At 65.0% G+C, this 57,671-nt stretch carries 45 protein-coding genes and 2 pseudogenes (1 of these 47 running past the window's edge); 25 read left to right on the plus strand and 22 right to left on the minus strand.

What is annotated here, in order from left to right; genetic code table 11:
* Positions 1 to 731 (minus strand): PE family protein (locus tag MSIMFI_RS28615; protein WP_224770423.1); only part of this gene is annotated, 731 nt, incomplete at its 3' end.
* 193 nt (positions 732 to 924) lie between these two features.
* Here MSIMFI_RS28615 and MSIMFI_RS25095 point away from each other — a divergent pair.
* The gene (locus MSIMFI_RS25095) at positions 925 to 1,653 is read left to right on the plus strand and encodes a hypothetical protein (RefSeq protein ID WP_191499617.1); all 729 of its coding nucleotides are present in this window, start codon (positions 925 to 927) and stop codon (positions 1,651 to 1,653) included.
* 13 nt (positions 1,654 to 1,666) lie between these two features.
* Here MSIMFI_RS25095 and car read toward each other — a convergent pair whose 3' ends face one another.
* Both car and MSIMFI_RS25105 read right to left on the minus strand, forming a co-directional pair.
* A complete protein-coding gene (car, locus tag MSIMFI_RS25100; RefSeq protein WP_191499618.1) occupies positions 1,667 to 5,176 on the minus strand; it encodes a carboxylic acid reductase in 3,510 nt (1,169 codons plus the stop codon).
* A 125-nt stretch (positions 5,177 to 5,301) separates the two neighbouring features.
* The gene (locus MSIMFI_RS25105; protein WP_186242699.1) at positions 5,302 to 5,769 is read right to left on the minus strand and encodes a MarR family winged helix-turn-helix transcriptional regulator; all 468 of its coding nucleotides are present in this window, start codon (positions 5,767 to 5,769) and stop codon (positions 5,302 to 5,304) included.
* 65 nt (positions 5,770 to 5,834) lie between these two features.
* Here MSIMFI_RS25105 and MSIMFI_RS25110 point away from each other — a divergent pair, with 65 nt between their 5' ends.
* Positions 5,835 to 6,653, plus strand: a complete 819-nt coding sequence (locus tag MSIMFI_RS25110; protein WP_191499619.1) for an alpha/beta fold hydrolase — start codon at positions 5,835 to 5,837, stop codon at positions 6,651 to 6,653.
* A gap of 57 nt (positions 6,654 to 6,710) precedes the next feature.
* On the opposite strand, the gene gabT is transcribed toward MSIMFI_RS25110, so the two are convergent.
* Positions 6,711 to 8,051, minus strand: coding sequence for a 4-aminobutyrate--2-oxoglutarate transaminase (gene gabT, locus MSIMFI_RS25115; RefSeq protein ID WP_191499620.1), 1,341 nt, complete (start codon positions 8,049 to 8,051; stop codon positions 6,711 to 6,713).
* Positions 8,052 to 8,198: 147 nt separating this feature from the next.
* Here gabT and yajC point away from each other — a divergent pair, with 147 nt between their 5' ends.
* The 6 genes from yajC (at position 8,199) to MSIMFI_RS25145 (ending at position 16,336) form a co-directional block, all read left to right on the plus strand.
* Positions 8,199 to 8,540 (plus strand): preprotein translocase subunit YajC, encoded by a 342-nt coding sequence (gene yajC, locus MSIMFI_RS25120; protein ID WP_186245700.1) that lies wholly within the window; start codon positions 8,199 to 8,201, stop codon positions 8,538 to 8,540.
* A 75-nt stretch (positions 8,541 to 8,615) separates the two neighbouring features.
* Complete coding sequence (gene secD / locus MSIMFI_RS25125) at positions 8,616 to 10,397, plus strand: protein translocase subunit SecD (protein WP_191499621.1); 1,782 nt, start codon at positions 8,616 to 8,618, stop codon at positions 10,395 to 10,397.
* A 4-nt stretch (positions 10,398 to 10,401) separates the two neighbouring features.
* Entirely contained in the window at positions 10,402 to 11,685 is a 1,284-nt protein-coding gene (secF, locus tag MSIMFI_RS25130; RefSeq protein ID WP_191499622.1) for a protein translocase subunit SecF, read from the plus strand.
* Positions 11,686 to 11,690: 5 nt separating this feature from the next.
* Positions 11,691 to 13,364, plus strand: a complete 1,674-nt coding sequence (locus MSIMFI_RS25135) for an ABC transporter substrate-binding protein (protein WP_191499623.1) — start codon at positions 11,691 to 11,693, stop codon at positions 13,362 to 13,364.
* Positions 13,365 to 13,371: 7 nt separating this feature from the next.
* Positions 13,372 to 13,914, plus strand: coding sequence for an adenine phosphoribosyltransferase (locus tag MSIMFI_RS25140; protein WP_186242705.1), 543 nt, complete (start codon positions 13,372 to 13,374; stop codon positions 13,912 to 13,914).
* A gap of 43 nt (positions 13,915 to 13,957) precedes the next feature.
* Positions 13,958 to 16,336: a RelA/SpoT family protein gene (locus MSIMFI_RS25145; protein WP_191499624.1), complete on the plus strand. Its 2,379-nt coding sequence runs from the start codon at positions 13,958 to 13,960 to the stop codon at positions 16,334 to 16,336.
* A 218-nt stretch (positions 16,337 to 16,554) separates the two neighbouring features.
* Here the strand turns inward: MSIMFI_RS25145 and MSIMFI_RS29860 are convergent.
* Positions 16,555 to 17,194: pseudogene (locus MSIMFI_RS29860) on the minus strand (PE family protein); the annotation flags it as partial.
* A gap of 181 nt (positions 17,195 to 17,375) precedes the next feature.
* Positions 17,376 to 18,254, minus strand: coding sequence for a peptidylprolyl isomerase (locus MSIMFI_RS25155; protein ID WP_191499626.1), 879 nt, complete (start codon positions 18,252 to 18,254; stop codon positions 17,376 to 17,378).
* A 65-nt stretch (positions 18,255 to 18,319) separates the two neighbouring features.
* Here MSIMFI_RS25155 and MSIMFI_RS25160 point away from each other — a divergent pair, with 65 nt between their 5' ends.
* From MSIMFI_RS25160 to MSIMFI_RS25175, 4 genes are all read left to right on the plus strand, one after another.
* On the plus strand, positions 18,320 to 18,994 hold the full coding sequence (locus MSIMFI_RS25160) for an MBL fold metallo-hydrolase (protein ID WP_191499627.1): 675 nt from the start codon (positions 18,320 to 18,322) through the stop codon (positions 18,992 to 18,994).
* Positions 18,991 to 20,253 carry a histidine--tRNA ligase gene (gene hisS / locus MSIMFI_RS25165; RefSeq protein ID WP_191499628.1) on the plus strand — a complete coding sequence of 421 codons (1,263 nt, stop codon included), beginning with the start codon at positions 18,991 to 18,993 and terminating at the stop codon, positions 20,251 to 20,253. The genes MSIMFI_RS25160 and hisS overlap by 4 nt, the downstream gene beginning before the upstream one ends.
* Positions 20,254 to 20,341: 88 nt before the next feature.
* Positions 20,342 to 21,694, plus strand: a complete 1,353-nt coding sequence (locus tag MSIMFI_RS25170) for an HNH endonuclease signature motif containing protein (RefSeq protein ID WP_191499629.1) — start codon at positions 20,342 to 20,344, stop codon at positions 21,692 to 21,694.
* 50 nt (positions 21,695 to 21,744) lie between these two features.
* On the plus strand, positions 21,745 to 22,767 hold the full coding sequence (locus tag MSIMFI_RS25175; RefSeq protein ID WP_191499630.1) for an Rv2578c family radical SAM protein: 1,023 nt from the start codon (positions 21,745 to 21,747) through the stop codon (positions 22,765 to 22,767).
* A 28-nt stretch (positions 22,768 to 22,795) separates the two neighbouring features.
* On the opposite strand, the pseudogene MSIMFI_RS25180 reads toward MSIMFI_RS25175, so the two are convergent.
* The 7 genes and pseudogenes from MSIMFI_RS25180 to MSIMFI_RS25210 form a co-directional block, all read right to left on the minus strand.
* A pseudogene (locus MSIMFI_RS25180) lies at positions 22,796 to 25,645 on the minus strand (MMPL/RND family transporter); the annotation flags it as partial.
* Complete coding sequence (locus MSIMFI_RS25185; RefSeq protein WP_191499631.1) at positions 25,632 to 26,453, minus strand: methyltransferase family protein; 822 nt, start codon at positions 26,451 to 26,453, stop codon at positions 25,632 to 25,634. The gene MSIMFI_RS25185 and the pseudogene MSIMFI_RS25180, both read right to left, overlap by 14 nt.
* On the minus strand, positions 26,444 to 27,460 hold the full coding sequence (locus MSIMFI_RS25190) for a fatty acid desaturase (protein ID WP_191499632.1): 1,017 nt from the start codon (positions 27,458 to 27,460) through the stop codon (positions 26,444 to 26,446). The genes MSIMFI_RS25185 and MSIMFI_RS25190 overlap by 10 nt, the downstream gene beginning before the upstream one ends.
* Positions 27,457 to 28,740, minus strand: a complete 1,284-nt coding sequence (locus MSIMFI_RS25195; RefSeq protein ID WP_191499633.1) for a hypothetical protein — start codon at positions 28,738 to 28,740, stop codon at positions 27,457 to 27,459. The genes MSIMFI_RS25190 and MSIMFI_RS25195 overlap by 4 nt, the downstream gene beginning before the upstream one ends.
* Positions 28,737 to 29,762: a polyprenyl synthetase family protein gene (locus MSIMFI_RS25200; protein ID WP_191499634.1), complete on the minus strand. Its 1,026-nt coding sequence runs from the start codon at positions 29,760 to 29,762 to the stop codon at positions 28,737 to 28,739. Before MSIMFI_RS25200 ends, MSIMFI_RS25195 begins: the two co-directional genes overlap by 4 nt.
* 388 nt (positions 29,763 to 30,150) lie before the next feature.
* Positions 30,151 to 31,728: a purple acid phosphatase family protein gene (locus MSIMFI_RS25205; RefSeq protein ID WP_191499635.1), complete on the minus strand. Its 1,578-nt coding sequence runs from the start codon at positions 31,726 to 31,728 to the stop codon at positions 30,151 to 30,153.
* Between the two features lie 59 nt (positions 31,729 to 31,787).
* The gene (locus tag MSIMFI_RS25210) at positions 31,788 to 32,633 is read right to left on the minus strand and encodes a patatin-like phospholipase family protein (protein ID WP_191499636.1); all 846 of its coding nucleotides are present in this window, start codon (positions 32,631 to 32,633) and stop codon (positions 31,788 to 31,790) included.
* An 82-nt stretch (positions 32,634 to 32,715) separates the two neighbouring features.
* Between MSIMFI_RS25210 and MSIMFI_RS25215 the strand changes: the two genes are divergently transcribed.
* Positions 32,716 to 33,153, plus strand: a complete 438-nt coding sequence (locus MSIMFI_RS25215) for a hypothetical protein (RefSeq protein ID WP_191499637.1) — start codon at positions 32,716 to 32,718, stop codon at positions 33,151 to 33,153.
* 42 nt (positions 33,154 to 33,195) lie between these two features.
* Here MSIMFI_RS25215 and MSIMFI_RS25220 read toward each other — a convergent pair whose 3' ends face one another.
* Together MSIMFI_RS25220 and MSIMFI_RS25225 are read right to left on the minus strand one after the other, a co-directional pair.
* Complete coding sequence (locus MSIMFI_RS25220) at positions 33,196 to 33,894, minus strand: class I SAM-dependent methyltransferase (protein WP_224770425.1); 699 nt, start codon at positions 33,892 to 33,894, stop codon at positions 33,196 to 33,198.
* A gap of 338 nt (positions 33,895 to 34,232) precedes the next feature.
* On the minus strand, positions 34,233 to 34,757 hold the full coding sequence (locus MSIMFI_RS25225) for a helix-turn-helix domain-containing protein (RefSeq protein WP_191499638.1): 525 nt from the start codon (positions 34,755 to 34,757) through the stop codon (positions 34,233 to 34,235).
* Positions 34,758 to 34,805: 48 nt separating this feature from the next.
* On the opposite strand from MSIMFI_RS25225, the gene MSIMFI_RS25230 reads away from it, so the two are divergent.
* Positions 34,806 to 35,591, plus strand: a complete 786-nt coding sequence (locus MSIMFI_RS25230) for an aldolase (protein ID WP_191499639.1) — start codon at positions 34,806 to 34,808, stop codon at positions 35,589 to 35,591.
* A 15-nt stretch (positions 35,592 to 35,606) separates the two neighbouring features.
* Positions 35,607 to 36,479: a dihydrodipicolinate synthase family protein gene (locus tag MSIMFI_RS25235; protein WP_191499640.1), complete on the plus strand. Its 873-nt coding sequence runs from the start codon at positions 35,607 to 35,609 to the stop codon at positions 36,477 to 36,479.
* Here the strand turns inward: MSIMFI_RS25235 and MSIMFI_RS25240 are convergent.
* From MSIMFI_RS25240 to MSIMFI_RS25255, 4 genes are all read right to left on the minus strand, one after another.
* A complete protein-coding gene (locus MSIMFI_RS25240) occupies positions 36,462 to 37,670 on the minus strand; it encodes a cytochrome P450 family protein (RefSeq protein ID WP_191499641.1) in 1,209 nt (402 codons plus the stop codon). The two genes, MSIMFI_RS25235 and MSIMFI_RS25240, sit on opposite strands and share 18 nt — an antisense overlap.
* A 23-nt stretch (positions 37,671 to 37,693) precedes the next feature.
* Positions 37,694 to 38,575, minus strand: coding sequence for a KPN_02809 family neutral zinc metallopeptidase (gene ypfJ / locus MSIMFI_RS25245; protein WP_191499642.1), 882 nt, complete (start codon positions 38,573 to 38,575; stop codon positions 37,694 to 37,696).
* A 32-nt stretch (positions 38,576 to 38,607) separates the two neighbouring features.
* Complete coding sequence (locus MSIMFI_RS25250; protein ID WP_191499643.1) at positions 38,608 to 39,111, minus strand: SRPBCC family protein; 504 nt, start codon at positions 39,109 to 39,111, stop codon at positions 38,608 to 38,610.
* A gap of 69 nt (positions 39,112 to 39,180) precedes the next feature.
* On the minus strand, positions 39,181 to 40,077 hold the full coding sequence (locus tag MSIMFI_RS25255) for an oxidoreductase (protein ID WP_390633596.1): 897 nt from the start codon (positions 40,075 to 40,077) through the stop codon (positions 39,181 to 39,183).
* Between the two features lie 45 nt (positions 40,078 to 40,122).
* Between MSIMFI_RS25255 and aspS the strand changes: the two genes are divergently transcribed.
* The 6 genes from aspS (at position 40,123) to MSIMFI_RS25285 (ending at position 48,909) form a co-directional block, all read left to right on the plus strand.
* Positions 40,123 to 41,898: an aspartate--tRNA ligase gene (aspS, locus tag MSIMFI_RS25260; RefSeq protein WP_191499644.1), complete on the plus strand. Its 1,776-nt coding sequence runs from the start codon at positions 40,123 to 40,125 to the stop codon at positions 41,896 to 41,898.
* Positions 41,899 to 41,909: 11 nt separating this feature from the next.
* Positions 41,910 to 42,326, plus strand: coding sequence for a nitroreductase family deazaflavin-dependent oxidoreductase (locus MSIMFI_RS25265; RefSeq protein WP_191499645.1), 417 nt, complete (start codon positions 41,910 to 41,912; stop codon positions 42,324 to 42,326).
* A gap of 163 nt (positions 42,327 to 42,489) precedes the next feature.
* Positions 42,490 to 43,374, plus strand: a complete 885-nt coding sequence (locus tag MSIMFI_RS25270; protein ID WP_191499646.1) for an enoyl-CoA hydratase — start codon at positions 42,490 to 42,492, stop codon at positions 43,372 to 43,374.
* Between the two features lie 25 nt (positions 43,375 to 43,399).
* The gene (locus tag MSIMFI_RS25275; protein WP_191499876.1) at positions 43,400 to 44,602 is read left to right on the plus strand and encodes an ATP-binding protein; all 1,203 of its coding nucleotides are present in this window, start codon (positions 43,400 to 43,402) and stop codon (positions 44,600 to 44,602) included.
* A gap of 30 nt (positions 44,603 to 44,632) precedes the next feature.
* Positions 44,633 to 45,562, plus strand: coding sequence for a class I SAM-dependent methyltransferase (locus tag MSIMFI_RS25280; RefSeq protein ID WP_191499843.1), 930 nt, complete (start codon positions 44,633 to 44,635; stop codon positions 45,560 to 45,562).
* A gap of 80 nt (positions 45,563 to 45,642) precedes the next feature.
* Entirely contained in the window at positions 45,643 to 48,909 is a 3,267-nt protein-coding gene (locus MSIMFI_RS25285) for a helix-turn-helix transcriptional regulator (protein WP_191499647.1), read from the plus strand.
* A 98-nt stretch (positions 48,910 to 49,007) separates the two neighbouring features.
* On the opposite strand, the gene MSIMFI_RS25290 is transcribed toward MSIMFI_RS25285, so the two are convergent.
* Positions 49,008 to 49,436 (minus strand): hypothetical protein, encoded by a 429-nt coding sequence (locus tag MSIMFI_RS25290; RefSeq protein WP_191499648.1) that lies wholly within the window; start codon positions 49,434 to 49,436, stop codon positions 49,008 to 49,010.
* An 850-nt stretch (positions 49,437 to 50,286) separates the two neighbouring features.
* Here MSIMFI_RS25290 and MSIMFI_RS25295 point away from each other — a divergent pair.
* Together MSIMFI_RS25295 and MSIMFI_RS25300 are read left to right on the plus strand one after the other, a co-directional pair.
* Positions 50,287 to 53,538, plus strand: coding sequence for a helix-turn-helix transcriptional regulator (locus MSIMFI_RS25295; protein WP_224770426.1), 3,252 nt, complete (start codon positions 50,287 to 50,289; stop codon positions 53,536 to 53,538).
* A gap of 195 nt (positions 53,539 to 53,733) precedes the next feature.
* The gene (locus MSIMFI_RS25300; RefSeq protein WP_191499649.1) at positions 53,734 to 54,804 is read left to right on the plus strand and encodes an FUSC family protein; all 1,071 of its coding nucleotides are present in this window, start codon (positions 53,734 to 53,736) and stop codon (positions 54,802 to 54,804) included.
* Here MSIMFI_RS25300 and MSIMFI_RS25305 read toward each other — a convergent pair.
* The gene (locus tag MSIMFI_RS25305) at positions 54,796 to 55,185 is read right to left on the minus strand and encodes an MmcQ/YjbR family DNA-binding protein (RefSeq protein ID WP_191499650.1); all 390 of its coding nucleotides are present in this window, start codon (positions 55,183 to 55,185) and stop codon (positions 54,796 to 54,798) included. The genes MSIMFI_RS25300 and MSIMFI_RS25305 overlap by 9 nt on opposite strands.
* Positions 55,186 to 55,281: 96 nt before the next feature.
* Between MSIMFI_RS25305 and MSIMFI_RS25310 the strand changes: the two genes are divergently transcribed.
* Both MSIMFI_RS25310 and MSIMFI_RS25315 read left to right on the plus strand, forming a co-directional pair.
* On the plus strand, positions 55,282 to 56,229 hold the full coding sequence (locus tag MSIMFI_RS25310) for a transglutaminase family protein (RefSeq protein WP_191499651.1): 948 nt from the start codon (positions 55,282 to 55,284) through the stop codon (positions 56,227 to 56,229).
* Entirely contained in the window at positions 56,222 to 57,274 is a 1,053-nt protein-coding gene (locus tag MSIMFI_RS25315) for a zinc-binding metallopeptidase family protein (RefSeq protein ID WP_191499652.1), read from the plus strand. The genes MSIMFI_RS25310 and MSIMFI_RS25315 overlap by 8 nt, the downstream gene beginning before the upstream one ends.
* Here MSIMFI_RS25315 and MSIMFI_RS25320 read toward each other — a convergent pair.
* Positions 57,271 to 57,671, minus strand: the 3' portion of a protein-coding gene (locus MSIMFI_RS25320; protein WP_191499653.1) for a hypothetical protein. The gene runs 34 nt beyond the window's last position; 401 of the gene's 435 nt are visible here — the last part of the coding sequence; its start codon lies beyond the right edge, outside the window — the gene reads right to left on this strand; the stop codon is at positions 57,271 to 57,273. The two genes, MSIMFI_RS25315 and MSIMFI_RS25320, sit on opposite strands and share 4 nt — an antisense overlap.

The following is a 57,671-nucleotide window of genomic DNA, read 5'->3' on the forward strand; positions in this document are numbered from 1 at the left end:
CCCCCGATCCCGCCGGTTCCGAGAGCGGCACTGCCGCCAGCCCCGCCGTTGCCGCCCCAGCCGAACAAGAGAGCGTTGCCGCCAGTCCCGCCAGCACCACCTGTTTCGCCTGCACCGGCCACCGCACCTCCGGCACCGCCAGCGCCGCCGTTGCCGGCCAGGAAGCCCCCAAAGCCGCCGGTACCGCCGGCAGCACCAGCCCCACCGGCCCCACCATTGCCACCGTTGCCGATCAGGCCCGCAGAACCACCGGCACCACCAGCGACACCAGCGGTCGTTTGCGAAAAGCCGTTACCGCCATTGCCGTACAAGATCCCACCGGCTCCGCCGTTGGGATTGCTCGCCGTCCCATTCGCGCCATTACCAATCAGCGGACGGCCCAACAACGCCTGGGTCGGCGCATTAACCGCACCCAAAACCTCGCGTTCGAACGCCTGCAACGGTGAAACATTGGCCGCCTCCGCGCCCGCATACGCCCCACCGGCAGCATTCAACGCTTGCACAAAACTCTGATGAAGCTCCGCAGCCCTAACACTTAGCGACTGATATTGCTTGGCGTAGTTGCTAAACAGCGACGATATGGCCTCCGACACCTCGTCAGCACCGGCCGACAGCACCCCGGTTGTGGACGCGGCAGCGGCAGCGTTTGCCGCACCCAGCGACGTACCGATGCTCGCCACATCCTGCGCCGCCGTCGCCAGCATCTCCGGAGCTGCGATCACAAACGACATCAAACCCCCCTCGAAACGAACGTGATGAGCGCCACATGTTCGTTACCACCGCTAACTATCAATTGTCAATAACCCGTGGATCAGCTTGGGGCGCACCATCTCGTGACCTGCCGAATCGCAAAACGAGACATCCGTGCCGGTTACATGCGACGTCGTCCGGGTATCCAGCACGGGTGTCTATCGAGGAGATGTCATGAAGCATGCGGAAAAGGACCGCACCATGGGACTTCACATGCCGCGGTCCCGCGGCGTGGTGTGTGGATTAATACTGGTCATCCTGGGTGCCTGGGGCGCGTTGATACCGTTTGTCGGGCCCCACTTCGATTTCGCCTATACGCCCAACCAGGTATGGACATGGACCACCGCCCGGGGTTGGCTCGAGGTGCTCCCCGGCTGTGCCACCGCCGTGGGCGGTCTGCTACTGATCGCTTCCAGAAATCGCGTCACCGCGATATTCGGCGGATGGTTGGCCGTCCTCGCCGGTGCCTGGTTTGTCGTCGGCGAGCAGGTCGCTCCGTTGTTACGGATCGGATCCGTCGGTGATCCGATCGCAGCAACCGAGCGGAAGCGGGCGTTGCTGGAGGTTTCGTATTTCTCCGGTCTGGGTGCGTTGATCATCTTCGTGGGCGGAGTCGTCTTGGCGCGCGTGGCAGCCCGGTTGGCGCGCGATGTCGAACCCTTCGCACCCGCAGAAACGGTGGGATCGACGCCGGAAATCGAGCCGTACCGGGACGAGTCGTACCTGCCAACATCGGAACCCGCCGATGTTTCTTCGGGGGCGGTCACCAAACCACGGGCGGAACAGGTCGCGTCGCCGGAGCCTGAGCCGCGGTTCCGCAGGCGGTTCCGCCGTGAGCGCGAAGGCGCTGCGGCGGGCACACCGAATGCGGCCTATCTACGCTGGCCTCACCCGCAGCAGTAGGCTCACCGCGCGATCACAGTAGCCCGAGCAGTCGCAGGTCGCTGACGTACTTGGTGATGATCGCCGGTGAGATGTGCGGAATGTCTTTGTCCGGGCCAACTTTCGCGTCCCGGACCGCGGCGCGGAACCGATCTGTCGGCGCCACCGAACCGCGCACCGGCTTTTCCGGCTTCTGGTAGTTGTGCAGCAGCGGCAGCAGGGACGCATGGCGCTGCCGTTCCGGGAGGGCACGCAGCGTCGTCTCGAACCGCTGCAGCCATTCGCCGTAGTCGGCAATCCGCTGTATCGGGCACCCGGCCCCGTTGGTTGGGGAGATCAGCCAGTCGACGAACTCGTCGAACCCGATGCCGTCGTCGTGGGGGTTCATCACGTGGTACGTCTGGAACCCGTCGCCGCACCGAGCGCCCAAGCTAACGATGGCTTCGGCGATGAATTCGACGGGCAGACCGTCGTAATGGGCGCGCTGCCGGTTGCTGTCGGCGTCCAGCTCATAGAACGAGCCGGGCGCGACGCCGGTGGCCACCAGGCTCAGCATCATCCGGGTGAACATGTCGGGCACGTTGAGCTGACCCGCATAGGTGGTGTCGGCCAGGATCATGTCGCAGCGGAAGACCGACACCGGCAGACCGCACAGATCGTGGGCTTCCCGCAGCAACACCTCGCCGGCCCACTTGCTGTTGCCATAGCCGTTGGCGTAACTGTCGTCGATATTGCGGTCGGCGCTGGCGACCCGGATGTCCGCGTCCTCGGTGAACGCCGCTGACGGGATCTGATCGCCGACGCCGATCGTCGAGGTGTAGCTATAGGGCTTTTGCTTGCCGGTCAGCGCCAACCGGATCAGCTCGGCGGTGCCCACCACGTTCGGGCCGAACAGCTGGCTGTACGGCAGCACGTGGTTGACCAGGGCCGCCGGGTCGACGATCACATCGACCGTGTCGGCGAGCCGCTGCCAGGTGCGGCGGTCCAGGCCGAGGTCGGCTTCGCCCTTGTCGCCGGCAAGCACCTCCAGGTGATCGGCGGCCAGCTGCTGGTAGTGGCTCAGAAGTTTCGGGTCGCCGCTATCGAATGTCTTGTCCAGCCGGGCCCGCGCCTCCTCGTTGGACTTGGCCCGGACCAGGCAGATCACCTTGCCGTCGACCAGGTCCATCCGCTCTAGCCACTCCAGGGCCAGGTAGCGGCCCAAGAAGCCGGTCGCGCCGGTGAGCAGCACGGTGCGCACCCGGTCGCTCGGGGCCGGCAGGTTCGGTGCCGCGGCCAGGGTCGCGGCGTCGATGAACTTGTCCAGGGTGAGGTCGCTGGCGTGCACCTCGGTTGCGTCGCGGCCGTGTACCGAGGCGAAGCTAGGCCGCTTGGCGCCTGGCTTGCGCTCGGTCTCGATGTAGAGGGCCAGCGATTTCAGGTCACTTGCCGGGCTGACGATCACACCCACCGGCACGTCGATGTCGAAGATCTCGTGCAGCAAGTTGGCGAAGGACAGCGCCGAAAGCGAGTCCCCGCCCAGATCGGTGAAGTGCGCGTCGGGCTGCAGGTCAGCTGCCGCGGTACCTAGCAACGCTGCCGCGGCGCGGCATAGCGTCTGCAGCACCGGCGCATCAGCGCCGATTTGCCGCAGGGTGCGCAGCTCATTTGCCTGGCTGTTGGCCAGTTCGACGTAGAGCTGCTCCAGCCGCTCGCCATAGTGTTTTTTGGCTTGCGGGCGGGCCAGCTTGCGGATGCCGGTGAGCAAACCGTTTTCCAGGGTCCACGGCGTGGTCTCGATGATGAAGTCGCGAGGGATCTCATAGGACTGCAGGCCGGCCGCCTTGGCGACCCCTTGCAAGGACTCGCCCAGTAGTGGTTTCAGCTCCGCGACGCTGTGGCGCGCAAGTGCCTCTTCGGTGGGGACGATCACCGCCAGCAGGTAGGCCCGGGCGCTGTTGCCATAGACGAAGATCTGGCGAACCAGCGGGCTGTCGCCGAAAACGGCCTCCAGCTTTGAAACGGTGACGAACTCACCCTGCGACAGCTTTAACACGTTGTTGCGGCGGTCGAGGTAGACGAACCGCTCGGGCCCGATCTGGGCCATCACGTCGCCAGTGCGGTAGAAGCCGTCGGCATCGAACACTTCGGCAGTCACTTCCGGGCGCTTGTAGTAGCCGGGGAACAGGCTCTGCGTTTTGACGAGCAACTCGCCGCGCGGATAGGGCTGGTCGGTCAGGAAGTAGCCCAGGTCGGGCACGTCGACCAACTTGTAGTCGATCACCGAGGAGCGCCGGATATGGTCATCGATCAAGATCATGCCCGCCTCGGTGGAGCCATAGCCCTCGACCAAATGCATGTCGAGCAGGGACTCGACCCACGCCTTCATCTCCGCCGAAATCGGTGCCGAACCCGTCAGCGCGGCGACGAAACGTCCGCCAAGCACGTCGTTGCGCACCTCGAGCCGCACCTGCTCCTCGACAGCGGTCCGATCGCTCTCATCCAGCAAGCGACGGTCGACCTCGCTCTGGAACTGCTGGAACACCATGTCCCAGACGCGCGGCACAAAGTTCAACTCGGTCGGCCGGACCAAGGCGAGGTCCTCGAACAAGGTCGACAGGTCGCTCTTGGACACGAAATAGGCGGTGCCGCCGTTAGATAGCGTCCCGTATAGCACCTGACGGCCCATGACGTGGCTCATCGGCATGAAGTTCAGCGTGATCGACGGCTGGACGGTCGGCTCGAACCATGCGCTCGACCGGCGCCAGAAGTTCGCGACACGGTTCACGGGGTACATGGCGCCCTTGGGTGCGCCGGTGCTGCCGGAGGTGTAGATCAGCAGCCCTAGCTCGTCATCGGACCGGTCGACGGCTGCGGCGGCAGGCAGCGCATGCCCCCGCTCGATCAGCTCGGTCAGGGTCTCGACGACCACCCCGGCGTCGGCCAAGCGGGCGCGGGCGGCTTCGAGGGCTTCGCGCTGTTCGTCAACCTCGGGGCGGTACTCGAATACCACCAACCGGGTCGGAGCGTGACCGGTCAGGATCAGCTCGACGGCGTCCGCGAGGCTGGTGATGCTCGCGGCGACCACTGTTGGCTCGGTCTCGGCGACGATGGGCCGCAGTTGAGCGGGCGCGGCACTCGTCTGCAGCGGCACCGACACCGCGCCGAGCTGAATCACCGCGATGTCGATCGTTGTGTAGTCGATGCTGGTGAAGCCCAGCACGCAGACCCGATCACCGGGGCGGACGCTCTGGGTCAACGCCGTGGCGAATGCGCCGGCGCGGTTCCATAGCTCGCGGTAGGTGAGGGTCTCGAACTCCGGCAGCAGCTGGAGTGCCGTGCGGCCGGTGTTATCGGTGACGAGTTGGACTGCACGCTGGCCAAGTGCCGGGCGGTCGGCATAGGCCTCCATGATCGTGCGAATGATCTGCGGTAGTGGGATCCCCGGCTGGCCGATCGCCCGTGTGATCGATTCGTCGGACTTGGCGGCGGCGAACTGCTCGTCGTTGGTGTAAAGCTCCTCGATGCGGCGTGCGAGCCGCTCCTCACGGGTAGTAGTCGACATGGCAGATCCCTTGAATAACGAAGAATTAGAACCGCGCGACGCTGCGCTAACGGATAGAACGTTAGTAAAAGTAACTATCTTCCGAAAGAGAAGCCAGGTGTGACATGCGTTACGTATTAGGCGGGCTAGCGGCGGGAATCCTCCGGATCGAGCATGTCCAGCAGCCGCTGCATGGTGGCGCACATGTGCGCGAAATCCGCAGAGCCCAGCAATTCCGACCATCGCGCCTCGATGTCTGCCACCCGGTTGCCTGCGTCGGCGAGCAGCGCACGTCCGCGATCGGTGAGTTCGATGAGCTTGGCACGCCCATCCTGCGGATCGGGCCTGCGGGTCAGGTATCCAAGCGCGACCAGGTCGTTCACCAATTCCGAGGTTGCTGCGAGACTGAGTTGCGCCCGTGAGGCGAGCTCGGTCAGCCTGATGCTGCCGGTTCGAATGTTGCCGAAAATTTGCAGATGGGGGTCACGGATGTCGCCGTACCCTCGCTCCACGCGAGGCGCGGCCAAGTCTCGGCGAAATTCCCTGGTAAGTCTCACCAATAACTGACCGACGGCCTGCCGATCCGTCGGCAAGTTCATTGACTCCTCTGCCATGGAGAGAGAAGATACTACGGAAGCCGAAGTTTCGGGTTCCGAAGTAATTTCCGGGGGAGTGAGTGATGGCCAAGTTGACGGATGAGTTTGTCTCCACCAGGTTGGGTCGCCTGCACGTGCTGCGGCGGGGGAGTGGACCAGCCACGATCCTTTGGCACAGCTTGTTCATCGACTCCCGTTCGTGGCTGCCAGTGATCGACGCGCTCGGCGAGCTGGCGTCCGAACGCACGGTGGTTGCGATCGACGGACCGTCGCACGGAATGAGCGACCCGGCCACCCGCGACTTCACCTTCGACGAATGTGCTCAGGCCGCTGCCGACGTCTTGGATGGCATCGGCATCGGCGAGCCGGTCGACTGGGTCGGCAACGCCTGGGGCGGACATATCGGTATCTTGTTGGCCGCTACCCAACCGCACCGAATACGCACGCTGACCACGATCGGCACTCCGGTGCCCGGGCTGACCATGCGATTCCGCGTGACGAAGGGCTGGCCGCTGGTAGCGCTTTACCGACTGGCTGGACCGACCCAGTTTGTGTGCAGCCGGCTTTCCGATGCCCTGATGGGACAGGACGCCTCCGAAGAAGTCATCGACGCCTTCCGGCAAGCAGACCGGCGTGGGATGTATCACGCGATGCGCTCGATGATGCTCAAGCGGCCGAGCCTGCAGGACCGGCTGCCGCACATCGGCGCCCCAACTTTGATGCTGGCCGCTCACGATGACGACGAAGGCTGGCCTCCGCACGAGGCCGAGGCTGCCTGCGCCACCATGCACAACGCGCGTGCGGACGCGGTGTTGGGTGGCGGTCGAGTGGCGCCACTGTTGGTGGACGCGAGAATGGTCGCGCAAACTCTGGTCGACTTCTGGGCTGCACCGCGACATTGACACCAGGCACAAGACTCGCCGCCGGGGGTGTGCGTGGTTTGAGTCTGGGCGTGGGCGTCAGAGTTCGGCCAGAATCCCGGCCAAAACCTCCAGGCCTTCGAGAAGCAGTTCGTCGCCGATGGTCAGCGGGGGCAGCAGCCGGATGATGTTGCCGAACATGCCGCACGTCAGCACGATGACGCCGGCGGCGTGAGCCGTATTCGCCAGCTTGAACGTCAGCTCGGGGTCGGGGTCGGCCGTTCCGGACTTCACCATCTCGATGGCGATCATTGCGCCGCGCCCCCGCACGTCCCCAATGCGGTCGTCGGTGGCCTGCAGCCGCAGCAATGGTTCTGTCAGCAGTCGTTCGATCTGCTGCGCCCGCTCGATCAGACCGTCGCTTTCGATGGTCTCGATGGCGGCCAACGCGGCCGCACAGACGACCGGGTTACCGCCGAATGTCCCGCCCAGGCCGCCGGTGTGCGGGGCGTCCATGATCTCGGCCCGTCCGGTCACCGCAGAGAGCGGCAATCCGCCGGCGATGCCTTTCGCCGTGCAGATCAGGTCGGGCTCGATACCTTCGTGGTCGCAGGCGAACATCGCCCCGGTGCGGGCGAATCCGGTTTGCACCTCGTCGGCGATGAACACCACGTCGTTCTTGTGGCACCAGTCAAGTAGGGCGGTCAGGAACCCTTCGGCCGGAACGATGAAACCGCCTTCGCCCTGGATCGGCTCGATGATCACGGCGGCGAGATTTTGAGCGCCTACTTGCTTGTCGATCACGCTGATGGCACGCGCCGCGGCCAGCTCACCGTCGGTCGCCAATTCCTTGTCGAGCAGACCGTCCCGATACGGGTAGGAGAGTGGGGCCCGATAAATCTCCGGCGCGAACGGACCGAATCCGCTCTTATACGGCATGGACTTGGCGGTCAGCGCCATCGTCAGGTTGGTGCGACCGTGGTAGGCGTGGTCGAACGCGACCACGGCGGGCTTGCGCGTATACGAGCGCGCGATCTTGATGGAGCTCTCGACCGCTTCGGCGCCTGAGTTGAACAGCACCGAGCGCTTCTCGCCGGAGCCCGGGGTAATCCGATTGAGCTGTTCGGCGACGGCCACATACTGCTCGTAAGGATTCACCATGAAGCAGGTGTGGGTGAATTCGGCGACCTGGGCGCGCACCGCGTCTACCACACGGGGCGCGGAGTTGCCGATCGTGGTGACCGCGATGCCGGACCCCAGATCGATCAGCCGGTTCCCATCGACGTCTTCGACGATGCCGCCACCGGCGCGGGCTACAAACACCGGCATTGTGACCCCAACGCCGTGGGACACCGCCGCCGCCCGGCGCTTATTCAGCTCCACCGACGCGGGACCCGGGATTTCTGTGACCAGGAGGCGAGTCTGCTCGAGGCTGGCCACGGATCCTCCTTCCGCGTCGCGCCGGTCACGTCGCGGATAAAGCGTAGCCGGTCGGTTTGCCAGTCGCGGTGCTGGCAGACTGGACCGTTACGAGCAGCGTGATTCCGAAACGAATTCCGATACGAATGACCTAGAAAGACATTGGTGATGGAGAGCTTCGTCTTATTCTTGCCGTTCCTGCTCATCATGGGTGGGTTCATGTATTTCGCGTCGCGGCGCCAGCGGCGCGCGATGCAAGCGACGATCGACCTGCACGACTCGCTGCAGACGGGCGACCGGGTGCACACCACTTCGGGTTTGGAAGCCACCGTGGTCGGTATCGCTGACGACACCGTCGACCTCGAGATCGCGCCGGGCGTGGTGACCACGTGGATGAAGCTGGCGGTTCGGGACCGGATCGCGCCGGATGAGGACGAGGATCTGGATGCCGATCTCGACGAGGAGGACGAAGACAGCGATGACGAGAGCCGCGCGACCAAAGATTCCTGACACTATGCTCTGTCGGGGTCTTTTTCGGGGGCTCTGTCGGCCGTACGAACCGATTTTCAAGGAGATATAAGGAACGTGGCATCGTCTTCGGCGCCGGTGCAACCTGCCCGCTACCTGTCGGTGTTCCTGCTCATGCTCGTCGGCGTCTACCTGCTGGTGTTTCTCACCGGGGACAAGAAGGCCGCCCCCAAACTGGGTATCGACCTGCAGGGCGGTACCCGGGTGACGCTGACTGCGCGTACCCCGGACGGCTCGCGCCCAAGCCGCGAGGCGTTGGCGCAGGCGCAGCAGATCATCAACGCGCGGGTCAACGGGCTGGGGGTCTCGGGTTCCGAGGTCGTCGTGGATGGCGACAACCTGGTCATCACGGTTCCCGGCAGCAGCGGCAATGAGGCCCGCAACCTGGGACAAACCGCACGCCTGTACATCCGGCCGGTACTCAACTCGATGCCGGCGCAGCCCGCCCAGGAAGAACCAAAGCCCGCGCCCCAGCCGCCCGCCGAAACACCACCCGGTGCCCCGCCACCCGCGGGTGCGCCTGGTGCCGAACCGGGCGCGCCGCCGCCTGGCAAGCCGGGCGCCCAACCGCGGCCCTACCCGCAGGAACCGGCACCGTCACCAAGCCCAGCACCCAGTCCAGCTCCCGCGCCGGCACCGGCTCCCACGGGGGCGCCCCCGCCGCCAGGTGCGCCCGCCGATCAGCCCGCGCCTCCCGACCCGCGCAAGGATCTCGCCGAGCGGATCGCGCAGCAGAAGAAGTGGCGGCAAAGCACCAGCCAGTACATCCAGTCGGTGGCCCTGCAAGTCCAGGCCACCCAATGCGACAAACAGGACATCCTTGCCGGCAACGACGACCCGAAGCTGCCCCTGGTGACCTGCTCCACCGATCACAAGACCGCGTATCTGCTGGCGCCGTCGATCATCAGTGGTGACCAGATTCAAGACGCCACCTCGGGTATGGACCAGCGCGGCATCGGCTACATCGTCGATCTGCAGTTTAAGAGCGGAGCGGCAACCGTCTGGGCCGACTACACCGCCGCCCATGTCGGCACCCAAACGGCCTTCACTCTGGACTCGCAGGTCGTCAGCGCACCCGTCATCAACGAAGCGATCCCCGGCGGGCGGACCCAGATCAGCGGTGGCGATCCGCCGTTCACCGCGGCAACCGCACGCCAGCTCGCCAACGTCCTGAAATACGGGTCGCTGCCGTTGTCCTTCGAATCGTCGGAAGCCCAAACTGTTTCGGCGACTTTGGGTTTGACCTCTCTACGGGCCGGTTTGATCGCCGGGGCGATCGGTCTGGTCCTGGTGCTGGTGTATTCGTTGCTGTACTACCGGGTGTTGGGACTGCTCACCGCGTTGTCGTTAGTCGCTTCCGGCGCAATGGTATTCGCGATCCTGGTGCTACTGGGAAGATATATCAACTACACCCTCGACCTGGCGGGTATCGCGGGTCTGATCATCGGTATCGGTACCACCGCAGACTCGTTCGTGGTGTTCTTCGAACGCATCAAAGACGAGATCCGCGAGGGCCGTTCGTTCCGTTCGGCGGTGCCGCGCGGGTGGGCACGGGCGCGCAAGACGATCGTGTCGGGTAACGCGGTCACCTTCTTAGCCGCCGCCGTGCTGTACTTCCTGGCGATCGGCCAGGTGAAGGGTTTTGCGTTCACCTTGGGGCTGACGACGATCCTGGACCTGGTGGTGGTGTTCCTGGTGACGTGGCCGCTGGTATACCTGGCCTCCAAGTCCGCGAGGCTGGCGAAGCCGGCCTACAACGGCCTGGGGGCTGTTCAGCAAGTAGCACGCGAACGCCGCGCCATGGCCCGGGTGGGGACAGCAAAGACGGGACAGGGATAACGCGATGGCGTCCAAAGCGAAAACCGACAAAGCAATTCAGGCGGTCGAACCGACCGAAGCCACCGCATCGGCGGTGGAGTTGACCGACAGCGACACCACCACGGACACCGCCGCGACGCTGCCGCACCACAGCTTCCTGTCGCGGCTCTACACCGGCACGGGCGCGTTCGAGGTGGTGGGACGTCGCAAGCTCTGGTTCGGCATCAGCGGTGCGATCATCGCGATCGCCATCCTGTCGATCGTCATTCGTGGCTTTAGCTTCGGTATCGATTTCAAGGGCGGCACTACGGTGCAGTTCCCACACGGCAATATCGAGGTCGAGCAGGTCGAAGAGGTTTTCAAAAAGACCATCGGCAGTGATCCCGAATCGGTGGTCATCGTCGGCACGGGTGCCTCGTCAACGGTGCAGATTCGTTCGGAAACCCTGTCCAACGACGAGACGGCGAAACTGCGCAACGCCTTGTTCGACGCGTTTCAGCCCAAAGGCACTGACGGCAAGCCCAGCAAGCAGGCCATCAGCGACTCGGCGGTTTCGGAGACCTGGGGCGGTCAGATCACCAAGAAGGCGGTCATCGCGCTGGTGGTGTTCCTGGTGCTGGTCGCGCTCTACATCACCGTGCGCTACGAGCGGTACATGACCATGGCTGCGCTCGCGGCCATGGTCTTCGACCTGACCGTCACCGCCGGCGTCTATTCGCTGGTGGGCTTCGAGGTCACACCTGCCACGGTCATCGGATTGCTGACGATCCTCGGCTTCTCGCTTTATGACACCGTCATCGTGTTCGACAAGGTCGAGGAGAACACCCACGGCTTCCAGCACACCACCCGGCGCACCTTTGCCGAGTGGGCCAACCTGGCGGTCAACCAGACGTTCATGCGCTCGATCAACACCAGCCTGATATCGGTGCTGCCGGTGCTGGCGCTGATGGTGGTGGCGGTGTGGCTGCTGGGCGTGGGCACGCTGAAGGACCTGGCCCTGGTGCAGATGATCGGCATCATCGTGGGCACCTACTCATCGATCTTCTTCGCGACCCCGCTGCTGGTCACGATGAGGGAACGCACGGAGCTGGTGCGCACGCACAACCACCGGGTAGTCAGGCGGCGCAAGACGGGTTCGTCGGCCTCCGATGCCACCACCGAGGAGCCGGAGGAGGCCACCGCGACGCCCGAGACCGAGAAGGCGCCCAGCAAGCCGGCGGCGACGAACAAGCCCGCGCCGGGTGCGCGGCCGGTCCGACCCACCGGAACCCGCCGTCCGACCGGCAAACGAAACGCCGGCCGCCGGTAGTCGCGATGGCCACCCGGTGTTGGTTGCGGGGTGCCCCAGAAGCCCTAGTGGGTGTTGGTCTGGCGGCGACGCTGGTGGCGTCCACGCTGACCGCATGTTCCGGTAGCGCCGCGGGCCAGATCGACTACGTGGTCGACGGCGCGTTGTCCACTTACAACACCAACACCGTCATCGGGGCCGCATCTGCGGGAGCGCAGGCATTTGCACGCACGCTCGGTGGGTTCGGTTACCACGGACCAGATGGCCAGGTGGTCGCCGACCACGACTTCGGAACCATCTCGGTGGTGGGCGGTGCGCCCTTAGTGCTCGACTATCAAATCGCCGACAACGCAGTCTATTCCGACGGTAAGGAGGTGACCTGCGACGACCTGGTGCTAACCTGGGCCGCCCAGTCCGGACGCTTCCCTGGCTTCGACGCCGCCACGCAGGCCGGCTACATCGACATCGCCAACATCGAATGCATGCCGGGGCAGAAGAAGGCCCGAGTGTCGTTCATCCCGGACCGCGCTGTCGTCGACTACACCCAACTGTTCACCGCAACATCGCTGATGCCGTCGCACGTTATCGCAGACACCTTAGGCATTGATGTCACCGCGGCGCTGCTGACCAACAAGGCGCCCCTGGTGGAACAGATTGCGCGACTGTGGAATACCACCTGGGACCTCAAACCGGGCCTCAAACCCGACGAAGTCCGCCAACGCTTCCCGTCGTCGGGCCCGTACCGGATCGACTCCGTGTTGGATGGTGGCGCCGTGGTGCTCGTCGCCAACGACCGTTGGTGGGGCGCAAGGGCGATCACCAAGAGGATCACCGTATGGCCCCAGGGAGCCGACATCCAGGATCGGGTCAACAACCGCAAGGTGGACGTGGTCGACGTCGCGGCGGGGTCGTCGGGGGCGCTGGCCACTCCGGACAACTACCAGCGCAGTGACTCGCCCTCGGCGGGGATCGAGCAGCTGATCTTCGCTCCGCGGGGACCGCTGGCGGATGTCCGCAACCGCCGCGCGCTCGCGCTGTGCACGCCACGAGACGCGATCGCCCGGGATGCCGGGGTGGCGATCGCCAATTCGCGGCTGAGCCCGGCCACCGAGGACGCCGTCGCCACCGCCGACGGCGTGACCGAGGCCGGTCCGTTCAATAAGGCCGATCCGGCCGCCGCCCGGGATGCGCTGGGCGGCGCGCCCCTGACGGTGCGCATGGGTTACCGGGGGCCCAACGCGCGCTTGGCAGCCACCATCGGGGCGATCGCCAAGTCGTGCGCCCCGGCCGGAATCACCGTTTCCGATGTGACTCTGGACACATCGGGTCCCCAGGCGATCAGGGACGGAAAGATCGACGTCTTGCTCGCCAGCACCGGCGGAGCCACCGGTAGTGGATCCACCGGATCGTCGGCGATGGATGCCTATGACCTGCACAGCGGCAACGGAAACAACCTTTCGGGCTACGCGAACCCTCAGGTGGACAGCATCATTGGCGCGTTGGCGGTATCCGCCGACCCCGCTGAGCGTGTCAGGTTGCTTGCCGACGCAGCGCCGGTACTCTGGGCAGAGGTGCCAACGTTGCCGTTGTACCGACAGCAGCGGACGTTGCTGATGTCGAAAAAGATGTATGCCGTGAGCAGGAACCCGACTCGTTGGGGAGCGGGTTGGAATATGGACCGATGGGCCCTAATGCAATGAGGCTGCAGTGACATCTATCAGGGGGAGCGCCCCCGTTGCCGACGTGATCGCGTCGCTGACCCGGGATGTCGCCGATTTCCCCAAGCCCGGCATCCAGTTCAAAGACCTCACCCCACTATTCGCCGACCGCGAGGCGATGTCCGCGGTGATCGACGCGCTGGCTGACGTTGCGTCCGGCGCCGATCTGGTGGCTGGCATCGATTCTCGCGGTCTGTTGGTGGCGGCGGCCATCGCCGCGCGCCTAGGCACCGGCATGTTGGCGATCCGCAAGAGCGGCAAGCTGCCTCCGCCGGTGCTCAGCGAGGACTACGACATGGAATATGGCTCCGCCACCATGGAGATTCCCGCGGACAGTCTCGAGTTGCGCGACCGCAGCGTCGTGATCGTTGACGACGTGTTGGCTACCGGAGGCACTCTCGGCGCGGCCACCAGGCTGCTGGAACGCACCGGCGCCAACGTGACCGCGGCAGCCGTGATCATGGAATTCACCTCGCTGGGCGGTCGCGAGGCGATTGCGCCGCTACCGGTGCACAGCCTGAGCAAGGTCTAGTTCGCGGGCTTACGCGATATCCTCGAGGTCGGAGGTGACGACCGTGGCGGATGATCAGAGTTCGACGCAAGCTGTTGCGCCGCCACCCAGCGAAGCCGCACCACTGCCCGTCGAGCCGATTGTCGAAACGCCCGAGCCGCCGGTAGAGACCCTAAAGACGACCAGTAGCGCGTCTCGCCGCGTCCGCGCCCGGCTGGCCCGGCGGATGACCGCCCGGAGCGGAGCCATCAATCCGGTGCTCGAGCCGCTGGTTGCCGTGCACCGGGAGATCTATCCCAAGGCCGACCTTTCGATGGTGCAGCGCGCCTTTGAGGTCGCCGACCAGCGGCATGCCAGCCAATTGCGCCACTCCGGTGACCCCTACATCACCCACCCGCTGGCGGTGGCCAACATTCTCGCCGAGTTGGGCATGGACACCACGACTTTGGTGGCCGCGTTGCTGCACGACACGGTCGAGGACACCGGCTACACGCTGGAGGCGTTGTCCGAAGAGTTCGGCGAGGAGGTTGGCCACCTCGTTGACGGGGTGACCAAGCTGGACCGGGTGGTGCTGGGCAGCGCCGCCGAGGGCGAGACGATCCGCAAGATGATCACCGCGATGGCCCGCGATCCACGAGTGCTGGTGATCAAGGTGGCCGACCGACTGCACAACATGCGCACCATGCGCTTCCTGCCGCCGGAGAAGCAGGCCCGCAAGGCGCGCGAGACGTTGGAAGTCATTGCGCCCCTTGCGCATCGGCTGGGCATGGCCAGCGTCAAGTGGGAGCTGGAAGACCTGTCGTTCGCGATCCTGCACCCCAAGAAGTACGAGGAGATCGTGCGGCTGGTCGCCGGCCGCGCGCCGTCTCGCGACACCTACCTGGCCAAGGTCCGTGCCGAGATCATCGCCACCCTGAGCGCGTCGAAAATCAAAGCGACCGTGGAGGGTCGGCCCAAGCACTACTGGTCGATCTATCAGAAGATGATCGTCAAGGGACGCGATTTCGACGACATCCACGACCTGGTCGGCATTCGTATCCTTTGCGACGAGATCCGCGACTGCTATGCCGCTGTGGGTGTGGTGCATTCGCTGTGGCAGCCGATGGCGGGGCGGTTCAAGGACTACATCGCCCAGCCCAGATACGGTGTGTACCAGTCACTGCACACCACGGTGGTGGGGCCGGAGGGCAAGCCGCTCGAGGTCCAGATTCGTACCCGGGACATGCACCGCACCGCGGAATACGGCATCGCCGCGCACTGGCGCTACAAAGAAGCCAAGGGCCGCAATGGCGTTCTGCATCCACATGCCGCCGCCGAGATCGACGACATGGCGTGGATGCGTCAGCTGCTCGACTGGCAACGGGAGGCCGCTGATCCCGGCGAGTTCCTGGAATCGTTGCGTTACGACCTTGCAGTGCAAGAGATTTTCGTGTTCACGCCCAAGGGTGATGTCATCACGCTGCCGACGGGTTCGACGCCGGTGGACTTCGCCTACGCGGTGCACACCGAGGTCGGCCATCGCTGCATCGGCGCCAGGGTCAACGGCCGGTTGGTGGCGCTGGAGCGCAAGCTGGAAAACGGCGAAGTCGTCGAGGTTTTCACCTCCAAGGCACCCAATGCCGGGCCGTCGCGGGACTGGCAGCAGTTCGTGGTGTCGCCGCGCGCCAAGACGAAGATCCGGCAGTGGTTCGCCAAGGAGCGGCGTGAGGAGGCGCTGGAGGCGGGCAAGGACGCGATGGCCCGCGAGGTGCGCCGCGGCGGACTTCCGTTGCAGCGCTTGGTGAATGGCGAGTCCATGGCGGCCGTGGCCCGCGAGCTGCACTACGCCGACGTGTCGGCGCTGTATACCGCCATCGGTGAGGGGCATGTGTCGGCTCGGCACGCTGTGCAGCGGCTGCTGGCGGAGCTGGGCGGCATCGACCAGGCCGAGGAGGAACTGGCCGAGCGGTCCACGCCGACGACGATGCTGCGGCGCACGCGCAGCACCGACGACGTCGGGGTCTCGGTCCCCGGCGCCCCTGGCGTGCTGACCAAGCTGGCCAAATGCTGCACGCCGGTGCCGGGCGACCAGATCATGGGATTCGTCACCCGCGGCGGCGGGGTCAGTGTGCACCGCACCGACTGCACCAACGCCGCGTCGCTCCAGCAGCAGGCCGAGCGCATTATCGAGGTGCTGTGGGCGCCGTCGCCGTCGTCGGTGTTCCTGGTCGCGATCCAGGTTGAGGCGCTCGACCGGCACCGGCTGCTGTCGGACGTGACGCGGGTGCTGGCCGACGAGAAGGTCAACATCCTGTCCGCGTCCGTCACCACCTCGGGTGACCGGGTGGCGATCAGCCGGTTCACTTTCGAGATGGGCGACCCGAAGCATCTGGGGCATCTGCTCAACGTGGTGCGCAACGTCGAAGGCGTCTACGACGTCTACCGCGTGACGTCAGCGGCCTAACGTTCCCGACTTTCCCGGCGAGCAGACGCGAAAGCCCCCATTTTCGTGCCGAAAAGGGGGCTTTCGCGTCTGCTCGGCCGGACCTACGAGGCGCCGATTCCGCCAGTTCCGGCGGTGCCGCCGACGCCGCCGAAGATCCCGTCGGGGGGGCCGCCGCTGCCACCGCCGCCGCCGGTGCCGCCGGGGATGATCAAGCCCCCGGAGAACTTGGTGCCGCCGTCTCCGCCTCTGCCTCCGGTGCCTCCGGTGCCGCCGGGGCCGCCGAAAGGCGGGCCCTTGGCGCCCATGCCTCCGGTGCCCGAACAACAACCCGCCGTTGCCGCCCGCACCACCGGCCGCACCCGCTCCACCGGCACCGCCACTGCCACCGGTCCCGATCAGCCCCGCAACGCCGCCGGCGCCGCCGGCCACCCCCGGATTGATACCGGCCATTCCATTGCCACCATTGCCGTACAGCAACCCGCCGGCCCCGCCGGCCTGCCCGGGCGAGGTTCCGTCAGCGCCGTTGCCGATCAGCGGTCGGCCAAACAACGTCAACGTGGGCGCGTTGACCGCATTCAGTATCACCTGTTCTGCATTGGCCGCTTCGGCCTCGCCATAGGCACCCGCGCTGTCGGTCAAGGTCCGCACAAACTCGTCGTGATACGCAGCCGCCCGGGTGCTGAGCAGCTGGTACTCCCAGGCGTGCGCCTCAAACAGCGCTGCGATGGTCGTCGACACCTCGTCCGCGGCCGCTGGCAGCAAGCCTGCGGTGCGGGTGGCTGCTGCGGCATTCGCCGCATTCATCGTCGAACCGATTCCTGCAACATCCGTTGCCGCCGCCACCAGCAGCTCGGGTATCACGTTCAGCAATGACACCAGCCACCTGCCGTTTCATGCCGACGCTGTGTGCGATGGCGAGGAAGTCGAGGTCCGTGCCAGTAAAGGTAGGTATTGGGAGCCTGTGAAGGGCCCGGAATGCCCAACTTTCCCGGCGAGCAGACGCGAAAGGCCCTTTTTTTGTGCCGAAAAGGGGGCTTTCGCGTCTGCTCGCCCGAACTCAGTCGAGCAGCACGGGCTTGATGATGACTTCGGGGGCGGGCGGGCCGTCCTCGCCGCCCCCGGCCACGCCCGCCTGGGCGATCTTGTCCAGGGTGGCCAGCCCGTCGGCCTGAATGGTGCCGAACACCGTGTACTCCGGCGGCAGCTGCGAGTCCCGGTAGACCATGAAGAACTGGCTGCTATTGGTGTTCGGCCCGGCGTTGGCCATCGCCAGCGTGCCGCGCGGATACAGGACCGGCTCGTTCAGCTTGGGATCATTCGGCGGGTACTGATCGGTCGGATACTCGTTGGCGAACTGATAGCCGGGGCCGCCGGTGCCGTCGCCCTTCGGGTCGCCACATTGCAATACCGCCAGCGTGGGCGAGGTGGTCAGCCGGTGACATTTGGTGTCGTTGAAAAACCCTTGGTTCGCCAGGCTGGCGAAACTGTTTACCGTGCAAGGGGATTCGTTGTTGGCCAGCATGATGCCGACCTTGCCCTGGTTGGTCACCATGCTGACGCTCACCTGAGCCGGTTCGGTAGGCACCTTGCCGGTCCGCGGCGGCTTGACCGGTTTGACGGCCTTGTCCGGCGACGGCGGGTATTGGCAGTTGGCGCCGACGTTGGCCGACGGCTGGAACGGCGGCATCGGCGCGACGGGCGGGGTTTGCGGGGGACTGGTCGAGGCCGAGCTGCTGGGGGACGCCGCGGGCTTGTTCTTGTGGTCATCCTTGTTGATGACCACAGTGACCACCACCGCGACGATCACGGCTACGGCAGCGCCCGCGCCGCCGACGATCGTCAGGATGCGACGACGTTTGGCTTGCTTGGCGCGGCGCTCCAGTTGCCGCTCGAGTTTGCGTTTGGCTGTGGCACGTCGCTGAGCATTGGTCGGCACGGCCGATATCTTCCCATGGCCGCCCGGTGCGGCGAGCCGGGTGGGCAGCTGGGAAACTGGGAACCGTGTTGATCACCGGATTTCCCGCCGGGTTGCTGCAGTGCAACTGCTATGTGCTCGCCGAACGGCCTGGCAGCGACGCCATCATCGTCGACCCGGGCCAGCGTGCGATGGGCCCGCTGCGACAGATCTTGGACAAGAACCGGCTGACTCCGGCGGCGGTGCTGATCACGCATGGGCACATCGACCACATGTGGTCGGCGCAGAAGGTCTCGGACACCTTCGGCTGCCCCACCTACATCCATCCCGAGGATCGGTTCATGCTGAAAGACCCGATCTACGGCATGGGCCCGCGAGTGGCGCAGCTGGTTGCGGGCGCGTTCTTCCGCGAGCCCAAACAGATCGTCGAGCTGGATCGTGACGGCGACAAGATCGACCTCGGCGGCATTTCCGTCAACGTCGACCACACACCGGGACACACGCGCGGGTCGGTGTGCTTCCGGATTCTTCAGGCCGCCAAGAACGACGCCGACGTCGTGTTCTCCGGTGACACCCTGTTTGAGCGCTCGATTGGCCGTTCCGATCTTTTCGGCGGCAGCGGCCGGGACCTGCTGCGCTCTATCGTCGATAAATTGTTGGTGCTCGACGACAAGACCGTGGTACTACCCGGGCATGGCGACTCGACCACCATCGGCGCCGAACGCCGGTTCAACCCGTTCCTCGAGGGCCTGAGCCCGTGACGCAGTTCAGCGCACCCAAGGGCGTCCCGGACTACGTGCCGCCCGACTCGGAGCAGTTTGTTGCGGTGCGTGACGGGCTGCTTGGGGTTGCCCGTCGCGCCGGCTACGGCCACATCGAGCTGCCGATCTTCGAGGACACCGCCCTGTTCGCCCGCGGCGTGGGCGAATCCACCGACGTGGTGTCCAAGGAGATGTACACGTTCGCCGACCGCGGTGACCGTTCGGTGACGCTGCGTCCCGAGGGCACCGCAGGGGTGGTGCGTGCCGTTATCGAACATGGCCTGGACCGCGGCGCGCTGCCGGTGAAGCTGTGCTACTCGGGCCCGTTTTTCCGCTACGAGCGCCCGCAGGCCGGTCGGTATCGCCAGTTGCAGCAGGTCGGCGTCGAGGCGATCGGCGTCGACGATCCGGCGCTGGACGCCGAAGTGATCGCGGTTGCCGACACCGGCTTTCGCTCCCTGGGGCTCAACGGGTTTCGTTTGGAAATTACCTCGCTGGGCGATGACAGCTGCCGACCGCAGTACCGAGAACTGTTACAGGAATTCCTATTTGGGCTCTCGCTTGACGAAGAGACGCGGCGCCGCGCGCAACTCAACCCGCTGCGGGTGCTCGACGACAAGCGCCCGGAGGTACGTGCGCTGACGGCCGAGGCGCCGGTGCTGCTCGATCATCTCTCCGATAGCGCCAAGCAGCATTTCGACACCGTGCTGGCCCATCTGGATGCACTCGGGGTGCCGTACGTAATCAACCCGCGGATGGTGCGCGGGCTTGATTACTACACCAAGACCACATTTGAGTTCGTGCACGACGGGTTGGGGGCGCAGTCGGGGATTGGCGGTGGCGGCCGGTACGACGGTCTGATGCGTCAGCTTGGCGGGCAAGACCTTTCAGGCATTGGGTTCGGGTTGGGGGTGGACCGGACGCTGCTCGCGCTGCGGGCCGAGGGCAAGAGCGTGGGGGAGACGACCCGCTGCGACGTGTTCGGGGTGCCGCTGAGTGAGGCGGCCAAGCTGCGGCTGGCGGTGCTGGCGGGGCAGTTGCGGGCCGCCGGTTTGCGGGTTGACCTGGCCTACGGTGACCGCGGGCTCAAAGGGGCTATGCGCGCCGCCGACCGATCCGGGGCCCGGCTGGCGCTGGTCGCCGGCGATCGTGACCTCGAGGCCGGCAGTGTTGGCGTGAAGAATCTGGCGACCGGCGAGCAGGTGTCGGTTCCTTTGGATTCGGTTGTTACTGAGGTGCTTTCGCTGTTGAGTGCGTAGCGGGCAATTGCGAAATCACTTGTGTCACTTTAGTTTCAGTGGTTTCAGCGCGAGGATTTCTGTCGGTGGGTGCTCATAGTATGCGGGCATGGGTTCGGGTACGCGTGAGGAGATCGTTGAGGTCTTCGACGCGCTCGATGCCGGGCTGGATCGGTTGTGTGGGTTGACGTTTGAGGTGTTGACCACCCCGGAGCGGTTAGCGTTGCTGGAACGACTGGAACGGATCGCGCGGCGGCTGCCGGTGCCCGGGCACGCGTTGATCAACCAGCTCGCCGAACAATCCAGCGAGGAAGAGCTGGGGGGAAAGTTGCCTGCGGCGTTGGCCGAGCGGCTGCGCATCACCAAGAAAGAAGCCAGCCGGCGCATCGCCGAAGCCGAAGACCTCGGCCAGCGGCGGGCGTTGACGGGTGAGCCGTTGCCGCCGCGGCTGTCCGGTACCGCTAGGGCGCAGCGGGATGGGCTGCTCGGCGGGGAGCATGTCAAGGTGATCCGCGGGTTCTTTAAGCGGTTGCCCGACGCGGTGGACCTGTTCACCCGCGAGGCCGCCGAAGCCGACCTGGCACACAAGGCCAGCCTGTATCGGCCCGACCAGGTGGCCAAATACGCCCGGGTGCTCATGGATTGCCTCAACCCCGATGGCACCTACACCGACGACGACCGGGCCCGCCGGCGCGGGATCACCATCGGTAACCAGGGATTCGACGGCATGTCACGCCTTAGCGGGCTGCTCACCCCCGAGCTGCGGGCCACCCTGGAAGCCGTGTTGGCCAAGCTGGCCGCCCCGGGCATGTGCAACCCCGCCGATGAGACGCCGTGCGTGGACGGGCAGGCCTCGGAGGAGGCGGTGCGCCGCGACACCCGCAGCCAGGCCCAAAGAATCCATGACGGCCTGCTGGCCGGGCTACGAGCGTTGCTGGCCTCAGGGGAGCTGGGTCAGCACAACGGGCTACCGGCCTCGATCATTGTGACCACCACGCTGCAAGAGCTGGAAAAAGCCGCCGGCCGGGGCCTGACCGGCGGGGGCACCCTCTTGCCCATGAGCGAGGTGATCCGCCTGGGCCGCCACGCGCACCATTACTTAGCGATCTTCGACAAGGGCAAAGCGATCGCGTTGTATCACACGAAGCGGCTGGCATCACCGGGACAGCGAATTGTCTTGTACGCCAAGGAACGTGGCTGCACCGCACCGGGCTGCGATGTGCCGGGCTACTACTGCCAGGTGCACCACTGCACCCCCTACGCGCAGTGCGGTACCACCGACGTCAACGACCTCACCCTGGCCTGCGGCAGCCATCACCCGCTGGCAGAAAAGGGCTGGACCACCCGCAAAAACGCCAACAGCGACACCGAATGGACTCCGCCACCCCACCTCGACCGCGGACAACCGCGAACGAACACTTTCCACCATCCCGAGGATCTGCTAGCGGGCGACGACCCATGAGGGGCCGGCACAGCTTGACATGTTATCGAACTATTGTTCGAATAGAAAGTATGCGCTGGGCTGGTCAGGCCGTCGCAGTCGACGGAGTTCCCGTCGACGACGGAGCGCTACCGGGCTTGCAACGGATCGGTTTTGTACGAAGTGTCCGCGTCCCGCATTTCGAAGGCATCACCTTCCACGAGGTGCTGTGCAAGTCCGCGCTGAACAAGATTCCCGACGTGGCCGCCCTACCGTTTCGATACACGGTCAACGGCTATCGCGGCTGCTCGCACGCCTGCCGCTACTGCTTCGCCCGTCCCACCCACGAATACCTGGACTTCAATCCAGGCCACGACTTCGACACCCAGATCGTCGTCAAGACCAACGTCGCCGAAGTCCTGCACCGCGAGCTACGACGGCCATCCTGGCGGCGTGAGACCGTGGCACTGGGCACTAACACCGACCCGTACCAGCGCGCCGAGGGTCGTTACGCGCTGATGCCAGGCATCATCGGTGCGCTCGCCGGATCCGGTACGCCGTTCTCCATCTTGACCAAGGGAACCCTGCTGCGCCGCGACCTGCCGCTGATCGCCGGTGCGGCGCAACAGGTCTCGGTGTCGGTGGCGGTATCGCTCGCCGTAGCCGACGCAAAGCTGCACCGCGACGTCGAGCCCGGCACGCCGACACCGCAGGCGCGTCTAGGGCTGATCAAGGCGATCCGCAACGCCGGCCTGGACTGTCACGTGATGGTCGCGCCGGTGCTGCCATATCTCACTGACTCAATCGAGCACCTCGATCGGCTGATTGGCCAGATCGCCGCCGCCGGTGCCACCGGGGTGACGGTGTTCGGCCTGCATCTACGGGGTTCGACGCGCGGCTGGTTCATGTCCTGGCTGGCGCGCGCGCATCCCGAACTCGTCGCCAAGTACCGCGAAATGTACCGGCGCGGAGCATATCTGCCGCCCAGCTACCGCGAGATGTTGCGGCAGCGGGTGGCGCCGCTGATTGCAAACTATCGGCTGGCAGCCGATCATCGCCCGGCGCCGCCGGTGAATGCAGCGGCGGCAACGCCCAGCCAGCCCACCTTGTTTTGAGTGGTAGTACGTCGGCGCGCCGCTTGGCCAGCGGTCCGAGCAGGAAAGCCGGCGGCGACCACCAGAACCACCGGCCCAGCAGCCCTGCAATGCCGGGCACCATGAAGGTGCGCACCACAAGCGTGTCGATGATGAGCCCGGCCCCAATGGTGGAGCCGACCTGCTCGATGGCGAGCACATCGCTGGACAGCATCGCCAACATGGTGATTCCGAAGACGATTCCCGCGGTGGTGACCACACCACCGGTGCCCCCGAAGGCGCGGATCATCGCAGTGCGCAATCCCGTCCGGCCTCGCGTCTGGGAAAACGCCTCTTCGCGCATGCGCATGGTCAGCAGGAGGTTGTAGTCGGCGCCCACCGCCACCAGCGCGATGAGGGCCATAGACGGCACGGCCCAATGCAGATCTCGGCCCAGCACGTCACGCCAGATGAGAGTGCTGATACCCAACGCCGATAGGTACGATGCGACGACCGTTCCGATCACCGCCGCCGCGGCGACCGGACTTCGCAGCATCACGAGCACGATGAGGAACACCAACGCGAGCGCCACCGCGGCCAGTGACAGGAAGTCGTTGCTGACGTACCCGCGCAACTCGGCGGTCCCGGTCCCAAAACCGGTGATATCCACGGTGCTTCTCGCGAGGGTGCCTTCCTTTGTTGCCTCGTGCACAGCCGTGACGATTTGCGGCGACCTGCGGGCACCGTCGGCACCGAAAACCTTTCCGTCCCCATAAACCAAGATCCGTGTCACCTGGCCACCTGGAGCGAAGTACAGGTCGGCCGCTCGTCGGAAGCCAGGGTCATCCCAGGCTCGTTGCGGCAGGTAGTACCCACCCTCGCCGCTGCCCTGGAAGTCGCGCCGTACGTCTCGGAGGTATTCGGTGAGACCGGAGAACGTGGTGCGGGTATCTCCGACGGCCTCGGTGAGTTGTGCGGTCATCGAGCTGAGCTGCGCCACGAGGGTGCGCATTGTTCCTACCGATTGGTCGGCATTGGCAAGTGCCTTGGCAATGCCAGACGTGCTCACGCTCAATCCTGATGCGCCCTTTGTGAGTGAATCCGTCGCCGCTACAAGGGAATCCATCGGTTCGACGATCTTGAGCACCAGTGAGCAGATCGGGTCGTTCGGGCAATTGGGATTGCCGTTGGTGAAATCCCGTAGTGGGTCCAGGTTGCTGGACACCTGCACCACAGTGTCCTGGAGCTGCCGCATTCCGGATCCCATGAGGTCAGCATCGGAATTGAGATCGCCCAGGCCGTTCACGCCACTCGATAGCCCCACCTGCAGCCGCGATAGCGCCGTCGAGAACTGGGTGAGAATCGGTGCAAGCCGGTTGACCGCGGTAAGGCGCTCGTCCAGTTTGGCAATCCCGTCGTCGAGCTGGTCGCCAATTGCTCCCGCCTGGCTGCTGAACGTGGCCTGCTCGGGAACCGAACCCGCTGGGCGGGAAGCGGATTGGACCATGGTGAGCCCCGGGATCTCCATGAGCTTGCGGGTCACTCGCTCGACGGCGATGACGCCAGCGGGATTGCGCAGATCGTGATCGGCCTGGATGGACACGACCTCCGGCAGCAGCCGATTCGGCGGGAAGTGGCGGTCCATGGCTTGATAGCCCCGGTTAGCATGCGTCGAATCTGGTTGCGCGGCAAGCTCGTCGAACCCGAGCCGCAACCCGGCGAGGGGGAACGCACAGATCGCCAGCACGAGAGCCGAGGCCACGAGCGGGGGGCCTGGCCATCGCGCCACCATTGTGCCCACGCGCCGCCAGCGGCGCACAGTCCGCGGGTTCAGTCGGCGCGGTTGCGCGAGGCCGTATCGCCCCGCGAGGGCAATCAGGGCCGGCAACAAGGTAAGTGATGCCAGCATCCCGGTGAGAATTCCTATGGCACAAGGTAACCCGGCGCTGCGTAACATCCCGACTTTGGCAAATGTCAGGCACGACAGGGCTGCGGCGACGGTGAGTGCAGAGGCCACGATAACCGGCGCGACGCTGCGATTCGCGGCGCACAGCGCCCGCTCGTGGCTAGCGCCGTCGCGCCGCGCCTCGTGATAGCGCCCGATCAGAAAGATTCCATAGTCGGTGGCTCCGCCGAGCACCACGGCGCCCAGCAGCGCCACCGAGAAGATGGATACTTCGAACACGTCGCGCTCGCCAAGGATGGAGACTATCGATCGGGCCACCCCAAGGGCGAGTCCCACAGTCAGTAGTGGAATCGCGGCGGTGGTCACCGAACGGTACACCGCCAGGAGCAGCAGGGCGATGAGAACGACTGTCACGCAGGTCATCAGGAGCATTTGCCGGTCAACCGCGCTGAGTTCGTCGGCAATGGTCGCACCTGGGCCGGTGACGTACGCATGCAGCCCAGGTGGAGCGGGCTGGCTCGCGACGATTCGCCGCACCTCATCCAATGCTGCGTTCGCCCGTCCGGCCCCAAGATCCCCCGTTAGCCGCAGCATGGTGTACGCAGCCTTGCCGTCGTCGCTCAGCGCGGCCCGGGCGGTCACCGGGTCTGACCACAGGTCCGTGGCCGACTCCACATGCGCGTGATCGGCACGAAGTTTGGCCAACAGCTGGTCGTGGAAGGCGCGCTCGGGCGGGCCGAGCCGGTGGTCGCTTTCCAGCACCAGGTAGTTGAGGTTGGCCCCCGCCCCGTCACGGAATTGTGCGCCCATTCGGGCGCCCGCGATATTCACCGGCGCGTCCGGGGGGAGGAACCCTCGGGCATGGACCCGGGCCGTGCTCTCCACCGGTGGCACCAAGAGAGTGCCCAGCCCGGCGGCAACGATCCAGAGTCCGATGACGACCAACGCGTAGCGGCTGGCGAACCGTGCGACTGCGTCCCACGGACCGCGACGCTGCTGGTCAAGCGAGACCATCGTGGACCAGCCAAACTGGGCGGCGGCGCACTACTCGGAGCACCGACGGGATGAAGGCGGGCACCTGGGTGGCGTAGCTGCGGTAGGCCGCGCCAAACCGAGCGACCAGGTCACGTTCCTCTAAGAACGTGCCCAGCAGGATGTAGCCCGTCAATCCCGCCGCCCACAGCAGATGCCCGACTGTGAACGTGCTCGCGCACCAGAAGCAGAGCAAGAGGCCGGTCATCAGCGGATGGCGCACCAGGCGGTAGGGCCCGTGTACTTGCAGCCGGTCAGCGGAGGTGTCCGCAGACCCGATCACGTAGCGGCGGTAGGCCTGACTGATGCCGAGTAAGCGGAAGTGATTCAGCAGCAAGGTGGCCACGTAGACCAATACGAAGCCCAACCAGAACCCGGCGTCGAGAACCCTAGCGAAGATGCCGTCGGCCGCCCAGATCCGCTGCGGCAGTGGCTGCCAGCCTAGGCAGAGCACCCAAACAGCCAGGCAGGTCACGACGATGTAGACCGTGCGCTCAAGGGCTTGGGGCGCCCGGCGGGCAACGAAAGCCTTGACCGCGGGCCGCGCCATGCCGGAGTGCTGCAGGCCGAACAGCGCCAGTAGCAACACGTCGACCACAACCGAAGGCCCGGTCGGCAGATGGCTACCCACGTCGACCGACTTGGGCAGCCACCAGCTCCCGGCGAACAGCAGCAACAGCGGCACGGTCACCCCGGCGAAGGCGTATCCGGCGAAGGCCAGCAGGAACGGCACGAGCCGGCGACGGTCCGACAGCAGGCCCCGCACCTGGTGCGAGGTGATCAGATCCATGCGAACCACGGGAGGTAGCGGGAGCGGACGGTACCCTGCTCAATTCGCTTCTCTAGTTTGGCCTTCCACCGCTCGCCGTGGGGCGCGTCGAGGAAGCCTCCCGGCACGAACAAGCGCCAGGCCGAGGTGAGGGTCATCCAGTACGGCACGATGACGTCGGGCTCGACTTGCCGCATGAAGTCCAGCTTGTCGGGGATCTGGCTCCAGTGGATGCCGGGATAGCGGTGGTGCACGCTGTGGTAGCCCTGATTGAAGATGAAGAAATTGAGCCAGTTGCCCACCGTGTTCAACGATTTGCTCGGGTCATTGTCGAACGCTCGAGCCGGGGCGTGGGTCAGCCAGGCGAAGTACCCGGAGGTTGCCTGGGTCACCAGGAAGGGGATCCAGTAGAAGAGCGTGAACCGGACGGGGTCGGTGGTGAAAAAGGTGGTCCAGATCAGCGCGCAGATCAGCGTGAAGTCGAATATGAACTGGTAACGCCGCTTTCGCCGACTCGCCGACGGGTTGGCTGCGAAAACCGTTCGCGCGGTGTGGTTCTTGACGATGGAGCTGTACCGCATCCAGTACCAGACGGCGCGCAGCCCTCGTTCGCGCCCCTGCGTGGAGGTAATGTCTCCCGGCCCGTCATCGAATCGGTGGTGGTTGATGACGTGCACCTCGTGCATGTCGGCTGCCGTCAGCGCGGCGGGCATGCAGCACAGCAGGTCGACCACGCGGTTGGCCCGCCGCGAGACGAACAGCGGTCGATGGGTGTGCATGTGCAGGACGCCGATGGTGACCGAGAAGTTGAGCAGCGACAGCGTTGCGATCAGCGGCACCGCCAGATACCAGTTCGTGGCGGCCGGCACGAACAGGCCGAAGGCCAGCAGGCCGATCCAGCACGCGATGTGCAGCAGCGGACCGACATTCGCCGGGTGTTCGAGCTTGAGTACCCGGCGGCTGAACGGCATTTGATGGGCGGACGCGTCGAGTGTCGCGGTGCCGGGGACGGTTGAAGCGGTTGTCATGGGTAGATTCCCGGGCTAGTGGTGTCGAGGGCAGCGAGTTGGAATTGTGTGGCGAGGGCGTTCATCGATTCGGTGTCACGGGGGCGCAATCGCTCCACGGCGCCGAAGGCGAGATGATCGGCGATCATCATCCGGCGCTTGTCATGGCCGGGCAGCTTGCCGCTCAGCGGTTCTTCCGGCAGGGCCGCCACAAGGGCGAAGGTGACGTCGACGATCAGCGGCGCCATCGAGGGTGGCAGCGCGCCAGAGTCGCCCAGACCGAGTACCTCCGCAGCCGGGGCCGACCCGGGTACAGCGAGATCCGACGACGCGTCGAGCAGCCGGTGGACCGCCCCGTCGGCGGCACGCCGCACACGCTGCAGCATCGCGGACCAGTGCACGGGTGAGCGGGCGGCCAGCACGGCCGCACCCAGCCGCAGCCGGCGACGGTAGGGCGCGGGTGCCCCAACCGCGCGGCACAAGAAGGCGGTCGTTGTGATGGTCATGTAGGCCATCGCCGTCCGGGCGCCGCGGCTGGGTGTGCGCGGGCCGAGACGGGCCAGCAGGGCGAAGCTGCCCAGCGCGGGGACCAGCAGCCGCAGCATCACCGCACGCGTCAATTCCGCACGGTCGCCGGTGTCGTAGAGCGCCAGCTCGCCGTCGCGCAAGTCGTTGGCCAGTTGGGCGGCGACGCCGACGCATCCGGCCAGCTCGGTCAGATCGGCCCAATCCGCCTCCGTGAAGGCACCTTCGGCGACCAGCGAGCAGGCGTAGCGCGCCACCCGCCCGAGCACGCCCTCGCCGTAGCCGGTCCGCGGCAGCGGTGCCTCGAGGTTGCGGGCCATCACGCGGCCGAGGTCGACCAGCAGCTGGCCTACCCGTTGCTGTCCCTCGCAGGGCAGCGCCGACAGCATCGCCCGAACGTCGCGGATGCGTGCGGCCAGCACCAGGTCGACGGCTTCACTGTCGCGGACGGCGACCGCGCAGGGCGGCGGTGGAGGGGAGTCGGCGGCTCCGCTCAGATAGCTCGCCGCCGCCAGTACGGCGTCTGTGGCTCGCTGGCGGTCGATGAGGTCTTCGTAGGCGTCGAGCACCCGGCAGGCCAGCAGGGCGGCGGTGGCCTCCGCCCGTAGGTGCGCGGGTAGGAAGCCGATTGCGATGCCCAGGTTCCGGCCCGCAGGAACCAGCGCCCGTCGGGCCAGCTGATCCGGTGACCGTGCCGCCCGCATCGCGGCAAGGCCTGGTCCGCGGCGCAGCTGCCGCAGCCCGTACGCCAGGGTGCCGATCCGCCAGCCGCTCATCGAGAGACCACCCGCACCGACAGTTCGTGCAGGTGCTCACGCGCAGGCGAGGGCGGAAACACGCCCAACGTCCGGCTGGCGTTCTCGGCGGCCTCGATAGCGACGGCGCGGGCTGCCCGGGTGGCTCCACTGTGCACCAGGTCGGCCTGCAGTGCGGCGCTAGATGTCTGCCCCGAGAACCACATCTCACGAGCGCCCGGCCGCATGGCCAGCCATTCGATCACCGGCCAGGTCGGGATCCGCCGCTCGAGGTCGCCGCAGGCCTTCTTGCCCAGCACGGCGCCACCCTCGACGTCGCGCACGTCGTCCATGATCTGGAATGCCAAGGCGAGTTGGTCGGCGTACCGCATCAGGGCGCGCAGCCGATCCGGGTCTACGCCGCCCGCCGTGCCGCCGTACGAGCAGGCCAACCGAAACAGGGTGCCGGTCTTCGCGCCGGCCACGAGTCGATAGTGCCGGCGCAGGGCGGACGCGTTGATGGCCGGTGGCAGGGTCTCGACGAGCTGGCCGAAGGACAGGTCCGAGAGCCGGTCGAGGTAGCTGACGCCGGCCGCATCGCCGAGTCGCGCGAACACCGCCGGGTTGTCGGACAACACCCGAGCGAGTATCTGTAAAGCGGTGCCCGCCAGATGAAATCCGGCCCGCGCGGCGACCCGGACGCCGAACGCGGCCGGCACCGACGCCGCGTCGCGCCGTTGCAGCGACCCGTCACAGACGTCGTCGTGCATCAGCGATGCCTCATGGAACATCTCGATCGCACAAGCCAGGTCGACGGCGTCGAACAGCGGCACAGCGGCGGCCATTGGCAGCAGGCGGGTACAGGCCAGCCCCAGGCCGGCCCGGATCCGCTTGCCGGGGGCCGCGAGGACATGGCGGTAGATGGCGTCGAAAGCGCCGCCAGTGATGAGGATTTCGTGCAGCCGATCGGCTACGAGGGCCAATTGATCGGCGACGGAGTCGGCCGCCAACGTCGCCGGGTCCAACGTGGCCGCGTGGGCGTGCTGTTTGGCTGTCGTGTGCATGATGGGTTAACGCTTGGGCACCCTATGGCGCAGTCTGGGCACTGCTACCTACCTGGACGGTCAGGTGTTCCAGATCTCCACATGGCGACTTCGCCGGCGACGAAGATAAGGAACGAAAGCGTCTTCTCCTCCCCCTGATTAGAACAGCACCTGATGTGCTACGCGCCGTTAACCAGCAGCGTTGGGCAACATCGGGTATCTGTTCCATGGTGCATGCGGCCCGGAGGAGTCGCCATCCCACGATCGGTCGGAAATGTGGTCCACCGATGGGAGTAGCCCGATGTCCCCCCGTCGGGGGCCTAGCGCGTCGCGGAACAGGCTCCTCACCGGTCGGTACGTCGAATTACTTAGGGCCACAACGCGATCGGCCCGTCAATCCTCTTGTGGCCTAACCAGACGTACCGCCGCGCGGTTTGGTCAGGGTGAACTGATCGATCATCGTCACTCCGCCGAACGGCCCAGTCACCGCGTAGTACGTAGCCTTGATCGATGTGTTGCCGCCCGGCTGACCCGGGTCGACATCGAAAACCCCGAAGCCGTATGGATTATCGCGGTCGCGGAACGCCGACCACGGTGCATCCTCCACCACGCGGATCGATGGTCTGCGTCCGGTCGCGGGGTCGACATCGCCGACGCCGGTGATCACGCGGCATCGGGGCTGAGCGAACAGCAATGCGTTGGTGGGATTGGCTGTCCCGCCACCGCCGATCACGAGGTGGACCGTTCCCCGCGTGGCGTCGACAAGGTCGGTGCGGGTGTCGGCGGGCATCGGCGTTCGGGTTGCGGTATCCAGCGTTCCGCGCAATGGATGTGATCGTTCGTAGTGGTGTTCGTGGCCGCAGACCACCAGATCGACCCCGAACTGGTCGAACAGCGGCAGCCATTCCTGGCGGATCCCGAGATCGGCACCGTTGGAGTTGCCGCGTTCGCCGGTTGAGATTGCCGTTTGATGCATGCAGACGACGACCCAGTCGACCGACGGGTCGCGCCGCGCTTCAGCGAGTTCGGCTTGCAGCCAACGCTTTTGCTCGCCTGCGGAGTACCCATGCACGTAGGAATTGCCGCCGTCCTGGTAGCACACGTCATCGTTGTTCAAACTGATAACGCGGACTGAGCCGGCGGTAAACGAGTACCACAGGCCACGCAGTTCCTGCCTGGATCCCGAATCAGGTACGGCGAAGTAGGTCTGGTAGGCGCCGTAACCGATTGGCCCGTTACCCAATTCATTCTCGTGGTTGCCCGCCGCCGGCATCCATGGCCGATAACGCGCCGAGCGGGTGTTGTTGTCGAACCAGTCCGACCAGGTGCGTATCCGGTCCTGCGCGAGGTTGGCGTAGCACAGGTCCCCGTTGACCAGGTTGAACAGCGGAGCCATCCGTTCGATCGCGATCGTGGTATCGCCGGACCCGGGTGTCCCATTGCTGTCGCTGACATATTTGCCGTCGACCAACTTGCCTAGAGACGGGGTACCTTGATCGCCAAAGCTGGTAAATCGCAGTGGCTTTCGCCCTAACGGCGCGGTCCGTACGGTTCCCAGCTCCGGGTTAGTGCCGTCGTGCACAGCGGCATACACATAGTCGGTGTCCGGGGTCAGGTTGGTCAAGCGGGCGTGGTTGACGCGAATCTCTGTGTTGGACTTCGCATCCCGGTAGGTTCGGGTTTCGGCCGTGATGGTCCGACCAAAGCCCGACGTCGGCGCGCCCAGCATCACGCGCGGATTGCGGACGGCTTCGGTGGTATGCCAAGACACCACGACCTCGGTGCTGGCGTTGCGGCCGAATTGCAGATGCAGACCGCCTACCGGCGGCGCGCCACTTCGATCGGGCTGGTACCAGACCGCGGGTCCGCGTGGCTGCGACCACAACAGCGAAGCCCCGCCCACTCCGACTCCCGTGCCAACAATGGCGGACGCGGCGCCCGTCGTCAGCAACCTCCGGCGGCTGATGATCGGGTTGACGTCGCTCACCTGTCCTTCATACCGGCGCCGGTTTACCCGGCGGTAAACGGCCCCCGGCTCGGTGGGCCCTAATGGCGATGCGGCTCCAGCAATTCGGCCTGGCCAACCGCCGGAGGGTTGGCGGCCAACCAGGAGCGGGTCGCCGCATGCGAGCGCTCGATCAACGATGCGGCGTGCGAGAAGTCCACCCCGGAGATGGCCACTGGACAGAGCGGCCGGATAACGCGCAGGTCGACGGCTTGCTCAAAGCGGGCGACGTCGACCGCGAGGCGATGATTGACGGCAATGGTCATCGCGTGCAGCGCCATGTTCATTGCCGTCTTTGGTGACGCGGGTAGGTCGCACGAGTAGCCGGTCGGCAGCACCCAGACTCGGTCGGCGCCAAGCGCGACGGCATGCGACACCGGGGTGTTGTTCACGACGCCGCCGTCCATGAAGTCGCGCCCGTCGATGCTCACCGGAGGAAATACGCCGGGGATGGCCGCGCTGGCCGCGATAGCGTCGACCGCGTTTCCTGACGACAGCAGAACATCGGTGCCCGATACCACGTCGGTGGCCACGACATGCAGCGGGATCGGTGCATCCTCGAGTCGGGTGAATTCAAGGTTGTCCGCCAGCACCCGGCGCAAACCGCTGTTGGGTACCAGGTGCGTCCGGCGACCGAGCATCCCCAGCGCCCCTGCGATCGGGTGGGTGGGGAAGATGTCTTTGCGCGTCAACGAGATCCACAGGTCGGCGAGCCCGCGAATTCCGGCGGCATCGGGCCGCGACGCGATCCAGCCGCCGTTGACCGCACCAACGGACGTGCCGACGATGAGGTCCGGAGTTATCCCTTCGTCGGCCAGGGCGAGCAGCATCCCAACGTGAATCGCGCCGAGGCTGGCGCCCCCGGACAACACGAATGCTGTGGGCACAAGCGCATCGTAAGGATTGGGTGCATCGTTAGGGACTTTTGCGTCAAATTCGGCGGGTAACGAATCCGGTAGCGTTTTCGATATGACGAACGTGCGAACAATGGCAAGCGCAGTCTGGGCTTTGGTGGTTGCGGGAACCTTCGTGCTCACTCCCGCGGCTGCACATGCGGATCCGGCCGGCCACCAGGTGACCTACACGATCACCAGCACCGGCAACCTCACCGGCAACGTCCGGTACATCAACAGCGACCCGCCCAGCCAAGCGGCCTTCAACGCCAACTCGTCGCAGTACCTGAGCACCGTGCAGACGGCGTTCACTCCCGACCAGCCGTTGGTTTACACCGCCACACTGGCTAACCCGAACCAGTGGGCGTTCGTCGCCGCCAGCGGCGGGGGCAAAATGCCCGATTTTAGCTCGGGTGCGGTTGCCGGACTGCATTGCGAAATCGCCGTCGACGGCCCGGTGGGAGTGACACAAAACGCCACCACCGGCGTGACGTGCTCGACGCGGCCCTGGTAGCCGGCGCGATCGGACAGCGTCATATACCAGGTCACATACCAGTCAGTGCGCCAGTGATGCTTCGAGCCATTCGTTGGCTTCCGGATCGTCGGTGTCCAGCCGCAGGCCGACCTGGTCGAGTAGGGATTTGAGTTCCTCGCCGCTGACCCGATGCGCTTGAAACTGTTGGGTCAGCTTGCCTTCGTCGTCCTCCATTGTGAATTCGCCAGCGACAAACCCGGCCTCGTTGGTGAGGATGGTCATGGTCTGGCGCATCGTGCCTACGGTCCGGTGGTAGGTGCCCCGCGGCCATTGGGTGAACCAATGCGGTGATCTCCACTGGATGATGGCTTTTCCGGTCGGCTTGAGATGGTGTGCGACTGTGGCCAACATGTCGCGGCGCAATTCCGTACCCGGATAGTTGAGCAGACTGCTGCACAGCAGGACGGCGTCGAATTTCTCGCCTAGTCGCAACTTCTCGATGCTGGATCGGATGGTGCGGGCGTGCTGAACATGGGCGAGCATGTCGGTCGAGTCGTCCACCGCGGTAACTTGGTGGCCGAGTTCGGCCAGCGGGTCGGCGATCCGCCCGGCGCCGGCTCCGAGGTCCAACACCGTGCTGCTCGGCTCGAGCAGCGCCGCGATGATGTCGACCTCGGCCGTCCCCGGCACCCGACGATAGATCTCGATCAGGCTGCCATCTTTCGCTACCGGGCTGGCTGCCGGGCTCACCGGGTGCTCGTCCATGTTGATGGGCATCATGCCATCCACCTGCCATCAATGTGGCCTGGGAGAGAACTTCGGTGGCCGCGCGAATCACGCGGGCCGGCGAGGCCGACCCGGGTGATTCGTTCTCAATCCGCGATGTCGTCGACGATGAATGAGATCAACGAGTACGTCGTTTCGTCTGCGTTGAACAAGATCTCGTGGGACATGTCCGCCTCCTCAACTTTTGTTCCGCATCGCTCTTTTGTTCCGCGTCGTCCGCGGTAATCAATCAAATGATCGTTATGTTTCGACGTGATGGGAATCCCCCGGGCGGACGCCATTCGTGTCCTCCGATCGGGGGACACGAATGGTCCCCCCGATCGTAAGTGCCTTCAGCGGGTGCGGTGTTCGTTGTGGGTGACGACGATCACTTCAGCCGGCGCGGCCCCGAGCGCTCTTAGCTTGTGGCTCACCGATGCGTCGAAATAGGCGCTGTCACCGGTGTCGAGCGTGAGGGTCTGGTCCCCGTAGTCGAGCTCGACACTGCCGGCGTGCACGAACACGAACTCCTGGCCTGCGTGCTCGGGATGCGGATCCTCGGAGTGGTGGACCGTTGGTCGAACCACGAACGGCGACATGGATTTTCCAAGGAGTGTTGATGCCAGCGCTCGGTAGCGCTCGCTACCGGATTGCTGGGCCCGGTCGACGGTGATCTTCTCCTCGGCTGCGTCGTCGGAAAATAGTCGCCCGACATCGACGTCGAGTGCGCGCGCGACCTTGAGCGCCACCGCTATCGACGGCGTGCTTTGCCCGCGCTCGATCTTGGACAAGTAGCTCTTGGTCAGCCCTGCCTGTTCGGCGAGTTTCTCCAAGGTGAGGCCGCGTTGCCTGCGGACCGCCCGCAGCAGTGCTGTCACCGCAGCTCCTAGGACACAAAGTTTCCTATAGTGCTACTAGTGTGTCACATGGCGACCAGTTTCACCGTCTCGAAATCCGAATTGATGCGTCGGGCCCAAGAACGGCTTTCCGCCGAGGCAGCCGATTCGCAGCTCACCATCCGCCAGAAGCTAGCGCTGACTTGTCGTGCGTTGTTCGATGCCGGACACGACTCCGGCTTGGCCGGCCAAATCACCGCCCGGGCCGAGAAGGCCGGGACCTACTACACCCAGCGGCTGGGTCTCGGGTTCGACGAGATCACCGAAGACAATCTGCTGCTGGTCGACGAGGACCTCAATGTGCTCGACGGCTCGGGAATGTCCAACCCCGCCAACCGTTTTCACAGCTGGATCTATCGCGCACGCCCCGATGTGCACTGCATCGTGCACACTCACCCCTTCCACGTGGCGGCACTGTCGATGCTGGAGGTGCCGTTGATCGTGTCCCACATGGACACCACACCGCTCTACGACGACTGTGCGTTTCTTGCCGCCTGGCCCGGTGTGCCGGTCGGCAACGAGGAGGGGGAGATCATCACGGCAGCACTCGGCGACAAGAAGGCGGTCCTGCTGGCGCACCACGGCCAGGTTGTGGCCGGCGCCAGCATCGAGGAGGCGTGCTCGCTTGCGGTGCTCATCGAGCGCGCGGCAAAGCTGCAACTGGCGGCCATGGCTGCTGGCACCGTCAAAGAACTCCCGGAAGAACTTGCGCGTGAGGCCCATGACTGGACGCTGACGCCCGCGCGCAGCAGGGCGAACTTCGCCTATTACGCCCGTCGTGCCCTGGCCCGGCATCCCGACGCGCTCACCAACTAGATTCGAGGAGCCGCAGTGCCCAAAATCCACGGCGTCATCGCCTATCCGATCACCCCGTTCGTCGACAACGGCATCGACACCACGCGGCTGGCCGCACTCGTCGAGCGGCTCGTGTCTTCCGGTGTCCACGCGATTGCCCCGCTTGGCAGCACCGGCGAATTGGCGTATCTCGAGGAGCCGGAATTCGACACGGTGGTCGACACCACGATCGCGACGGTGGCGGGCCGGCTGCCGGTGATCGTCGGCGTGTCAGATGTGACTACTGCCAAGGCAATTCGGCGCGCCCAGTATGCGCAGCAGGCCGGTGCCGACGCGGTGATGATTCTGCCGGTGTCGTATTGGAAGCTCACTGAGCGCGAGATCGTCCAGCACTACCGCAGCATCGGCGAGGCGATCGACATACCGATCATGGCCTACAACAATCCGGCTACCAGCGGCGTGGACATGAGCCCCGAACTGCTGGTCACCATGTTCGAGACCATTGACGCCGTCACCATGGTCAAGGAATCCACCGGCGACTTGTCCCGCATGCAACGCATTACCGAACTCAGCGGCGGCCAGTTGCCCTTCTACAACGGCAGCAACCCATTGGTGCTCGAGGCGCTGAAGGCCGGTGCGTCTGGATGGTGCACCGCGGCACCCAATCTGAGGCCGCAGCCATGCATCGACCTCTATGAAGCGGTGCGGGCCGGCGATCTCGAGAAGGCGGGGGCCCAATACGACGATCTCAAGCCGCTGCTGCAGTTCATCGTCGCGGGCGGACTGGCCACCACGGTCAAGGCCGGGCTGGATCTGCTTGGTTTCCCGGTCGGGGATCCGCGGCCGCCCCTGCTGCCGCTGGACGAGCAAGGGCGTGCCGAGTTGCAGGGCTTATTGACCGGCGCCTAGGACGACCAACACTTCCTCGAAGCGGTTGAGCAGCGGGATCGGTTGTAGGCGTAATTCCTCCGGGGCGATAGCGAGTTTCAGGTTGGGGAAGCGGCCGATGAGGTTGGAGATCGCGATCTGGGTTTCCAGGCGCGCCAGGTGCGAGCCCAGACAGAAGTGACTACCCCTGCTGAAGGCGAGGTGGCGGTTCGGGCTGCGGGTGATGTCGAATCGGTCGGGTTCGTCGAACTCGGCAGCGTCGCGATTGGCCGAGACAAGCAGAGGTGTCACCATTCCGCCGCGCGGGATGGTGACACCGTGCAGCGTGATGTCCTCGGCGGCGAAACAGGTCGCCTCGGTGCTTCCGACGGTGCCGGTGTAGCGCAGGATTTCTTCGACGGCGCCTTCGATCAGTTCGGGGCGCCGTTGCAACAGGCTCAGTTGGTCCGGGTGGGCGAGCAGAGTGGCCACGCCGTTGGTGATCAGGTTGGGCGTGGTTTGGTAGTCGCCGGTGATGAGCAGGAACACCATGGCGACGATTTCGTTGTCGGACAGGCTCTCACCGTCCTCGTTGGCCTGGATCAACCCGGTTATGAGATCGGCGCCGGGGTCGGCTCGGCGCCGCTCGACCAGGTTGGTCAGGTAGTCGACAAAGTCGTCCATCCGCGCAGCGGCACTGTCGACGCCGCCGCTTAACATCACCTCGAAGAGCAGGTCGATGTAGGTGTAAAACCTGGGCCGGTCTGGCTCGGGTATGCCGACCACGTTGCTGATCACCGCGGTTGGGATCGGCAAGGCATAGGCCTGCTGCAGGTCAATGCCCAGTCCGGGTTCCAGCGCGTCGAGCACTGCGCGGGTGACGCCTTCGATTCGATTGCGCAGCCTGGCAATCGCCCGCGGGGTGAACGGCCGGCTGACCAGCTTGCGCAGCCGCATGTGTTCGGGATCGTCCTGGTAGACCATGGTGCCCGCGGTGAGTATGCGAATCGCGTTGGGCACCACCGAGGATTCGTCTTCGGCCACTCCGTCCAGGACTCGGCGGATCCGCGGATCGGTGACCAGATCCAGACAGTCTTGGTAGCGCGAGACGAAATAGACCTCCTGGTCGGGTGGCCGCAGCGCCAGCCGCCCCCGGTAGACCGGTGCGTTTCGACGCATCCAGTCGTAGTAGCGATGCTGATCGGCGTTGAACTCCTCAGTCCCAACCGTCATCGGGTGGTCGATGCGCAACTCGCCTACCCCAGGTCGGTTGTGGCGAAGGTGTTGCACTTGTTCGGGTCACCGGTCTGATACCCGACGGTGAACCACTTCTGTCGCTGCGCGGCCGAACCGTGCGTCCACGATTCGGGGTTGGTGCGCCCGGTCACCTGCTGCTGGATGCGATCATCGCCCACTGACGCCGCGGCCGAGAGGGCGTCTTGGATGTCCTTGTCGCTCAACGGTTCCAGGTAGGGCACTCCGGTAGTCTCCTGCTTGACCGTCGACGCGTAGTGCGCCCAGACCCCGGCATAACAGTCGGCCTGCAGTTCGGTCCGCACGCCGTTGCCGCCGGCCCCCTGCGCACCCTGCTGGGCGCGGCCGAGCACCCCCATCAGGTCCTGCACGTGGTGGCCGTACTCATGAGCCACCACATACTCTTCTGCGAATGGTCCACCGCTGGAACCGAATTGGGTGACCAGAACCTGGAAGAAGTCGGTGTCGAAGTATGCCGTTTGGTCCACCGGGCAGTAGAACGGCCCGACCTCGCTGCTGGCAGGTCCGCAGCCGGTGCTCACCTGGCCGCTGAACAGCCGCATGTGTGGCCGTGTGTAGCGGTTGGGCAATAGCTGTTTCCACACCGCATCCACGGAGTTTCCGGTGGCGACCACCCGGCACTGCACGTACTTGTTGGCGTCGGCTCCGGTCTTGCACTGGTTCAGATCGAAGCCCGGTGCCACATCACCGTGGGTGTCGACCGGCGCCTGACTCATAATGCCCCCCGGATCGACCCCGAGGAACATCGCGACCACCACCACCAAGAGCCCACCGAGGCCACCGCCTATGGCGATGCGCCGGCCGCCGCCGCCCGACGACGACGCGGTGCTGGTATCGATTTGCATACCCTCGTTGAAGGTCATCGCAACGCTCCCACTTTGACGAGAAAACCAGCCTATCGCTGCTGCGTAGTGGCGAATCGGGCGTCGGTGTAGCTGCGCAGGTTTTTCAGAAACTGGCGCAGCGCCAGGTTGATGACCGGTGCGAATACCCGCATCGCCAGCCGCGACGGGCCGGCGGGCTGCTGTGCCATGGTCCAGGTCAGCCGGCAGCCACCCGGGATGACCTCGACTCGGTAATCTTCGGCGAATGCGGTGACGGCTCGCGTGGAGCATTTGTTGAACCGGAAAGCCACGTGCGTGAACGGTTCCCACGTCAGGAACTCCTCGTCACCGACGATTCCCCCGCGCATCTCGACAGTGCGCGTGGTGCCGGCTCCGTATGGCTCGGGACTGGTCCAGGTCACCTTGGTGATCACCTTCGCCCAGCGCGGCCAGGACTCGGCGTCGGCAAGCACCTCGAACAGCTGCTCGGGGGTGATCGCAAGATCGACGCTATTGCGGAAAACAATGGGGGCGGTCTCGATGAAGCTCAGGTCGACGGGTTCGCAAGAGTGCATGACTCTAGACATTAGCCCGGTGACGATGCTCGCCGCGGAGCGGCGAGAGGAGGAGGCGGGCAATCCGATCTAGCCAGGTCCGTCGCTGGCCGCCGCCAACAGCGGGACTAACACCTCGCTGATCGGAACGGCCAGCCCGTGGGTGCGGGCCTTGCGGATGATCACGCCGTTGCGAAGATCCCATTCCAGCGAGCGCTGACTTTCCCGGTCGGACAGCATCGAGGTCGTCATATCCTCGGGAGCCGACCGGAACAGGTTGACCATTTCGTCAATTGCGTCTTCGCCGAGCTGGGCCCCCTCGGCGCGCGCGACCGTCAAGCACTCGGCGACATAGCGTCGAGACAATGCCGCGATGTCGTCGCGGCGGAACATTCCGGACCGCCGCCCGGACAACACCATGAATCCGGCCAGCGCATTGACCACGAGCTTGCGCCAGATCACGGTGGTGAAGTCGGGATCGCAGTCCACCCGGCAGCCGGCGCCGCGCAGCAGCTCGGCGATTGTCTCGGCGGCGGCCCCCGCGGGCAGAATCAGCGCGGGTTCACCACGTAAGCGCACCCAGCCTTCCGGTTGGGTCTCGGCCGCAAACCACACGCTGGCGGGAACTATTGCCGAGGACGGACAGTGCGGCCGGATCTGCTCGACCTGTTCGACACCGTTTTGCAGGACGGCCACCACGGTGTGCTCGTCGCACAGCCGGGCCAGCCAACCGCTCGCAGCTGCATTCTGGGTGGCTTTGACCGCCAGGATCAGCACTTTGACTGGATCGGAGACCGGGCCGGAAACCGCAGCGGGATCGGTGTGCACCGGGCCGGGAACCACGATCGGATCTGCGCCGTCGGGCCGCAATTCGATGCTGTCGCGGGGAGTGTGGCCGCACAGCAGTACCTGGTGTCCGGCCGCGTGCAACAGCGCGGCGACGGTCGTGCCGACGGCGCCGGGACCGACTAGTGCGATGGGAGAGATGAACCCAATCTAGACTGGGCAGTCATTCAAACCGGGTGAAGGGGAGTGTTTGTGCTGCGCAGCCACGCCGCTGGTTCGCTACGGGAAAGCGACGCCGGGCAGCAGGTGACACTGGCCGGCTGGGTTGCTCGCCGCCGCGACCACGGCGGCGTCATCTTTATCGATCTGCGGGACTCCTCGGGCGTCGCTCAGGTGGTGTTCCGCGACCCCGACGTGCTCGCACAGGCGCACCGGCTGCGCGCCGAGTTCTGTATCGCGGTGGCCGGCGTTGTCGAAATCCGCCCCGAAGGCAACGCCAACCCGGAGATTGCCACCGGCGACATCGAGGTCAACGCGGCGTCGCTGACCGTGCTGGGCGAATCCGCGCCCCTGCCGTTTCAGCTTGACGAGCCCGCGGGCGAGGAATTGCGGATGAAATACCGCTACCTCGACCTGCGCCGCGACGGCCCGGCGGCGGCAATTCGGTTGCGTTCCAGGGTCAATGCCGCCGCTCGTGCGGTGCTGGCGCGCCACGAGTTCGTGGAGATCGAGACGCCGACCATCACCCGCTCGACGCCGGAAGGCGCGCGCGACTTCTTGGTGCCGGCCCGGTTGCATCCCGGCTCGTTCTACGCGCTGCCGCAGAGCCCGCAGCTGTTCAAGCAGCTGCTGATGGTGGCCGGGATGGAGCGCTACTACCAGATCGCCCGCTGCTACCGCGACGAGGATTTCCGCGCCGACCGCCAACCCGAATTCACCCAGCTCGACATGGAGCTGAGCTTCGTCGACACCGAAGACATCATCGCGATCTCCGAAGAGATCCTGACCGCGCTGTGGGCGCTGATCGGCTATGAGATTTCGACGCCGATCCCGCGGATCAGCTACGCCGACGCGATGCGCCGGTTCGGCTCCGACAAACCGGACATGCGGTTCGGGCTGGAGCTCGTCGAGTGCACAGAGTTCTTCAAAGACACCACATTTCGCGTCTTCCAGGCGCCGTATGTCGGTGCCGTCGTGATGCCCGGCGGGGCGTCGCAGCCGCGGCGCACGCTGGACGGCTGGCAGGAGTGGGCCAAACAGCGCGGACATCGCGGGCTGGCCTACGTGCTGGTCGCTGACGCGTCATCTGGGGGCACGTTGGGTGGCCCGGTGGCCAAGAACCTGTCCGACAGCGAGCGCGACGGCCTGGCCGCTCATGTCGGCGCGCAGCCGGGGGACTGCATTTTCTTTTCGGCGGGACCGGTGAAGTCGTCGCGGGCACTGCTGGGTGCGGCCCGCATCGAAATCGCCAACCGGCTCAACCTGATCGATCCCAACCGGTGGGCGTTCGTTTGGGTGGTCGACCCGCCGCTGTTCGAGCCGGCCGATGAGGCGACCGCCGCCGGTGACGTCGCCGTCGGCTCCGGTGCGTGGACCGCGGTGCACCACGCCTTCACCGCGCCAAAGCCGGAATGGGAAGACAGCGTCGAATCCGATCCCGGCGCCGTGCTGGCCGACGCCTACGACATCGTCTGCAACGGCAATGAGATCGGTGGCGGCTCGATTCGTATCCACCGCCGCGATATCCAGGAACGGGTGTTCGCGGTGATGGGCCTGGACAAGGCCGAGGCCGAAGAGAAGTTCGGATTCCTGTTGGAGGCGTTCATGTTTGGCGCGCCGCCGCACGGCGGAATCGCGTTCGGCTGGGACCGGATCAACGCGCTGCTGGCCGGAATGGACTCGATCCGCGAGGTGATCGCGTTCCCCAAGACCGGCGGCGGCGTCGACCCGCTGACCGATGCGCCGGCTCCGATCACCGCCCAACAGCGCAAGGAGTCCGGAATAGACGCCAGGCCCAAATAGGTTGACGAGGCATGTATCCAGATCTGCAGGGCTTCAACAAGAACATCATCGAGGAGTTCCGGGCCAACGCTGGCAAGGTCGGTGGGCAGTTCGCCAACGCCGAGCTGCTGCTGCTCACTAGCACCGGCGCCAAGTCCGGACAGCGCAGGGTGTCACCGCTGGCCTGCCTACGCATTGACGGCAAGCTGATCATCATCGGATCCTTCGCCGGTGCCGACGTGAATCCGGCCTGGGTGCACAATCTGCGCGCCAACCCGCGAGCGCACATCGAGGTCGGCGCGGACTCGTTCGATGTGACGGCGCGCGAGCTGCCGCCGCTGGAGCGCGATGAGTTGTCCCCGAAGGTCACCGCGGCTGCCCCGGGCTTCGCCGAGTATCAGGCCAAGACCAGCCGGGTCATTCCGTTGTTCGAGCTGCAACCCGCCTAGGTACCCGCCGAGCAGACGCGAAATCCCCCGAACGCACGGCGTTTCGGGGGATTTCGCGTCTGCTCGCGCGCCGCGCGCTACTCCTGTCGAGATCAGCCGAGGGCGATTCAATGTACGCGTTTCGGCTGATGTTTTTCGGTTCTGACGGCTGCAGGCTGCTGGCATGAAACAGATCGAAGTGTCGTACAGATTCCCGGAGTTGCCCTACCGATCCGGCACGGAATTAGTCTTGGTGGACTTCCCGCGGGCTGACGTCGCGTTGATCACCCTTAATCGGCCCGAGCGGATGAATTCGATGGCTTTCGATCTCATGGTGCCGCTCAAAGAGGCGCTCGAGAAGATCACCTACGACAACTCCGTTCGGGTGGTGATTCTGACCGGGGCGGGTCGAGGATTCTGCTCGGGTGCAGACCTTAAGTCCGCGGGCGCCGTGCCACATGTCGAGGGGTTGACACGGCCGACCCGCGCACTGCGCGCGATGGAGCTTCTCGAGGACGTCATCCTGGCGTTGCGGCGGTTGCATCAACCGGTGATCGCCGCCGTCAACGGCCCAGCGATCGGCGGCGGGCTGTGCCTGGCGTTGGCCGCGGGTATCCGGGTGGCCTCCAAAAGCGCGTACTTTCGGGCCGCCGGCATCAGCAACGGGCTCACTGCCAGCGAGCTGGGGCTGAGCTACCTGCTGCCTCGGGCCATCGGATCGTCGCGGGCGTTCGAGATCATGCTGACCGGTCGCGACGTCGGCGCCGAGGAGGCCGAGCGGATCGGGCTGGTGTCGGCTCGGGTAGCGCAAGCCGAGTTGCTGGACACCTGCTATGCCATGGCCGCTCGGATGGCGGCATTTTCGCGGCCTGGACTGGAGCTGACAAAGCGGACTCTGTGGCGCGGGTTGGATGCCTCCAGTATTGAGGCGCATGTGCAAACGGAGAGCCTGGCGCAGCTCTATTTGGCCTTGCATACCAACAACTTCCGGGAAGCGGCTGCCGCACGCGCTGAGCAGCGGCCATCGGTTTTTGGCGACGACAAGTGGTGTGGCACATGCCCAATATGATGTCCACGGTGAACCCGCGCTCCCAGTGACAAGTTTCATCGGCCGCGAGGCCGAGATGAACCATGTGCGGCAGCTCCTGGCTGACAACCGGGTGGTGACGTTGACTGGCGCCGACGGGGTGGGCAAAACCCGCCTGGCACTACAGGTCGCCGGGCAAGTCGCATGCGACTTTGGTGGCGGGCAGTGGTATGTCGATTTACGGCAGATCACCGATCGCAATCTGATGTCGATGGCGATGGTGAGCGCACTCGGGCTGCCCAAGCCGCCGAGTCGCTCAACCATGGACACGCTCGTCCGTTTCATCAACGACCGTCGAATACTGGTGGTGTTGGACCATTGTGAGCATCTGTTAGATGCGTGCGCCACGCTGGTCGGTGCCCTGGGTGCCTGTCCAGGGTTGAAGGTTCTGGCGACAAGTAGTGAGTCGATCGGGGCGGCTGGCGAGGTGAGTTGGCGGGTGCCTTCGCTGTCACTGAGTGATGAAGCCGTCGAGTTGTTTGCGACCAGAGCCCGCCGCGCACGGCCGGATTTCGCGATCGACGCCAACAACGGAGCAGCGGTTGCGGCGATTTGCCAGCTTCTCGACGGGCTTCCGCTGGCAATCGAACTGGCGGCGGCGCGAGTGGGAGTGTTGTCGGTGGCCGAGATCCTCGACAGTCTGCATGACCGATTTCGGTTGCTCAATGGTGCGGTGCGGCGTGGGCAGACCCTGCGTGCGGCGGTCCAATGGTCTTATGCGCTATTGAGTGAGCCCCAGCGTGTCTTGTTGAACCGGCTGGCGATGTTCACTGGCGCGTTCGATCTCGACGCGGCCCAGGCCGTCGGCGCCTACGAAGAGTTCGAGCGCTGCCAAGTACTTGACCACCTCACCCCGCTGGCCGACAAATCCCTTATTGCGGCCGAAAGCGGTGGTAGTCAGACGCGATACCGCCTGCCGCAAACGGTACGTCAGTATGCGCTGCAGAAGCTCGCTGAATCCGGCGAGGCCGACGTGGTATGTACCCGTCTTCGCGAGCACTACGGGGCAGGCACCCACGGTTTACCGCTCATAGGAGTGGCCGGAAGCGAGATCAACTATCTCCCAACGGTATTGGCCCCGCGTCGTGAGAAGCCTGGCACTGTAGTTTCCCGGCAGCCGGCGTCGTTGCAACCATCGTCGCCTGGCTGGACGACATGGGCGACGTCAACGGCGCGGCCGACTCCAACACGCCCTCGTGATGGCACATGATTAGGAACAGGGGAGAGCACAGTGAGCACATTGCGCACCGATGGTGACACTTGGGACGTTACGGCCAGCGTCGGCGCCACCGCGGTCGTGGTGGCTGCGGCGCGGGCCGCCGAAACTGATCGACCAGATCCGCTGATCCGCGACCCGTATGCCCGGCTCCTAACGGCAAATGCGGTTACCGGAATATGGAAGGCCATGCTCGACGAGTCGATGTTTGCTCAGCTGGAATCGGCCGACCCCGGGACATCGGCGTTCATCGCCTACGTGCGCAGCTATCAAGCGGTCCGGACCCACTATTTCGACGGCTATTTCGCCGACGCCGTGAACTGCGGAATCCGGCAGGTGGTCATCCTGGCATCTGGGTTGGATTCTCGGGCCTACCGGCTGGCCTGGCCGGTTGGCACCACCGTGTTTGAGGTTGATCAGCCTAAGGTGTTGGGCTACAAGTCCACGATGCTGGCCGCGCACGGCGTGAAACCCGCAGTCGACTGCCGGCATGTGGCCGTCGACCTCCGCCAGGACTGGGCGGCCGCGCTCCGCGACGAGGGGTTTAGCTCGACGGCCCCGACGGCGTGGTTGGCCGAGGGCCTGTTGATGTACCTTCCGGCCGACGCCCATGACCGGCTTTTGGAGCAGATCACCGAGCTGAGCTCGCCAGGCAGCACAATTGCGGTAGAAACCCCGGCTAGTTACCCCTGTGATCGGCGGGCGCAGCTGCGGCAGCGGTTTAAGAGGGCAGCCGATGAACTCGGGTTCGAGCAGACCCTGTTCCTGCAGGATCTGATCTATCACGACCAAGATCGCGCGGTCGTCGCGGATTGGCTTAACGCGCACGGCTGGGAAGCGGTGACGCAAAGCTCGCGGGACGAGTTGCGCCGGCTGGGCCGCTGGATCGATGGCTTGCCGATGGCTAACGACAAGGATGCGTTCGCCGACTTCGTGACCGCGGATCGCCGGTAGGGTGCGCGGCGTGGATGGTGATTACAACCGGTGTCGCCGCTGCAACCCGCGAACAGGTCAGTGAGCGGAGCTAAGTGGGCATGAGCGTGCACCTGCCGACGGGCACCGTGACGTTGCTGTTGGGGGATGTCGAGGGTTCGACCCGGCTGTGGGAGCGGCGAGCTGAGGCGATGACCGCTGCCGTCGAGCAACTGTATGAGGCGGTGTCCCACGTGACCACAGCCCATGATGGAGTCCGGCCGGTCGAGCAGGGCGAGGGCGTCAGCTTTGTGATCGCGTTCTCTCGCGCGTCTGGTGCCGTGGCTGCCGCGTTGGATTTGCAGCGCGCGCAGCTCGCCCCGATCCGGTTGCGCATCGGGGTGCACACCGGGGAGGTGCTCCTACGCGACGACGGCAACTACGCCGGGCCGACCATCAACCGGGCGGCGCGCCTGCGTGATCTAGCGCACGGGGGCCAGACATTGCTGTCGGGTGCGGTCGAGCACTTGGTCGTCGACGACCTCCCCGATGGGGCGTGGTTGACCAATCTTGGGACGCACCAGCTACGTGATCTACCCCGCCCGGAGCGGGTGGTGCAGCTATGCCATCCCGACTTGCGTCTCGAATTCCCGCCGCTGACGACCAGTAATTGCCATGTAACTCACGGCCTTCCAGTGCAGTTGACGAATTTCGTGGGCCGCTGCGCACAGATCACAGAGGTGCGCCAGCTGGCGACCGGTAACCGGTTGGTGACCTTAACCGGTGTCGGCGGCGTGGGAAAGACACGGCTAGCGGTTCAGGTCGCAACTCAGCTGGCGGGCGAGCTCGATGGGGCATGGTACGTGGATTTGGCGCCGATCCGCGACCCTGATCTGGTGCCGATCACGGTAGCGCGCGCGCTAGGTCTGCGCGACCAGCCGGGTCGCTCCACCGTCGACGTCGTGCTGCGTTTCCTCAGCGCGCGTCGCGCATTGGTAGTGCTGGATAACTGTGAGCATCTGCTCGATGCAACCGCCGCCTTGGTATCGGCCGTGCTGGCGGCATGTTTACACATGAGGGTGTTGGCGACCAGCCGTGAACCGCTTCGCGTCGCGGGTGAAGTGAATTGGCGGGTCCCGTCATTATCGCTAAGCGATGAAGCCGTCGAACTTTTTTGTGACCGGGCCCGACGGGTCCGGCCGGATTTCCGACTTACCGACGCCAACTCCGAGGCTGTGATGGAACTCTGTCGCAGCCTGGATGGCTTGCCGCTGGCGATCGAGTTGGCGGCGGCGCGGGTGCGGGCGTTGTCACCGGCGGAGATCGTCGATGGCCTAGATGAGCGATTCCAATTGTTGACCGGTGGTGCGCGCATCACGACACGTCGCCAACAGACACTTTGGGCATCAGTGGATTGGTCTCATGCGCTGCTGACCGGGCCGGAACGGATCTTGTTCCGCCGACTGGCGGTGTTTGTGGGTTGCTTTTGGCTCGATGACGCGCAAGCCGTCGCAGGCGGGGGCGATATAGAGCGCTATCAGATCCTCGATGAGCTCACGCTCCTCGTTGACAAGTCGCTGGTTGTGGCGGACGACAGCCGCGGGCGAATGTGCTATCGGCTACTGGAAACGGGGCGCCAGTATGCGCTGGAGAAGCTTGATGAGTCCGGCGAGGTCGACGTGGTGCAACTGCGGTACCGAGACCACTACGTAATGCTGGCTGCGTTGCTTGAAGCTTCGGACTACACCGACTATGCACAGCGTATCGAGCGGGCCGAAACTCAAATCGACAACTTCCGCGCCGCCTTTGTGTGGAGCCGCGCGAACTCCGAGACCGAACTCGCCCTCGCTCTGGCCTCCTCGTTGCAGCCCGTCTGGCTGACGCGGGGTCGCATTCGGGAGGGGAGGGCCTGGTTTGACACCGTTCTCACCGGTGACGACGCCAGCCGACGCGAGCTGGCGGCCGGGGTGCGTGCACGAGCGCTTGCCGACAAGGCGCTGCTCGACATCTTTGTCGACGCCGCCGCCGGCATCGATCATGCCCAACAGGCCTTGGCGATTGCGCGCGACGTCGATGACCGGGCACTGCTGGCACGTGTACTCACGGCTTGCGGGTTCATTTCTGTCATGGTCCGCGCCGAGGTGGCCGCGCCGTACTTTGCCGAGGCGATCGGCCTTGCCCGCGAGTTGAACGATCAGTGGAGGCTGAGCCAGATCCTCACCTTTCAGGCACTCGAAGCGGTCTCGACGGGCTTCCCGCTCGTGGCGCGTGCAGCCGCCGCCGAGGGACTAGAGCTGGCGAATACGGTTGGTGACCAGTCAATATCGCTTTGGAGTCGGTGCTGCCTCGGTTTCGCACAGTGGATGCGAGGCGACCTAGCAGCGGCCATCGAACAACTCGGCGAAGTGGTGGATGAAGCCGAGGCGGCTGACGAAGTGATGCACAGGGCGAGCAGCCTGCATGGTTTAGCCTATGCCTGCGCATACCAGGGTCAGATAAGCGAGGCTCGGGCTGCCGCCGAGACGGCTCTCGAAGCTACCGAGCTGGGCGAGTACTTCGCGGGTATGGGGTACTCGGCGTTGGCCGTGGCCGCGCTGGCCGCGGGTGATGTTGAAACGGCGCACGACGCGGGGGAGGCGGCCTGGCAGAATTTGGCTTTGGCCGCGCCTCACCAAGCAGCGATACAGCGCGCGTTCAATTCCCAGATTGCGCTGGCCGCGGGTGATCTCATCGAGGCCCGCGGCTGGTGCGACGACGCGATGGAGACAACGAGCGGTCGGTATCTGGTGATGGCGTTGATCACCCGCGCTCGGATCGGGATCGCCGAAGGCGATCGAGAACAAGCCCAACGCGATGCCCAGAATGCACTTGCCCACCTAGCCAAGAATGAGTCGTACCTGGATCTTCCAGACGTTCTGGAATGCCTCGCCGGCCTAGCCAGCGACACCGACAACCACAAGTATGCGGCAATGCTTGTTGGCGCGGCCGGGGCCACGCGGCAGCGTATTGGCCTGGCCCGGTTCGTGGTCCACGAACCGGCATACGAAGCGTCGGTGGCGACACTGCGAGATGCGATGGGCGAGACGGACTTCGAGGCCGCGCGGATCGAAGGCGCAGCGTTGTCGATCAGTGAGGCCATCGACTATGGGCAGCATGACCTGGGCCGTCACAAGCGGCCGGACAGTGGTTGGGGAGCACTCACGCCGGCCGAGCTCGACGTCGTTCGGTTGGTTTGCGAGGGGCTAAGCAACAAGGACGTCGCCAGCCGCCTTTTCGTATCGCATCGGACCGTGCAAACTCACCTGACCCGCGTCTACGGCAAGCTTGGCATCACCTCCCGCGTCCAACTTGCTCAACAGGCAGCCGGCCGGGTCTGCGGGCGCGAGTAGCCGGTCGGATCGTTTCGTTCTACGCGCTTGTTTCGAGGGTGCGCCAACGCAATTCGGGTCTTAACCTTAAGAAACAGCGTGCGGACACATCAAGATCGCTAACGCCCGCCACGCCGCGACACGGCGTGAGGCGACGTTGTCGACTCCATCCCACTGATCAGGTACGGTCGCGCACAATCTCTACAGCGATCTGCCAGTGACGAATCGGTCAGGCCAAGGCCAGCGGCGTCGATGCGACGTTGTATGTCGGTGAGACTGATCCATCGGCTGACACCGTGCTTGAGGAGGGTGGCCCAATCTTCCCATCCAACGATTGCGGCGTCGACGTCGGCCTGCAGGACATTGGGACGGCTGATGGCGAGTTCGTCGTAATCGCTGTAGCAGCTATCGCTGACGGCGACTAGTTGGCCAAGGCAGTCGAACTTGCCGGGATCGTCCGGCGATGTTGCGTTGGGCCGAAACCGAAGTTGTAAGCGTCGACCGCCGGCGTCGACGAAGCGCCAGGCGACGGCATAGTCAATCTCCACGTTGCGAGTCCTTTCGGATATGTGCGGGTGCGGGTGTCGAGCGGATCGTCGGTGCGGCAGAAGCCATGCGCACCGCGTTCGCAGCCGAACGGAGCATGCGCAACGACTCATAGCCGATGCATCTCGCGTTCCAGGCCGGAGTTCTCGAGATAGTCATGACGCTTTGAGTAGTGCGGCGTACAGCGGCGCTGCCGGAAGCGAATTAGCCTAGATCTGAGCAAAATTCGGAGAATACCGGCGATCGCCGCTCCTTGTGATCTGCTGCTCCGCGAGGCGCCGCGGACATGCGGTTGTGCGGTCACCGTGACGGTAGGGACACATACGGCGTTGCCTTCGACTGCGTGTGTCACACTGCTCCTCCAGGTAAAGCGTTGGTTACTCAACTATCCGATTTCGGGGAGCAAAAACCATTGGCCACAACGCGTATATCCTGGTGCCCAGGGGTCGCAATGTTTTTCGAGCTAGCGGTTGCCGGTTGTACGCGCTTCCGCTGATTGTCATGAGGGTCCGGCGCTGGTGAGCGGACCTGCCCGACGCATGCCGATGGGTGTTGAGTGACACGGAATCTGCTTCAGCGCGAGGCAGATCCGCATGCTGACTTCGATGCTGGTCACCGTTTGTGATTCAGACGTCACCCACCCTGATGACCGCGCACTCGGCCGGCAGAACCCGCGGTGACTGTCGGGGTCGCCAAAGGTGGGGGCCCACTGTGTAATTCGGCGGATCAAACACCATCGGTTAGCATGCATAGAATGTCTCGCCCGAGGTTACACATCGCCGCGACGCGTACGAAGCGTATACGAGTTGGCAAAGCGCTCGTACGCCACGGCCGAATTGCAGCGATTTTGACGTGAGCGCATCGCTGCCGACGGGCACGGTGACGATGCTCTTGGCTGACGTTGAAGGATCAACCCGGCTGTGGCAGACACAATCTGAGCAGATGGAGGCCGTGATCGCGGCCTTGGCTTACACCGTGTCGGAAATCGTCGCGGCCCATGGCGGGGTGCAGTCGATCGAACAAGGAGCGGGTGACAGCTTCGTTGTCGCGTTTGATCGCGCCAGCGATGCCGCTGCATGCGCGCTGGATCTGCAGCGGGCTGCGCTCGCGCCGATCCGGCTGCGCATCGGTCTGCACACCGGCGAGGTGCAATTGCGGGACGAAGGATACGTCGGTTCGACGATTAACCGGGCTGCGCGTCTGCGCGACCTGGGGCACGGGGGTCAGACTCTGCTATCTGCTACAACAAGCGATTTGGCCATTGACGTGCTCCCCACCGATGCTTGGCTGATTGACCTCGGCAGTCACCCGCTGCGCGAACTAGCACGCCCCGAGCGAGTCTTTCAGATGTGCCACCCCGATCTGCAGAAAAACTTTCCGCCGCTGCGCACATCGAAAGCCGGTGCAATATCAAATCTTCCGCCGCAGATCACCACTTTTGTTGGCGGCGACGCACGGACGAAAGCCGTGCGAGAGCTGTTAGCTAAAAATCGGCTGGTGACACTGACCGGTGAAGGCGGTGTGGGCAAGACCAGGCTGGCGATCCAGATCGCGGCTGGATCGGAGTTTCATAGCGGCGTTTGGTACGTCGATCTGGCCCCGCTCACCGATCCCACGAACGTGCCGATTGCGGTGATTCGCGCGTTGGGCTTGACCGATCGACCAGGCCGCTCAACAGACTTCACCATTAGCCACTTCATCGGCGACCGCCACAAACTAATGGTGTTGGACAACTGCGAGCACGTTCTCGATGCGTGCGCCGAGCTGGTCGTCACGCTGTTGGGCGCGTGCCCGGCGTTAACGGTTTTGGCGACCAGCCGCGAGTCGATGGGGGTCGCCGGCGAGGTTGCGTGGCGGGTGCCGTCGCTGTCGCTGGCGGATGAGGCAATCGAATTGTTCGTTGACCGCGCCGGCCTGGTTCAGCCCGCTTTTAGCATCACTGACGATAACGCTGAGGCTGTGAGCGAGATCTGCAGGCGGCTGGATGGCATACCCCTGGCGATCGAGCTTGCCGCGGCGCGGGTGCGGTCGTTGTCGCCGGCTGAGATCGCGGATGGTCTGGATGACCGGTTCCGGCTACTGGCCTGCAGCACGCGCACCGCGGTGCGACGCCAGCAGACGTTGCGCGCGTCGATGGACTGGTCGCATGCGTTGCTGACCCCAAGCGAAAGGATGTTGTTTCGCCGCCTGGCGGTTTTTCCGGGTTCGTTCGACCTCGCCGCGGCGCGGGTAGTCGCTGGGGGCAGCGACTTCGAGTTTTATCAGGTTCTTGACCAGCTGACGCTGCTCGTAGACAAGTCGCTGGTGCTCGTCGAAGACATCCACGGTCGCACGAGGTATCGACTGCTGGAGACGGTGCGCGAGTACGCATTAGAGAGGCTCGATGAGTCGTGCGAAACCGATCTGCCTGCGCGCCATTGTGATTACTACAAGACACTGGCTGCTCTGCTGGACACGCCAGGGCGGTGCGACCGCCTCGAGCTTGTCGAGCAGGCTGAGATCGAGATCCACAACCTGCGCGCCGCCTTCACATGGAACCGCAAGAACGGCGATTGGGCAGGCGCATTGCAGCTTGCGTCTGAACTGCAACCGATCTGGTTCGGGCGGGGACGCCAGCACGAGGGGTTGCGTTGGTTCGACTCGATCTTGGAACGTGGAAATACCAATCAGCCCGTGGTGCCTGCCGGTATTTGGGCGCGCGCTCTCGCCGACAGTGTCATGCTCGACACCTTGCTGACCGCGAGTCCAGTGCCTGCCACTCACATCGCCGCGCGGGCGCACCAAGCCCTGGCTATAGCACGCGACATCGACGACTCCGCCGCGTTGGTTCGGGCGCTCACCGCCTGTGGCTACAGCGGTGGCTACAACACCGAAGCAGCTCAGGTCTACCTGCGCGAAGCTATGGAGCTAGCCAACGCGCTAGACGATAAGTGGACACTGAGCCAGGTCCTCTACGGACGGCTGGTCGGGAGCTACATTTCGGGTCAACCGATCGCATTGCGCGCAGCGGCCCAGCAAGCTCACGATCTCGCCGCAAGCATCGGGGACCGGTTCGTCTCACGTCAAAGCCGTTTGTGGCGCACTGCGGCACAAATGTGGGAAGGGGATTTACACGGTGCGATCGAGGGAGGGTGCGAGGTTATTGCCGACGCTGCGGCGGCTACCGATACGGTGACGACCGCTCTCGGCCTGTACATCCAAGCCCTGGCGCTGGCGCATCGGAACGCCAGCGAGGCCGGAGCCGTAGCCAGTGCATGCATCGAAGCCGCGGCGGAGTTAGGCGGGGTATACGAAGATTGTGGTTATGCCGCCATGTCCTGCTGGGCCCTGGCCGCGGGCGATCCCGAGGCGATCCGGGTCAATGAGGCGGTACGGCAGAAGTACTGCGCACAGCAAGCCCAATTGGCGACGCACCGCGAACTGATGGCGCAGCTCGCCCTGGCGCGGGGTGATGTGACCGCTGCGCGTCGCTATGCGGACGACGCCGTCCATTCGACCAGTGGTTGGCATCTAAAGACCGCGTTGATAACGCGGGCGCGCGTTGAGATTGCGCAGAGTGAACCAGAAGCCGCACGCGATGATGCCCATGCCGCTCTGCTTTGCGTCACCGGTTTGCGGGCGTGTCTATGCACGCCCGATGCCATAGAACTCCTCGCCGAGATGGCCGGTGGGGCAGGCAGGCACTGGGCAGCCGCGCGACTTTTCGGCGCGGCGGCGGCCCTGCGGCGGCGCACGGATGAGGTCCGCTTCAAGGTTTGGGATGCTGGCTACGAGGCCGCGGTTGCGGCGCTTCGTGATGCGATGGGCGGCGATGATTTCGACTCCGCCTGGGCCGAGGGCGCCGCTTTGTCCACGGACGAGGCGATCGTCTATGCACAACGAGGTCGCGGAAAGCGCAAACGTCCGGCCAGAGGCTGGGATTCGTTAACGCCCGCCGAGCTCAACGTGGTGCGGCTGGTTGGCGAGGGGCTGGGCAATAGGGACATTGCGACACGGCTGTTGGTCTCGCCGCACACTGTGCGGGCTCACCTCTCGCACGTATACGCCAAACTCGGCATCAGCTCCCGTGTCCAACTTGCGCAGGAAGCCGCGCGCCACAGCTGACCGATTCGCAGTCCAGGGCGGGTGCACCCCGCGTCCGATGAGTCAGCGCTATTTCTTCCTCCCGTTGCCGCTGTGGCCGCCGACGGGATTGGGCCCCAGCGGCCCGGTCATGCGCAGCTGGTGCGGCATCGGTGGTCACGGGGTGGGTCGACGGAGTAGCACCCACCGCAGCGGCGAATGCGGTAGGCAAGCCTCATGAGTGCGTTGCTGCCTACTCGGGCGACCCGCGGCCTTGAAGCTGTCCAACGATTGCGTGCCGTGTTGTGGCCGATCACCCAGACATCGATCGCTGCCGGCCTCGCGTGGTACCTCACCCACGACGTACTCCACCATCGGCAGCCGTTCTTCGCCCCGATCTCCGCGGTGGTGTGTATGTCGGCGACCAACGTGCTGCGCAGCCGGCGCGCCGTGCAGATGATCATCGGGGTGGCGCTCGGGATCGTCTTGGGCGCCGGTGTGCATGCCGGCCTCGGTTCGACATCGCTGGCCATGGCAGCGGCTGTCTTCGTCGCGCTGAGCTTCGCAGTGCTGATCGGGCGCGGTTTCATCGCTCAGGGGTTGATGTTCGTCAATCAGACCGCCGTTTCGTCGGTCCTGGTCTTGGTGTTCGCTCCCACGGGCGGTGTCGTCGCAGAGCGCCTCTTCGACGCGTTGATCGGGGGCGGTCTGGCGCTGGTGTTCGCGATGCTGTTGTTTCCTGCCGACCCGGTGGCCATGCTCTGCGATGCGCGCGCCGCGGTATTGGCGGGCCTGCACGACACCCTCGTCGAGGTGGCGAAGATGGTCAAGGATCCCGGCTGCGCCGCCCCCGACTGGCCACTTTCGGCTTTTGATCGAGTGCATAATCAGCTGGGCGCGCTGATCGAGGCCCGGCAGACGGCTCATCTGGTCGTGCGACGGGCGCCGCGCCGGTGGATGGCGCGCAACATAATTCGCGACGTCGATCAACAGTCAGCGCGATTGGGCATGCTGGTCAGTTGCGTGTTACATCTGGCTCGCGCTGTCACGCGGCCTCTCGACAAGGAAGTTCCCCAGCCCGTCCGGGACGCGCTTGGCGAACTCGCAGCCGGAATCGCCCTTGCCGACCAGGACGCTGTGGCGGCGGCGGCACGCGCCGCCGCGGCTCGTGGCCTGGCTGTGGAGCTTCAATCGCGGCCCGGCGACAGGACCGAGGTGGTGCTCGCCGACATCGTTTACGCCTGCGCCGACGATCTGCAGCGGGTGATCGAGCTTCCCGCCCGCAAAGCGGGGCGGGGATCACGATGAGTTGGCGAGAAACTCCTGGACCAGCTTTTTCGGTGCCTGGATCAGCCAGGCCTCGGTGATCAGCTCCTCGAGCTGGATGACGTCGATCTCGGCGAGTCGGACCAGCACCGCCGGGTAGCCGTCGAAGTGCGGGGTGGTGAAATACACGCCGGGCTCGTCGGCGATCAACGCGAACTTGACGCCCTCGTCGGAAACCCGGACCCCGAGGATGTCGCCGGTCGGCGGTTCCACGCCGGCCGTTTCCATCGCTTCCCGATCCGACTTGCGCAGCGGGCGCTCCCACGCCATCAGCTTCTTGCCGACCCGCCAGTCGTGCGGTGACTGCTCGGAGGTCAGCGGCAGCTCACCGACGATGCGGGCGACGTCGTCCCAGGTGGCCACATCTCGATTGTGCGCCGGATAGGGTGCGCATGGTGCCACTCTCGTGGATTAACGGAGTGGACGATCGGTCGATGTCGACATGTCAGGAGGTAGTTCTTGCCAGAAGCCACGCCTGAAGCCTCGACCGACCTTTCCGACAGGCACCGCTTCCGAGTCACCCACCGCACCGAATACCGCTATTCCGACGTCGTGACCAGCTCGTACGGTCGCGGGTTTCTCACGCCGCGGGACTCGCTGCGGCAACGCTGTGTCGCGCATCGGCTGACCATCGATCCGGCCCCTGCCGACAGCTCCACCAGCCGCGATGGCTACGGCAACATCAGTTCCTATTTCCATGTCACCGAGCCGCACCGCACCCTGACGATCACCAGCGACTCCATCGTCGACGTGGCCCCGCCAGCACCCGGGCTATACACCAGCGGGCCGGCGCTGGAACCGTGGGAGGCTGCCCGCCCGACCGGACTAAAGGGAGCGCTCGCGGTCGATTTCACCCTGGACTTGAATCCGCCGGAGATCACCGACGAAGTGCGTGAATACGCGGCCCCTAGCTTTGTGCCCGAACGCCCATTGGTCGAGGTGTTGCGCGATCTCGCGTCGCGGATTTTCCGCGATTTCACTTACCGCTCGGGGTCGACAACCGTTTCCACCGGTGTCAATGAGGTTCTGGCGGCTCGGGAGGGGGTATGCCAAGACTTCGCAAGGCTGGCGATCGCCTGCCTGCGAGCCAACGGCCTGGCGGCCAGCTACGTGTCCGGGTATCTGGCTACTGACCCACCGCCCGGAAAGGATCGGATGATCGGCGTCGATGCCACCCATGCCTGGGCCGCCGTGTGGACTCCCCAACAACCCGGTCAGTTTGAATGGCTGGGTCTGGATCCCACCAATGACCAGATGGTCGACCAGCGGTATATCGCCGTCGGGCGCGGCCGCGATTACGCCGATGTGCCGCCGCTGCGCGGCATCATCTACACCAACTCAGAGCACAGCGTGATCGACGTCGCGGTCGACGTCGTGCCCTTCGAAGGTGATGCGCTGGATGCGTGACTTCCACTGTCCCAACTGCGGCCAACGCCTGACGTTTGAGAATTCCGCCTGCCTGTCGTGCGGGAGCTCGCTGGGGTTTTCGCTCGAGCAGATGGCGCTGCTGGTGATCGCGACGGATGACGAAGTCGAGCACGCCGGCGCCGTGCCCGCCGGAGACTACCAACTATGCGCCAATCTTCATCTCGCCGAATGCAATTGGCTGGTGCCCGTCGATCGTCCCGGCGGGCTCTGCATGTCATGCGCGTTGACTACCGAACGCCCCAACGACGCCGACACGGTTGGCCTGGCCGAGTTCGCCCGGGCCGAGGCGGCCAAGCGGCGGCTGATCGCCGAGTTGCACGAGCTGAAGCTGCCGATCGTCGGCCGCGACGGGGACCCCGACTACGGATTGGCGTTTCGGCTGTTGTCCAGTGCGCACGAGGAGGTGCTGACCGGACACGAAAATGGAGTCATCACAATGGATTTGGCCGAGGGTGACGATGTCCACCGCGAGCAGCTGCGGGTCGAGATGGACGAGCCGTACCGCACCCTGCTGGGGCATTTCCGGCACGAGATCGGGCACTACTACTTCTATCGGCTGATCAGGTCACCCGAACACTTGACGCAATTCAACGAGTTGTTCGGCGACCCCGACGCCGACTACCAAGAGGCGCTGAACCGGCACTACAGCGACGGTCCGCCGGATGGTTGGCAGGACTCCTTTGTGTCGTCGTATGCGACCATGCACGCCAGCGAGGACTGGGCCGAGACCTTCGCCCATTATCTGCACATCCGCGACACCCTGGACACCTGCGCGTGGTGCGGTTTCGCGCCGGCGTCGGCAACCTTCGATCGACCTGCGTTGGGCCCCAGCGCTTTTCGCGCCATCATCGATATGTGGCTGCCGCTGTCGTGGTCGCTGAACATGGTCAACCGTTCGATGGGCCACGACGACCTGTATCCCTTCGTGCTGCCGGCGGCGGTGTTGGAGAAGATGCAGTTCATCCACACCGTTATCGACGAGGTGACCTCGGGTTCGAAAGGGCCCGCGACAGTAGACGGCTAGCGACGAGGCTGGTCTGGGTGGAGCCGTGCTTGGGTTTCGTTGTAGGTTCGGCGGCCGCCGTTGTCGGGAAACAATGCCGATCTCAGTGGGTGATGGCACAGCTTGCGTTGGATTGCTCGCAGTAGCAGAAGCGCTTTGTCGTCGCCGCCCGTGCCGTAGTCCAGCCCCGCGCCGATCAGATTGCTTGCCCAGCATGCTTCGGTGAGCAGCTGCGCGCGCGCCCAGTCAACCGCGGATAGAGGTTTGCTGTGCCAAATAGCGCCCCTGAGCCGGATCAGCAGTTCGCCGAATTCGTCGGCGGTCGATACCCCTAGGATCTTGATCGGGAATGGTGTGTAGCTGGCCGGGCCGTCAAACTCGCTGAGCACGCCCAGCATGAAATCGCGCTCGTTGTCGG

Origin of the sequence: Mycobacterium simulans (assembly GCF_900232995.1) — a bacterium.
GTDB classification, from domain to species: domain Bacteria; phylum Actinomycetota; class Actinomycetes; order Mycobacteriales; family Mycobacteriaceae; genus Mycobacterium; species Mycobacterium simulans.

What these genes read in the sequence shown, in the direction of transcription:
- MSIMFI_RS25095 (WP_191499617.1), top strand. Translation starts at nt 925, where the DNA reads ATGAAGCATGCGGAAAAGGACCGCACCATGGGACTTCACATGCCGCGG.
- car (WP_191499618.1), bottom strand. Translation starts at nt 5,176, where the DNA reads ATGTCGACTACTACCCGTGAGGAGCGGCTCGCACGCCGCATCGAGGAG.
- MSIMFI_RS25105 (WP_186242699.1), bottom strand. Translation starts at nt 5,769, where the DNA reads ATGGCAGAGGAGTCAATGAACTTGCCGACGGATCGGCAGGCCGTCGGT.
- MSIMFI_RS25110 (WP_191499619.1), top strand. Translation starts at nt 5,835, where the DNA reads ATGGCCAAGTTGACGGATGAGTTTGTCTCCACCAGGTTGGGTCGCCTG.
- yajC (WP_186245700.1), top strand. Translation starts at nt 8,199, where the DNA reads ATGGAGAGCTTCGTCTTATTCTTGCCGTTCCTGCTCATCATGGGTGGG.
- secF (WP_191499622.1), top strand. Translation starts at nt 10,402, where the DNA reads ATGGCGTCCAAAGCGAAAACCGACAAAGCAATTCAGGCGGTCGAACCG.
- MSIMFI_RS25135 (WP_191499623.1), top strand. Translation starts at nt 11,691, where the DNA reads ATGGCCACCCGGTGTTGGTTGCGGGGTGCCCCAGAAGCCCTAGTGGGT.
- MSIMFI_RS25170 (WP_191499629.1), top strand. Translation starts at nt 20,342, where the DNA reads ATGGGTTCGGGTACGCGTGAGGAGATCGTTGAGGTCTTCGACGCGCTC.
- MSIMFI_RS25175 (WP_191499630.1), top strand. Translation starts at nt 21,745, where the DNA reads ATGCGCTGGGCTGGTCAGGCCGTCGCAGTCGACGGAGTTCCCGTCGAC.
- MSIMFI_RS25185 (WP_191499631.1), bottom strand. Translation starts at nt 26,453, where the DNA reads ATGGATCTGATCACCTCGCACCAGGTGCGGGGCCTGCTGTCGGACCGT.
- MSIMFI_RS25190 (WP_191499632.1), bottom strand. Translation starts at nt 27,460, where the DNA reads ATGACAACCGCTTCAACCGTCCCCGGCACCGCGACACTCGACGCGTCC.
- MSIMFI_RS25195 (WP_191499633.1), bottom strand. Translation starts at nt 28,740, where the DNA reads ATGAGCGGCTGGCGGATCGGCACCCTGGCGTACGGGCTGCGGCAGCTG.
- MSIMFI_RS25200 (WP_191499634.1), bottom strand. Translation starts at nt 29,762, where the DNA reads ATGCACACGACAGCCAAACAGCACGCCCACGCGGCCACGTTGGACCCG.
- MSIMFI_RS25215 (WP_191499637.1), top strand. Translation starts at nt 32,716, where the DNA reads ATGACGAACGTGCGAACAATGGCAAGCGCAGTCTGGGCTTTGGTGGTT.
- MSIMFI_RS25220 (WP_224770425.1), bottom strand. Translation starts at nt 33,894, where the DNA reads ATGATGCCCATCAACATGGACGAGCACCCGGTGAGCCCGGCAGCCAGC.
- MSIMFI_RS25230 (WP_191499639.1), top strand. Translation starts at nt 34,806, where the DNA reads ATGGCGACCAGTTTCACCGTCTCGAAATCCGAATTGATGCGTCGGGCC.
- MSIMFI_RS25240 (WP_191499641.1), bottom strand. Translation starts at nt 37,670, where the DNA reads ATGACGGTTGGGACTGAGGAGTTCAACGCCGATCAGCATCGCTACTAC.
- ypfJ (WP_191499642.1), bottom strand. Translation starts at nt 38,575, where the DNA reads ATGACCTTCAACGAGGGTATGCAAATCGATACCAGCACCGCGTCGTCG.
- MSIMFI_RS25250 (WP_191499643.1), bottom strand. Translation starts at nt 39,111, where the DNA reads ATGCACTCTTGCGAACCCGTCGACCTGAGCTTCATCGAGACCGCCCCC.
- MSIMFI_RS25265 (WP_191499645.1), top strand. Translation starts at nt 41,910, where the DNA reads ATGTATCCAGATCTGCAGGGCTTCAACAAGAACATCATCGAGGAGTTC.
- MSIMFI_RS25270 (WP_191499646.1), top strand. Translation starts at nt 42,490, where the DNA reads ATGAAACAGATCGAAGTGTCGTACAGATTCCCGGAGTTGCCCTACCGA.
- MSIMFI_RS25285 (WP_191499647.1), top strand. Translation starts at nt 45,643, where the DNA reads ATGAGCGTGCACCTGCCGACGGGCACCGTGACGTTGCTGTTGGGGGAT.
- MSIMFI_RS25300 (WP_191499649.1), top strand. Translation starts at nt 53,734, where the DNA reads ATGAGTGCGTTGCTGCCTACTCGGGCGACCCGCGGCCTTGAAGCTGTC.
- MSIMFI_RS25315 (WP_191499652.1), top strand. Translation starts at nt 56,222, where the DNA reads ATGCGTGACTTCCACTGTCCCAACTGCGGCCAACGCCTGACGTTTGAG.